51 protein-coding genes and 3 tRNA genes (2 of these 54 running past the window's edge) are annotated in these 57,193 nt (G+C 62.5%); 36 read left to right on the forward strand and 18 right to left on the reverse strand.

Going from position 1 to position 57,193, the window contains the following annotated elements; all coding sequences use genetic code 11:
• On the forward strand, positions 1–159 hold the final stretch of the coding sequence (locus tag HF690_RS09195) for a hypothetical protein (protein WP_168609220.1). 714 nt of this gene lie to the left of the window's left edge; the window shows 159 of its 873 coding nt (coding positions 715–873); its start codon lies off the left edge, out of view; the stop codon is at positions 157–159.
• A gap of 170 nt (positions 160–329) precedes the next feature.
• On the opposite strand, the gene HF690_RS09200 is transcribed toward HF690_RS09195, so the two are convergent.
• A complete protein-coding gene (locus tag HF690_RS09200) occupies positions 330–1,199 on the reverse strand; it encodes a CDP-diacylglycerol diphosphatase (RefSeq protein ID WP_338042896.1) in 870 nt (289 codons plus the stop codon).
• 169 nt (positions 1,200–1,368) lie between these two features.
• On the opposite strand from HF690_RS09200, the gene HF690_RS09205 reads away from it, so the two are divergent.
• On the forward strand, positions 1,369–2,622 hold the full coding sequence (locus HF690_RS09205; protein ID WP_168609222.1) for a winged helix-turn-helix domain-containing protein: 1,254 nt from the start codon (positions 1,369–1,371) through the stop codon (positions 2,620–2,622).
• 89 nt (positions 2,623–2,711) lie between these two features.
• Positions 2,712–3,863, forward strand: a complete 1,152-nt coding sequence (locus HF690_RS09210; RefSeq protein WP_168609223.1) for an MBL fold metallo-hydrolase — start codon at positions 2,712–2,714, stop codon at positions 3,861–3,863.
• A 36-nt stretch (positions 3,864–3,899) separates the two neighbouring features.
• On the opposite strand, the gene HF690_RS09215 is transcribed toward HF690_RS09210, so the two are convergent.
• Entirely contained in the window at positions 3,900–5,240 is a 1,341-nt protein-coding gene (locus HF690_RS09215; RefSeq protein WP_168609224.1) for an MFS transporter, read from the reverse strand.
• 605 nt (positions 5,241–5,845) lie between these two features.
• Here HF690_RS09215 and HF690_RS09220 point away from each other — a divergent pair.
• Entirely contained in the window at positions 5,846–7,735 is a 1,890-nt protein-coding gene (locus tag HF690_RS09220; protein ID WP_168609225.1) for a S53 family peptidase, read from the forward strand.
• A gap of 74 nt (positions 7,736–7,809) precedes the next feature.
• On the opposite strand, the gene HF690_RS09225 is transcribed toward HF690_RS09220, so the two are convergent.
• On the reverse strand, positions 7,810–9,264 hold the full coding sequence (locus tag HF690_RS09225; protein WP_240151693.1) for a tetratricopeptide repeat-containing sulfotransferase family protein: 1,455 nt from the start codon (positions 9,262–9,264) through the stop codon (positions 7,810–7,812).
• Positions 9,265–9,562: 298 nt separating this feature from the next.
• Between HF690_RS09225 and HF690_RS09230 the strand changes: the two genes are divergently transcribed.
• Positions 9,563–12,106: an excinuclease ABC subunit UvrA gene (locus HF690_RS09230; RefSeq protein WP_168609226.1), complete on the forward strand. Its 2,544-nt coding sequence runs from the start codon at positions 9,563–9,565 to the stop codon at positions 12,104–12,106.
• A gap of 111 nt (positions 12,107–12,217) precedes the next feature.
• On the opposite strand, the gene HF690_RS09235 is transcribed toward HF690_RS09230, so the two are convergent.
• Positions 12,218–13,021 (reverse strand): hypothetical protein, encoded by an 804-nt coding sequence (locus HF690_RS09235; RefSeq protein WP_168609227.1) that lies wholly within the window; start codon positions 13,019–13,021, stop codon positions 12,218–12,220.
• Between the two features lie 345 nt (positions 13,022–13,366).
• Here HF690_RS09235 and HF690_RS09240 point away from each other — a divergent pair, with 345 nt between their 5' ends.
• Positions 13,367–14,002, forward strand: coding sequence for a DUF6348 family protein (locus HF690_RS09240; protein WP_168609228.1), 636 nt, complete (start codon positions 13,367–13,369; stop codon positions 14,000–14,002).
• Positions 14,003–14,279: 277 nt separating this feature from the next.
• A complete protein-coding gene (locus tag HF690_RS09245) occupies positions 14,280–14,492 on the forward strand; it encodes a cold-shock protein (protein WP_113064776.1) in 213 nt (70 codons plus the stop codon).
• Between the two features lie 111 nt (positions 14,493–14,603).
• Here HF690_RS09245 and HF690_RS09250 read toward each other — a convergent pair whose 3' ends face one another.
• A complete protein-coding gene (locus HF690_RS09250) occupies positions 14,604–15,467 on the reverse strand; it encodes a class I SAM-dependent methyltransferase (RefSeq protein ID WP_168609229.1) in 864 nt (287 codons plus the stop codon).
• Between the two features lie 294 nt (positions 15,468–15,761).
• Positions 15,762–16,148 carry a fosfomycin resistance glutathione transferase gene (locus HF690_RS09255; RefSeq protein ID WP_168609230.1) on the reverse strand — a complete coding sequence of 129 codons (387 nt, stop codon included), beginning with the start codon at positions 16,146–16,148 and terminating at the stop codon, positions 15,762–15,764.
• Positions 16,149–16,329: 181 nt separating this feature from the next.
• On the opposite strand from HF690_RS09255, the gene HF690_RS09260 reads away from it, so the two are divergent.
• A complete protein-coding gene (locus HF690_RS09260) occupies positions 16,330–16,560 on the forward strand; it encodes a hypothetical protein (RefSeq protein WP_113064778.1) in 231 nt (76 codons plus the stop codon).
• Between the two features lie 290 nt (positions 16,561–16,850).
• Positions 16,851–17,066, forward strand: coding sequence for a hypothetical protein (locus tag HF690_RS09265; RefSeq protein ID WP_168609231.1), 216 nt, complete (start codon positions 16,851–16,853; stop codon positions 17,064–17,066).
• Between the two features lie 140 nt (positions 17,067–17,206).
• Here the strand turns inward: HF690_RS09265 and HF690_RS09270 are convergent, their stop codons facing one another.
• The 4 genes from HF690_RS09270 to HF690_RS09285 all read right to left on the reverse strand — a co-directional run bounded on the left by HF690_RS09270 (position 17,207) and on the right by HF690_RS09285 (position 22,013).
• Entirely contained in the window at positions 17,207–17,674 is a 468-nt protein-coding gene (locus HF690_RS09270; RefSeq protein ID WP_168609232.1) for a hypothetical protein, read from the reverse strand.
• A gap of 257 nt (positions 17,675–17,931) precedes the next feature.
• The gene (locus HF690_RS09275; RefSeq protein ID WP_168609233.1) at positions 17,932–18,708 is read right to left on the reverse strand and encodes a hypothetical protein; all 777 of its coding nucleotides are present in this window, start codon (positions 18,706–18,708) and stop codon (positions 17,932–17,934) included.
• Positions 18,709–18,851: 143 nt separating this feature from the next.
• The gene (locus HF690_RS09280) at positions 18,852–20,219 is read right to left on the reverse strand and encodes a hypothetical protein (protein WP_168609234.1); all 1,368 of its coding nucleotides are present in this window, start codon (positions 20,217–20,219) and stop codon (positions 18,852–18,854) included.
• 633 nt (positions 20,220–20,852) lie between these two features.
• Positions 20,853–22,013, reverse strand: coding sequence for a PilT/PilU family type 4a pilus ATPase (locus HF690_RS09285; protein WP_168609235.1), 1,161 nt, complete (start codon positions 22,011–22,013; stop codon positions 20,853–20,855).
• Between the two features lie 566 nt (positions 22,014–22,579).
• Between HF690_RS09285 and HF690_RS09290 the strand changes: the two genes are divergently transcribed.
• Entirely contained in the window at positions 22,580–22,792 is a 213-nt protein-coding gene (locus tag HF690_RS09290; protein WP_113064783.1) for a cold-shock protein, read from the forward strand.
• A gap of 107 nt (positions 22,793–22,899) precedes the next feature.
• Here HF690_RS09290 and HF690_RS15015 read toward each other — a convergent pair whose 3' ends face one another.
• Positions 22,900–23,757: a hypothetical protein gene (locus HF690_RS15015; protein WP_205300820.1), complete on the reverse strand. Its 858-nt coding sequence runs from the start codon at positions 23,755–23,757 to the stop codon at positions 22,900–22,902.
• 207 nt (positions 23,758–23,964) lie between these two features.
• Between HF690_RS15015 and HF690_RS09300 the strand changes: the two genes are divergently transcribed.
• Positions 23,965–24,354, forward strand: a complete 390-nt coding sequence (locus HF690_RS09300) for a tautomerase family protein (RefSeq protein WP_168609236.1) — start codon at positions 23,965–23,967, stop codon at positions 24,352–24,354.
• Between the two features lie 429 nt (positions 24,355–24,783).
• Here HF690_RS09300 and HF690_RS09305 read toward each other — a convergent pair whose 3' ends face one another.
• Both HF690_RS09305 and ppsA read right to left on the reverse strand, forming a co-directional pair.
• Positions 24,784–25,830 (reverse strand): hypothetical protein, encoded by a 1,047-nt coding sequence (locus HF690_RS09305; RefSeq protein WP_205300821.1) that lies wholly within the window; start codon positions 25,828–25,830, stop codon positions 24,784–24,786.
• A gap of 330 nt (positions 25,831–26,160) precedes the next feature.
• Positions 26,161–28,548 (reverse strand): phosphoenolpyruvate synthase, encoded by a 2,388-nt coding sequence (gene ppsA, locus HF690_RS09310; RefSeq protein ID WP_168609237.1) that lies wholly within the window; start codon positions 28,546–28,548, stop codon positions 26,161–26,163.
• Positions 28,549–28,738: 190 nt separating this feature from the next.
• Between ppsA and ppsR the strand changes: the two genes are divergently transcribed.
• Both ppsR and HF690_RS09320 read left to right on the forward strand, forming a co-directional pair.
• A complete protein-coding gene (gene ppsR / locus HF690_RS09315) occupies positions 28,739–29,554 on the forward strand; it encodes a posphoenolpyruvate synthetase regulatory kinase/phosphorylase PpsR (RefSeq protein WP_113064785.1) in 816 nt (271 codons plus the stop codon).
• 64 nt (positions 29,555–29,618) lie between these two features.
• On the forward strand, positions 29,619–30,104 hold the full coding sequence (locus HF690_RS09320; RefSeq protein WP_113064786.1) for a DUF1249 domain-containing protein: 486 nt from the start codon (positions 29,619–29,621) through the stop codon (positions 30,102–30,104).
• A 185-nt stretch (positions 30,105–30,289) separates the two neighbouring features.
• Here HF690_RS09320 and HF690_RS09325 read toward each other — a convergent pair.
• The 3 genes from HF690_RS09325 to HF690_RS09335 all read right to left on the reverse strand — a co-directional run bounded on the left by HF690_RS09325 (position 30,290) and on the right by HF690_RS09335 (position 30,564).
• Positions 30,290–30,366, reverse strand: a tRNA-Asp gene (locus HF690_RS09325).
• Between the two features lie 37 nt (positions 30,367–30,403).
• Positions 30,404–30,479, reverse strand: a tRNA-Glu gene (locus HF690_RS09330).
• A 9-nt stretch (positions 30,480–30,488) separates the two neighbouring features.
• Positions 30,489–30,564: transfer RNA gene (locus tag HF690_RS09335), tRNA-Ala, on the reverse strand.
• A gap of 169 nt (positions 30,565–30,733) precedes the next feature.
• Here HF690_RS09335 and HF690_RS09340 point away from each other — a divergent pair.
• The 5 genes from HF690_RS09340 to HF690_RS09360 all read left to right on the forward strand — a co-directional run bounded on the left by HF690_RS09340 (position 30,734) and on the right by HF690_RS09360 (position 35,840).
• Complete coding sequence (locus HF690_RS09340) at positions 30,734–32,530, forward strand: cation:proton antiporter (protein WP_168609238.1); 1,797 nt, start codon at positions 30,734–30,736, stop codon at positions 32,528–32,530.
• A 202-nt stretch (positions 32,531–32,732) separates the two neighbouring features.
• On the forward strand, positions 32,733–33,497 hold the full coding sequence (locus HF690_RS09345; protein WP_168609239.1) for an FKBP-type peptidyl-prolyl cis-trans isomerase: 765 nt from the start codon (positions 32,733–32,735) through the stop codon (positions 33,495–33,497).
• Positions 33,498–33,652: 155 nt separating this feature from the next.
• A complete protein-coding gene (locus HF690_RS09350; RefSeq protein WP_168609240.1) occupies positions 33,653–34,999 on the forward strand; it encodes a UDP-glucose dehydrogenase family protein in 1,347 nt (448 codons plus the stop codon).
• An 11-nt stretch (positions 35,000–35,010) separates the two neighbouring features.
• Positions 35,011–35,223 (forward strand): SlyX family protein, encoded by a 213-nt coding sequence (locus HF690_RS09355; RefSeq protein WP_113064790.1) that lies wholly within the window; start codon positions 35,011–35,013, stop codon positions 35,221–35,223.
• A gap of 56 nt (positions 35,224–35,279) precedes the next feature.
• The gene (locus tag HF690_RS09360) at positions 35,280–35,840 is read left to right on the forward strand and encodes a DUF2058 domain-containing protein (RefSeq protein WP_168609241.1); all 561 of its coding nucleotides are present in this window, start codon (positions 35,280–35,282) and stop codon (positions 35,838–35,840) included.
• Positions 35,841–35,879: 39 nt separating this feature from the next.
• Here the strand turns inward: HF690_RS09360 and HF690_RS09365 are convergent, their stop codons facing one another.
• A complete protein-coding gene (locus HF690_RS09365; RefSeq protein WP_113064792.1) occupies positions 35,880–37,940 on the reverse strand; it encodes a 3-hydroxyacyl-CoA dehydrogenase NAD-binding domain-containing protein in 2,061 nt (686 codons plus the stop codon).
• 210 nt (positions 37,941–38,150) lie between these two features.
• Here HF690_RS09365 and HF690_RS09370 point away from each other — a divergent pair, with 210 nt between their 5' ends.
• The 11 genes from HF690_RS09370 to recO all read left to right on the forward strand — a co-directional run bounded on the left by HF690_RS09370 (position 38,151) and on the right by recO (position 49,931).
• A complete protein-coding gene (locus tag HF690_RS09370; protein ID WP_146742300.1) occupies positions 38,151–38,630 on the forward strand; it encodes a hypothetical protein in 480 nt (159 codons plus the stop codon).
• Positions 38,631–38,632: 2 nt separating this feature from the next.
• Positions 38,633–41,221 (forward strand): EAL domain-containing protein, encoded by a 2,589-nt coding sequence (locus HF690_RS09375; protein ID WP_240151694.1) that lies wholly within the window; start codon positions 38,633–38,635, stop codon positions 41,219–41,221.
• Between the two features lie 177 nt (positions 41,222–41,398).
• Positions 41,399–41,989, forward strand: a complete 591-nt coding sequence (gene rpoE / locus HF690_RS09380) for an RNA polymerase sigma factor RpoE (RefSeq protein ID WP_113064794.1) — start codon at positions 41,399–41,401, stop codon at positions 41,987–41,989.
• A gap of 2 nt (positions 41,990–41,991) precedes the next feature.
• Positions 41,992–42,708, forward strand: coding sequence for a sigma-E factor negative regulatory protein (locus HF690_RS09385; RefSeq protein WP_168609242.1), 717 nt, complete (start codon positions 41,992–41,994; stop codon positions 42,706–42,708).
• Between the two features lie 166 nt (positions 42,709–42,874).
• A complete protein-coding gene (locus tag HF690_RS09390; protein ID WP_113064796.1) occupies positions 42,875–44,302 on the forward strand; it encodes a DegQ family serine endoprotease in 1,428 nt (475 codons plus the stop codon).
• A gap of 148 nt (positions 44,303–44,450) precedes the next feature.
• Complete coding sequence (lepA, locus tag HF690_RS09395) at positions 44,451–46,241, forward strand: translation elongation factor 4 (protein WP_168609243.1); 1,791 nt, start codon at positions 44,451–44,453, stop codon at positions 46,239–46,241.
• A gap of 116 nt (positions 46,242–46,357) precedes the next feature.
• Positions 46,358–47,164 (forward strand): signal peptidase I, encoded by an 807-nt coding sequence (gene lepB, locus HF690_RS09400; protein ID WP_113064798.1) that lies wholly within the window; start codon positions 46,358–46,360, stop codon positions 47,162–47,164.
• Between the two features lie 48 nt (positions 47,165–47,212).
• On the forward strand, positions 47,213–47,590 hold the full coding sequence (locus tag HF690_RS09405; RefSeq protein ID WP_113064799.1) for a DUF4845 domain-containing protein: 378 nt from the start codon (positions 47,213–47,215) through the stop codon (positions 47,588–47,590).
• Positions 47,591–47,594: 4 nt separating this feature from the next.
• Positions 47,595–48,251, forward strand: coding sequence for a ribonuclease III (rnc, locus tag HF690_RS09410; protein WP_168609244.1), 657 nt, complete (start codon positions 47,595–47,597; stop codon positions 48,249–48,251).
• On the forward strand, positions 48,248–49,156 hold the full coding sequence (gene era / locus HF690_RS09415; protein WP_113064801.1) for a GTPase Era: 909 nt from the start codon (positions 48,248–48,250) through the stop codon (positions 49,154–49,156). Before rnc ends, era begins: the two co-directional genes overlap by 4 nt.
• A gap of 58 nt (positions 49,157–49,214) precedes the next feature.
• Positions 49,215–49,931 carry a DNA repair protein RecO gene (gene recO / locus HF690_RS09420; protein ID WP_168609245.1) on the forward strand — a complete coding sequence of 239 codons (717 nt, stop codon included), beginning with the start codon at positions 49,215–49,217 and terminating at the stop codon, positions 49,929–49,931.
• Positions 49,932–49,938: 7 nt separating this feature from the next.
• Here recO and HF690_RS09425 read toward each other — a convergent pair whose 3' ends face one another.
• Positions 49,939–50,664: a response regulator gene (locus HF690_RS09425; RefSeq protein ID WP_113064803.1), complete on the reverse strand. Its 726-nt coding sequence runs from the start codon at positions 50,662–50,664 to the stop codon at positions 49,939–49,941.
• Positions 50,665–50,710: 46 nt separating this feature from the next.
• Here HF690_RS09425 and HF690_RS09430 point away from each other — a divergent pair, with 46 nt between their 5' ends.
• From HF690_RS09430 to HF690_RS09460, 7 genes are all read left to right on the forward strand, one after another.
• Complete coding sequence (locus tag HF690_RS09430; RefSeq protein ID WP_240151695.1) at positions 50,711–52,738, forward strand: YdbH domain-containing protein; 2,028 nt, start codon at positions 50,711–50,713, stop codon at positions 52,736–52,738.
• Between the two features lie 69 nt (positions 52,739–52,807).
• Complete coding sequence (locus HF690_RS09435) at positions 52,808–53,425, forward strand: YdbL family probable chaperone protein (RefSeq protein ID WP_168609246.1); 618 nt, start codon at positions 52,808–52,810, stop codon at positions 53,423–53,425.
• Positions 53,426–53,493: 68 nt separating this feature from the next.
• Positions 53,494–54,801, forward strand: coding sequence for a 23S rRNA (uracil(1939)-C(5))-methyltransferase RlmD (gene rlmD / locus HF690_RS09440; RefSeq protein WP_168609247.1), 1,308 nt, complete (start codon positions 53,494–53,496; stop codon positions 54,799–54,801).
• On the forward strand, positions 54,801–55,316 hold the full coding sequence (locus HF690_RS09445) for a CYTH domain-containing protein (protein ID WP_113064807.1): 516 nt from the start codon (positions 54,801–54,803) through the stop codon (positions 55,314–55,316). Before rlmD ends, HF690_RS09445 begins: the two co-directional genes overlap by 1 nt.
• Before the next feature lies 1 nt (position 55,317).
• Positions 55,318–56,343 carry a beta-N-acetylhexosaminidase gene (gene nagZ / locus HF690_RS09450; RefSeq protein WP_168609248.1) on the forward strand — a complete coding sequence of 342 codons (1,026 nt, stop codon included), beginning with the start codon at positions 55,318–55,320 and terminating at the stop codon, positions 56,341–56,343.
• Between the two features lie 14 nt (positions 56,344–56,357).
• Positions 56,358–56,900 carry a hypoxanthine-guanine phosphoribosyltransferase gene (locus HF690_RS09455; RefSeq protein WP_168609342.1) on the forward strand — a complete coding sequence of 181 codons (543 nt, stop codon included), beginning with the start codon at positions 56,358–56,360 and terminating at the stop codon, positions 56,898–56,900.
• A 23-nt stretch (positions 56,901–56,923) separates the two neighbouring features.
• On the forward strand, positions 56,924–57,193 hold the 5' portion of the coding sequence (locus tag HF690_RS09460) for an S-methyl-5'-thioinosine phosphorylase (RefSeq protein ID WP_168609249.1). It continues 477 nt past the right edge of the window; only the first 270 of its 747 coding nucleotides appear in the window; it begins with the start codon at positions 56,924–56,926; the stop codon falls past the right edge of the window.

Raw genomic sequence — 57,193 nt, forward strand, 5'->3', positions numbered from 1 at the left:
AACATGATGCGAGTCGTGAAGGAGAGCCCGGTGGACGGCAGCCGACTCAGCTATGTGGCGATGCGCGTGCGATCGACTTCGCTGACTTCTGACCTGGCTCCGATGGGCGGCATATCGCCTGGATCGTGTGACGCAGGTGGTTGCGCCACCGTGCGCTGAAGAGTGCGGGATGAAAGTACGCGGTGTGAACTCGCCTCAGTGACCGCGTATGCACGTACTGCATCGATTTTGTGCAGAAGGCCCGGCGGACGAAGAGATTCGCCCGCCGGGTTTGCATGCGCGCGAGCAGCGATGCGGGTAGACCGATTGTTGTGCCTCGTCGGCAATCGTCATTTTTTCGGGTCGGGTCGCGCGATGGCGCAGCTCCGATCATGCAGATTATCGCTGTTGCCGTTGTTCTTGTGATTTTCCGGGGTGGCGTCCGCTTCGGCGCGTGTGCTGAGCAGGATGAAACCGGGGGTTCCGTCGACACGTCGCGCACCGGCCACGACCAGGCTGTGCCACTGCATCTGATCCTTGTCGCCGAGATGTCCGGCCAGCGCCGCGAAGGGGTTGATGGTGAGGCGTTTGCCTTCCACCCAACGTGCGATGTAGCGCCTGCCATGGGCGTCGGGAAGACGCATCGGCAGCATGTTCCATGTGCGGGTCAGATGCGGTAGCGCGTGCTGCAAGGCTTCCCGCACGGACGGTTTCACGCAGTCGACATGGATGTGCAATTGGTTCTGTGACCGGCCGTGGGCGGAATTGACGACCAGCGCGATATCCTCGCGCGGAACAGGACGGCCTAGCGCCGCCTCGGTATACATGCGCGCGAGCCAGGCATCGGCCAGGTAGTTGGGCGCGTCGGGACGGAGGAGTTTCGGACTCTCGATGCCGGTGATGCGCGCCAGCGGCAGCACAAGGTACTGATAGCGTCCTGCGCGATCCTTGAAGACGGCATAGCCGCGCGATGGATGCTCGGCGTCGACCACTGCGGTGCATGGGGCCGGCGGATAGATGCCCTGGGTCGCCGTGGGCATGCAGCGATCATGAATGAAGTGCCAGAGAATATCCGGGTTTTCGCGGTGCGGTGGGGCAGCGGTGGTCGCAGGCTTCGCGGTCGCGCATGCCGCGCACACGAGAAGGGCGAGCAGGCCGGGGAGCAGCGGTCGGAATCGATGGAAAAAGCGTCTGCGCATGAGGTGCGTGAATCGTTGCATGGCGGGGGTATTCGCGATGAGGGGCTGTTCCGAAGCGCCGGCATGCCTGGCATTTCAGTGCGGACGCAAGGTGTTCGACTATATTGCAAACGTCTGAATGCAGGAAACGCTGTCTGATGCCTCCTTCACGCCAAATCTCCGTGCCATGCTTCCGTCCCCCGGGGCGAGCATGACGTTGCCGGTTTCCGCACGTCGCGAGGTTCTGTCCCTGAGTCAGGCTCGGGCGTTGCATCTGGCCGCGCAAGGTTTGCTGCACCCGCCCGTGCGCCGCGCCCGACGCGAAGATGTGGTCACCGCGATCACGCGCATGCGCATGCTGCAGATCGACAGTATCCACGTGGTGGCGCGCAGCCCCTATCTGGTGCTGTTTTCACGTCTGGGCGGTTATCCGCAGGAATGGCTCGACGAAGCGCTGGCCGATGGGCGGCTTTTCGAGTGCTGGGCTCACGAGGCCTGTTTTGCGCCATCCGGGGACTTCCCGCTGCACGAGGCGGCACGCTCGTTGCGCGAGCGACATTGGGCATTTCGCAGCGCTCATCGTATGCGCCGTGAGCATGGTTCCACCTTGCACAAGTTGCTCGAACAGGTGCGCGAGCAGGGGCCCCTGCGCGCGGGAGAATTGGAGAAACGGCAGCCGCGGACGCCCGGATGGTGGGAATGGAGTATCGAGAAGAAGGGACTGGAAGCCTTGTTCGCACTGGGCGATGTCATGGTGGCGCGACGTGAGCGGTTCCAGCGCGTCTACGATGTGACCGAACGCGTGCTTTCGAACATGGTCGTGCCGGATTCGGAGGCATGGACGCCGGACCGCGCGCGCATGTGCATGACCGCCGATGCCATTCGTGCGCTCGGCATCGCACGACCGTCATGGGTGGGCGACTATCACCGCCAGGGCAGGGTGCCGGATTCCTTGCTGCAGGCATTGATCGACCAGAACGAGGTATTGCAGGTCGAGGTCCGCGGCTGGGATGGCCCGGCGCTGGTGCATCGCGATCATGCGTCGCTGCTCGGACGTGTCGCGGCGGGACGCCTGCGCGCCACGCACAGCACGTTGCTGTCGCCTTTCGATCCGGTGGTCTGGGACCGCACCCGGGCGCGCGAACTGTTCGATTTCGACTATGCGCTGGAGTGCTACACGCCCACGCACAAACGCCGCTACGGCTATTTCGTGCTGCCGCTTCTCCACCGCGGGCGACTGGTCGCACGCGTCGATGCCAAGGCGCATCGGCGGGAAGGGGTGTTCGAAGTGCGCGCCTTGCACATGGAAGCTGGCGTACGGGCCAGTGATGGCGTGCTGCGGGGCATCGCAAAAGCGCTGCGGAATTGCGCGCAGTGGCACCGCACTCCGCACGTCGTAGTGACGGCCAGCGATCCCGCAACGATCAGAACGGCCCTCGAGCCCTTGCTGAGTCGGCCTTCGTAGGCCGTGCAGTTGCCGGCGGCCTGTCCGAGTCTTGCATGCGTCCGGCTTTGCGCCCATATCTCTCTAACATTACGAATTCTGGAGCGGGCATGCGTTCGTTCGGCAGTCAGTCACGGGGCGAGCGCCTGGAGCGTTTGCATGATCTTCCGCAGTGGGATGGTGAACGTCTGCGCAATGTGCATCCGGTGCTTCCCGGACTTCGCGATGCCGACGCCACACGTCCCACGTTGCGCGATTTCCTGCGCACGGACGAAGGTCGGCGGCCTCCGCAGCCGTTGCCGTCGATGGATCCGCGCGAGGCATGGGCCCGTCGCGCCGACAGCCGACTGCGCGTGACCTGGCTGGGACATTCCACGGTCCTGATCGAAATCGATGGATACCGCGTGCTCACCGATCCGGTGTGGGGGCAGCGTGCCTCGCCTTTCCGTCTGCTCGGTCCCAGCCGTTTCCAGCCGGTTCCGGTGAGTCTGCGACAGATGCCCGAGATCGATGCCGTGGTCATCTCGCATGATCACTACGATCACCTGGACTATCCGACCATCCGCGCGCTGGCGAAATCGAGTGTGCCGTTCATCACCTCGCTGGGCGTCGGCGCACACCTGGAAGCCTGGGGCATCGCTGCCGAGCGCATCACCGAGCTGACATGGTGGCAGCGTCATCGCGTACCAGGCACGGGACTCAGCGTGACGGCCGCGCCCTCGCAGCATTTCTCGGGTCGAGGGCTGAAAGATCGCAATATGACGCTGTGGTCCTCGATGGTGATCGAAGGCGAACGGCACCGGGTTTTCTTCAGCGGCGACACCGGTCTGACGACCGAGTACGAGGCCATCCGCGACCGTCTTGGTCCGTTCGACCTGACCATGCTGGAAGTGGGCGCGTTCCATCCATCCTGGGGCGATATCCACCTGGGGCCGGACAATGCGCTGACTGCCCATCGCATGCTGGGTGGCGGTGTCCTGATGCCGGTGCACTGGGGCACCTTCGCCTTGTCGACGCACGATTGGGACCAGCCGGTCGAAACGCTTCTCGCGCAGGCCGACCCGAACCATTCGCACTTGCTGCTTCCCCGCTTGGGCGAAGCCGTGCAGCCGGCGGAGCGTCGTCCGGCCGAGGCATGGTGGCGGACGTCACAGCGGTCCGACGCACCGGGCGCAGAAGCAATCTCCACTCCTCCGGATAGCGCGGCGGAAGCCTCGGAAGCGGACACGCTGTCCGGCAAGGTGCCCTGGCCACTGGATTGATCCGGTCGTTCGCGGTGTTCGGATGCGCCTGGCGCTTCAGGAGACGGGTCTGTTTCCCGTATCGGCGTCCGTGCAGAGTGATGCAGTCCCTGATGTGGGCAATGCGCCGCTGAGAGCGATCGCGACTCCGAGCAGGCAGAGAATCGCCACATAATGCGCCGGAGCCATCGCTTCGTTGCGCAGCCAGAATGAGACGGCCAGGGGTGTGAGTCCGCCGAAAAGAGCGTACGCGACGTTGTAGGCGAAGGAGATGCCCGAGAAGCGCACGGCTGGCGGGAAACTGCGCACCAGGGCGACGGGTACGGTGGCGACCATGCCCACGAACAGCCCCGTCAATGCGTAGAGCGCGGTGAGATGCGAGGTGCCTGCGGCCAGGGCGGCGAACAGCAGGTAGGTCGTCGCGGCCAGACCGGCTGCGCCCGTGCCCAGTGTGACGCGAAGGCCGAAACGGTCGACGGCCAGGCCGGTCAGCACGCAGCCGAGGGTCAAGGCCAGGGTCGCCGCGGTGTTCGCGCGTAGAGCGGTGGCGGGAGTAATGCCGAACAATTTGGGCATCAGGGCGGGAAGCATCAGGATGACCACCACGATGGCTGCCGTCAGCATCCAGGTCATCAGCATCGACATCACGATGGCGCGGCGGTGATGACGCAGGACCACGCTCAGCGGCAGGCGACGCTCCAGCGCCTGACGTTCGCGCATGGCGCGGAATACGGGGGTTTCGGCCAGATAGCGTCGCAGCACCACGGCGAGAACGCCGAATACGCCGCCGACCAGAAACGGGATGCGCCACGCCCAGTGCAGCACGGCATCGTCGCCAAAGGCGCCGTGCACGACATCGGCGATCAGCGATCCGAGCAGAATGCCCGCCGTCAGTCCGCCGGTCAGCACACCGCAGGCCAGGCCGACGCGCTGGGGTGGAACATGCTCGGAGACGAACACCCAGGCGCCCGGCACTTCACCGCCCACAGCAGCCCCCTGCAGCACCCGCATCGCCAGCAGCAGCAAGGGGGCGGCATAGCCGATGGATGCATAGGTCGGCAGCAGTCCGATCACCAGTGTCGGCAGCGCCATGAGGAGCACGCTGAGCATGAACATCCGCTTGCGGCCGTGGCGGTCGCCGAAGTGCGCCATCACGATGCCTCCGAGCGGTCTCGCCAGATAGCCGGCGGCGAACAGACCGAAGGTCTGCAGCGTGCGCAGCCATTCGGCGGTTTCCGGTGGGAAGAACAGTTGGCCGATCGCGCCGGCCAGGAACACGAAGATGACGAAGTCGTAGAATTCGAGCGCGCCGCCCAGCGCGGAGAGCGCCAGCGTTTTCACATCCTGTCGCCGCAACAGGCCGGATGCTTCGGTGGCGCAGGTTGTTTCCGCGCTCATGTCCGGATGTGCTCCGCAGCGTAGCGGTTCGTCATCGTGCCCATGCCTGAACTTCCCCGTTGAAAAGGCGTTCCGGCAAGCATAGCGAAGGCGGCGTGTGCACGTCGTGGTTCAGCCAAGTGCGCGTGCGTATCGGTCAGGCTGGTTTACTTCGTGCGGCAGCACGCGTCGCTCGTCGCCATGCTTGGCGGCATCGTGACGTAGTGACTTGGCTCATCGTGAGCGCGCGGGAAGCGCCGCGGCGAGCTTTTCGACGTGCCACCGATGAGCTGCCGACTAAAACCACGCGTTCGGCAGAGCTGGTTCGGACATTCATTTCGTCATGTATGCATGATCTCGAAACGAAGTTTCTTTCCAGAAAATCGAATCGCGTTATCCACTTTTGTGGATAACGCATTCCTGGATATTTCTTGACACGGAAGCACGCGCGACCCTATATCTGATGAGCGTTGTGATGCACGCGCAATGCGTGCCGGGCCGGAGCATAGGGGGGAAAAGTGTGCTGCACGGCCATGCACAACGTCGAGGAATTTCATATTCACCAGCGGAGGGGCACCATGATTCGGGGTACGTTATTTTCCTTGCTGTTTGCTTCGGCGGCAGGCATGGCGGGGCTTCTTGTCTCGCAGCCGGCGCATGCCGACACGCAACAACTCGGTCCTACGGACGAGACCATCACCACCACTATCGTCTTCGGCGTTCGCCATGAGGAGCAGCTGAAGCGCTATATCCAGGAAACCGTCACGCCGGGAAGTCCGCACTATCGCGATTTTCTCTCGTTGCGCGAATTCGTGACGCATTACGCGCCGTCTCCGGGTCAGCTGCGAGTGACCCAGCGATATCTGGAGAGCTACGGCCTCAAGGTCGACAAGGTTTTCAAGGATCATCTGGCCATGACGGTCAGCGGTCCGTCCAGTGCGTTCGAACTGGTCCTGCAGACGCAGATGGACAATTACAAGGAGGATGACGTCCGTCATCATCCGCATCGCCGGCATCATTTCCATCGTCCGCGGCATCAGCCGCACATGCCGCGGTTGCTGCTCGACAACGACGTCATCGCCGTCGTCGGCCTGAGCAATGAATATCAGTTCAGACCGATGCACGCCTCGAAGGCGCATATTACGCATGCCGATGCGCTGCAGCTTGTCCCGGGCAGCAACACCATCGCCACCGGCGTTCCCGGGCAGTACACCGTTGCGGACGTGGCCAATCTGTACAACATCAACCCGATGTACGCCGAAGGCACTACCGGTTCCGGCGTCACGCTGGGTATCGCCACCTACGCGGATTTTCTGAAGGACGATGCATACGCCTACTGGAACCTGATCGGTCTGCCGGGCAAGGCCGACCGCATCACCAAGATCCATGTCGATGGCGGCGGCGATTTCGGCGCAGATGCGGGTTCCGGTGAAACTTCGCTGGACGTGGAGCAGGCCGGTGGCCTGGCGCCGTATGCCGACATGATCGTCTACGATGCGCCGAACGGCAGTCAGGGCGGCATCGACATGTTCTATCAGATCGTGTCTGACAACCGTGTCGATACCCTGTCCTACAGCTGGGGCCTGCCGGAGATTTTCTACTATCCCGAGCTCAACGGCGGCGTCGATTACACCAACACCATGAAGGCGTTGAATCAGGCGTTCATGGAGGCTGCGGTGCAGGGCATCACGCTGTTCACCGCCAGTGGTGATTCGGGTGCCTATGACACCAATCGTTCGCTGCCGGCGCCGTATTTCACTACGCCGTTGACGGTCGACTGGCCGGCCAGTTCGCCCTACATGACGGCGGCGGGCGGTACGACCGAGCCGGTTTCGCTGACCGGTCGCTGCGGATCGGGCACGTACCCCATCGACGTCCAGGGCGAGCGCGCCTGGTCGTGGGGCTATCTGGCCGATTTCTATCAGACCTGCTATGGCCTCTCGCCGATCGAGGCCGGGGTCTTCTCGGAAGGTGGCGGCGGCGGCGTCAGCGTGTACTGGCATCGACCGTGGTACCAGTACGGCATCGCCGGTGTACGTCGTAGCGAGCCGGGACAGAGCATGACCGAGCTGGACGTGAATCCGACGGTCGATTATCTCGACCTGCGTGCCGGGTATGCGGGTCGCAACGTGCCGGATATTTCCATGAACGCCGATCCGTTCACGGGGTACCTAGTCTATTCCAGTGCTGACGGTGGTCTGCTTCAGGGATATGGCGGCACCAGCTTTGTGGCGCCTCAGTTGAACGGTGTGGCGGCGCTGGTCAATCAGCGCAATGGCGGTCGGATCGGTCTGCTGGCGCCGCAGCTTTATCAGATGCTGCGTCGTTACGGTTACGGCCCGGACTCGCCGTTCCACGACATCACCGACGGTGACAACTGGTACTGGGAGGGCGTGCCCGGCTATGACCAGGCTACCGGTGTCGGCACGCCGGATGTGGCTCGACTGGCCGTGCTGCTCAGTACGCACAATGGCCATGGCCATCATGGCCATGGCGGTCATCATCACGGTCACTGAGTGACATCGTCTGCACTCTATGCGCCCGTCCGATTTGGACGGGCGCATTTTTTGCAGCACCGGTATTCCCGCGTTCAGTCCGCCAGCGTGATGCCGGCATCCTCGAGCAACGCACGTAGTTCCCCCAGTTGCGGCGCATAGCGTCGCCAGCGGCCGACTGCGCTGGTATAGATCGGGGCGCGCACTTGCCAGGCATTGGGCGTGTTCACCGGGGCGGCGTTGTTTTCCGAATGCAGGCAGGCTTCATCCCAGGGCAAGTCGCAGAATGCCAGGGTCCGGCGTATCTCGGTTTCCGGATCTTCCACCAGCGATTCATAGGACACTTCCAGCAAGCGTCCCGGCAGCACTTCGTTCCAGTGCCGCATCAGGCGATCGAACTGGATGTAGTAGCGGCCGGTATCGAGCAGATCGAGCGAGTAATCGTAGAAGCCCGACTCCAGCCGGAAGAGCTGGCGGAAATTACCGAGGCAGGTGTCCAGTGGGTCGCGTCGCAGGCACAGGATGCGAGCCTGCGGCAGGGCGCGCGCGATGAAGCCGGCATAGAGGAAATTGTGCGGCATGTTGTCGGTGAAGCGCGGCGCGGCGTCCGTACCGGGGCGGGTGCTTTCGATGTAATCCTCGCCCAGTTGTTTCCAATCGATGTGCCGGGTGGTAGCGGCGATGTCCGGGGTGGACAGCAGCGCGACAGGGCTGCCGGATGCGCGTTGCAGCACCGTCGAAAAGTTTTGCAGTTCGCCGGCGGAATACACCTGCGGGTGGCTGGATAGGATGCGGTCGAGGAGGGTCGTGCCGGTACGCGGCATGCCGACGATGAAGATCGGTGCGTGGGCGGTCCCGTCTTCTCTGGAGCTTTCCATGCGATCGGGAAAGGCGCGCACGAGCGCGTCGAACATGCTTTTGTCGCGTTCGGCCGAAGCCGGGCGTGAGCTTCGCGCGGCGGCCTTGCCTCGCGCAAAATGCGCAAAGGCCTGCGGGTAGTCGGCCAGATCCTCATGCTCTTTTCCCAGCGCCATGTTGAGGAAGATCTGTGCACCGAGATCTCTGTCATGTTGCCGGATGAGCGACTGCAATCTTTCCAGGTGCTGACTTTCAGGCGTCTGTCGCTGCAATTTGGACAGACTCAGATGCGCGGCCCAATGGCGCGGATCGAGTCGGATGCAGGCTTCCAGTTCCTGTTCGGCACGCTTCACCTCGCCCTGGGCGGCAAGCGCGTAGCCAAGGTCGAAGTGGAAGGGAGCGAACGACTCCTGCCGTGCCAGTGCGCGCTCGAAAGCCGTCACGGCGGAGGCAATGGCATGGGCCTGCATGTACACGTGTCCGAGCATGTTCAGGAGGCGCGCGTCCTGGAGATCGCGCGAAAGGGCCTCGTCGGCCGCCGCGCATGCCTCGGGAAGCCGTCGGGCCAAGGCGAGTGAGCGGGCGTAATACGCGAAATAATCCGCGCGTTGCGCGTCGAGTTCCACGGCCTTGCTCAGTGCGTCCACGGCGTTGGGCACATGCTGCATTTGCAGGAAGGCCACGCCGGCCATGAAATGCAGTTCCGGGTCTTCCGGAGTGCTTTGCAGCAGGCTCGCTGCACGATGCTGCACCATGGGCCAGTTTTCTTGCCTGAAGGCATTGATCAGACGCGTGCGGGTTCGGGAGGAGTCGATCATGGTTTCTCAGGTGGCCTGATGGATGGTCTCAAGTCCGGATGCGGGCGGCGAGGCGTCTTCTCGCCGAGCATGCCGCAAGGAAGGTCGTAGCGGCAATGTCCGCCCCCAGTGTGCTCGAACACCTTCACGTGAACCTGATACCGTTCCCTCCGATTTCCAGCAGGGACAGATCATGCCCGTAGCCCCCTCGACGCCATCCGAGGCGCTTGATGACGACAACGGCTGCGTACGAGTGCGCGGCGCTCGCGAGCACAACCTCCGGCAGGTCGACGTGGACCTGCCGCGCGATGCCCTGGTGGTCTTCACCGGGGTGTCCGGTTCCGGCAAGTCGTCGCTGGCCTTCGGTACCGTGTATGCGGAAGCGCAACGGCGCTACTTCGAATCGGTCGCGCCGTATGCGCGGCGGCTGATCGAGCAGGCCGGCGTGCCGGATGTCGATGCCGTGGATGGGCTGCCGCCGGCGGTGGCGCTGCAGCAGCGACGCGGGGGCAGCAGCGCTCGGTCCTCGGTGGGCAGTCTGACCACGTTGTCCAATGCGCTGCGCATGCTCTACTCACGCGCAGGCCATTACCCCGCCGGTCAGGCGTTGCTGGAATCGGATGCCTTTTCGCCAAACACACCAGCCGGCGCCTGCCCGGATTGCCATGGTCTGGGCAAGGTCTTCGATGCAACCGAGGCGTCGATGGTGCCCGATCCGTCGCGAACCATCCGTGATCGCGCCATTGCCGCCTGGCCGCCGGCCTGGCAGGGCAAGAACTATCGCGACATCCTGGTCACGCTGGGTTACGACGTGGATACGCCGTGGCGTGATCTGCCGCAGGCCGACCGTGACTGGATCCTGTTCACCAAGGAACAGCCCGTGGTTCCGGTGTACCGCGACACGGCGCCGGAGGACGCGCGCGCTGCCTACGCTCGTGGCGAGGCCGGCAATTACAAGGGCACTTATGTCAGCGCACGCGAATACGTGATGCACACGTTCGCGACCGCGACCAGCGAGAGCATCAAGAAGCGCGTGGCCCGCTACCTGGTGTCCCGTCCGTGTCCGACCTGCGGCGGTGGTCGTCTGCGGCGCGAAGCGTTGGCGGTGACGTTTGCCGATATGGATATCTCGACCGCTTCCCAGTTGCCCATGCGTCAGCTTGCCGAGCGTCTGCGTGCCGCCGAGAACGCGGCGGACGGCGATGCCGGGGCGCATCCGGAAAGACAGTTGGTGGCCCGGCGTATCGTGCAGGATCTGTGCGAACGCATCGCCACGCTGGACGATCTGGGTCTCGGCTATCTGTCCCTGGACCGCAGCACGCCGACGCTGTCGCCCGGCGAGTTGCAGCGGTTGCGCCTGGCCACGCAGCTACGCGCCAAGCTGTTTGGGGTGGTCTATGTGCTGGACGAACCCTCGGCGGGCCTGCATCCGGCCGACACCGAGGCGCTGTTGCGTGCGCTGGCGAAGTTGCGCAGCGGTGGCAATTCGGTCTTCGTGGTCGAGCACGAGCTGGACGTGATTCGTGCGGCCGACTGGCTGGTCGATATCGGCCCCGACGCAGGCGAACAGGGCGGTGAGGTGCTGTACAGCGGACCGCCGGAGGGCCTGAAGGATTGCGATGCATCGCACACGCGCCGGTACCTCTTCGATGCCGGCGAGGCGTCCCGTCGCACGCCACGCGAACCCGTCGCCTGGTTGCGGCTGGAAGCGATCACACGCAACAACGTGCAGGATCTGGACGTAGGTATTCCGCTGGGTGTGATGACGGTCGTCACCGGGGTTTCCGGAGCTGGCAAATCCAGTCTGGTCAGTCAGGCGCTGGTGGAGCTGGTCGGTGCACACCTTGGCGTGCAGGCGGAAGCGACGGACGAGAGCGACGAACTTGCCGCCGGCGACATGCCGCCACCCGCGGGAGGCCGGATGGTCGCGGGCATGGACATCGTTACGCGTCAGGTTGTCGTAGATCAGCGTCCCATCGGCCGCACGCCGCGCTCCAATCTGGCCACGTATACCGGCTTGTTCGATCACGTGCGCAAACTGTTTGCCGCCACGCCCGAGGCACGTCGGCGCAAGTACAACGTCGGCCGCTTTTCTTTCAATGTCGCCAAGGGGCGCTGTTCCACTTGCGAAGGAGAGGGCTTCGTATCCGTGGGGCTGCTGTTCCTGCCTTCGGTGTTTGCGCCGTGCCCGACCTGCCACGGTGCGCGTTACAACGAGGACACGCTGGCCGTGACCTGGCGCGACAAGAACATCGCCCAGGTGCTGGATCTCACGGTGGATGCCGCCGCCGAATTCTTCGGCGATGAAGTGCCGGCGCTGGCGCGCGCCTTGTCGACGCTGCGCCAGGTGGGACTGGGCTACCTGCGGCTGGGGCAGCCGGCGACCGAACTCTCCGGCGGCGAGGCCCAGCGCATCAAGCTGGCCACCGAGCTGCAGCGCAAACCGCGTGGTCACACGCTGTACGTGCTGGATGAACCCACGACCGGACTTCATCCAGCCGATGTCGATCGCCTGATGCAGCAGTTGCAGGGTCTGGTCGACGCGGGGCACACGGTTCTCCTGGTCGAGCACGACCTGCGCGTGATCGCGGACTGCGACTGGGTCATCGACATGGGGCCGGGGGCCGGCGACGAAGGCGGCGCTGTCGTGGTGCAGGGGACGCCTGCAGAGGTGGCCGCTTCCACGCACGGCAAGACGGCTGGTTACCTGGTGCGCGCGCTTCGAGATGGACGATGAAGGAACATCACTGAGCACGAATGGCTTTCGAGTCCCTGTTCGTGCAGGACGCGGATGCCTATTCTTTCCCACTTGCCGCGAGTCACGTTGTTACCGTGCCCATGCCCTTGCTTATTTTTTCGGCAGCGGCGCGAACGAAACTCGCTTTTTCGGTGTACTGGATTTTTTCGTCTGCACACTGGGCGCTGAGATGCTTGTATTGAGCGCGGTATTCCTGCGCGTCGTGCTGTCCTGGGATGGCGTGACGTCGTGGAAGTTCGTCGTGTTCTTGCGGTAGGTGTGCGTTTGCGATGTCGTCGTCTTCATTTGCTGTCCCCCCGACAATTCATGCGGAAACTGTTGATGCACTGGATGCATGGTTCCTGGATCGGTCGAACTCACGTGCGTGAGGTCCGCGCTGCTGGGCGCGAGGCGTTGCACGGGGATTTTGTTGGGCAGCTCGCGTGTGCCGATGTTGGCCTGGGAGGTGGTGTCACTGGTGATCGGTTTGGCGAAAGGATTGCTTTTCGTGCCGGTTACGTGGAGTGAACCCTGTGGTGCCAGCAGCGAACCCGCAGTCGTGAGTGGGTCGTAGGCGTAGGGGTTGATCGCGTGGATTTCGTCGAATTGAGAAAGCCCTGTGGAGCGTCGAATCGTGTCCGGAGCATTGGCATCGCCATAGACTTCGTACGAGATCTTCGCGGAACTGTTCCTGCGTGGATTCGTGGCCAGTTCGTCCTTGTAGTCGACGTTGTAGACCGGCCGCATGAAAGATGAATTTTTTCGGGTCAGGTGTGCCGGTGTCATCGGGTGATTGCCGTGCCCGATGTTCAGCACCGCCATATCCAACTCGTCGACTTTCACGCGCCGGCCCTGGGATGTGGTCACGAAGCCTCTGGTGGAAGGCTTCTTCTTGCCGTCGTTGCTCCGGTCCATGGCGCTTTCCTTGGTGAGTGCTGAGGCTGTCGATTTTCCGTTTCCGGGCAGTTGTCGCGAGAAAAGAGCGGATTGTCAATGATTTCGGAGAAATGTCCTTGTTCCCGCGAGTGCGCTCGGAGACCGGGTGACAGCCTTGCCGAGGCGCATACAGCGTAGTCCAGGAAGGCAATGGCCGATGGCTCCCCCAAGCCGTCGGCATGCACGCATCGAGAGCGTTTTCGTGTGCATCGTCGGACGGTCTGCTCGCCCAGGCGGTGATCGAAAGAGACGCCGCCCCTGTTTTTCCGTGCCGGAACAGTGCACCCTGACCGCCGTCTCTGCCCGCACGATCACGGAATCCCCATGCACGACGATGCATTGCAACGCCATCTGCTCGAACTGTTCGCCCGGCACGACATCGAGCTGGAGCCGGACGAGGAGGGCTGGCTGCTGAGCCTGGATGGCTGGCCTGCGATTCGTGCGACCTGGCACGATGAAGGGCGGCTGGATATCGATGTGGCGCTGTCGGAAGAAGGGCGCATCGAAGAGAGCCTTGCCGGTGAGGGCGATGGCGAGGCCGGTCTTAACGATGCGCTGGCGCGGTTCGAGTCCGGCGTGCTTCCGGTGTTGCTAGCTGCCTGCTGGTATGTCACCGACGAACGCACGCTGGGTCTGGCTCGCTGGGAGTTGGGGTTGCGCGAATGGGATGTCTTTCTGGGACGGTGGATGGTGCGTGGTGCGCTCGCCTCGGCGGATATCCCCGATGGCGTCGCACCGGCCATCCAGGCCGCAGTGGAGCGTGAAGCATTGTCCCCCGGCCAGCATGTCCTGCGGTTGTTCCATGCGCACGATGATGCGTCGACGTCGCACAGCGAGGCGCTGCTCGACAATGCGCCGTGGGCTGCCGGGACACAGGCGTTGGCGGCATGCGAGTGGCCGGCGGATCGCGACGCCTATCGCGCGCATCAGGTGATCGTGCTGGATGTATGCGACTACTGAACGGTCTCTGTGCCGGAGATGAGATCGCGGGCGGGGCAGCCGCGACGTTCCAGGCACGAGGTGTCGATTCCACCCGGAATATGAACGGACCCATTTTTTCGATTGCTATTTGGGCCGCATGCGCTTAATCTTTCGCCGCTGAGTTTCAAGGGTCACAGTGAATCGTGGCCCGATGTTGTAGATCCAAGTCACACTACATCGTTGAACCCTTTTCCTCCTTGCGACCAGCTTCCTGCCGCGCAGCGGCTTTTTTCTTCCGTTCCAAGGAGTACATACGATGTCTCAGACCGAAACCGGTACCGTCAAGTGGTTCAACGACGCCAAGGGCTTTGGCTTCATCAGCCGTGAAAACGGCGGTGAAGACCTGTTCGTGCATTTCCGCTCGATCCAGGGCTCGGGCTTCAAGAGCCTGCAGGAAGGCCAGAAGGTCTCCTTCGTGGTCACGCAGGGTCAGAAGGGCCTGCAGGCCGATCAGGTTCAGGTTCTCTGATCCTGTTCAACCTGTGAAGAAAAAGCCCGGCCATGTGCCGGGCTTTTTTGTGCCTGTGTGTTCGATTTGATCGGCGGAGGTCTGAAAGGGCTTTCCGAACGCACCATGTTTTCAGTGGGCCGTTGCGCGGATGAACCAGGTGCTTGAAGGGGCCCACACGCCGTCGTCCCGGGCATAAGAAGCGAAGGTTTCACGCAGCGCTGCGACGACCTCGTCCGTGCATGCCGTGCCCTGTTCGCCGGCGAGGCGAATGATCTCGCCTGCAGGCCCCAGCGCCATGGCGAAGGCGATGGCGTCGTCCAGATCGCGGCCGATGCAGATGTCGCAGTCGTGACGCTCCAGCGTGATGTTCGAGAATCCGGCGCCGCCCAGCATGTCGCTGACCATGTCCGCGCCGGCCATCGAGAAGGGGCCGGGACCGCAGTGAACCTGGTCCGTGTCCTCGTGCGACACGACAGGAACGATCGCCTTCACGTGCAGTTCCGCTTCATGCAGCCAGGGGTTGTCCTCGCGCTTGCGCCAGACGATCTGCGTGAAGGTGCCACCCGGCTTCAAGGCCCTGCAGATGTTGCGCATGGCCGCACCCGGCATGGCGAAGAACATCGTGCCGAAGCGTGCGAAGGCATGGTCATAGGGGCCGCCCAGGTCATCCCACTCCACGTCGCGGATCTGGAAGTTCGCGTTCTGGACGCCGTTGTCCTGTGCATCCTGTTGCGCTGCGCGGATGAAGTTCTCGGCGCAATCCACGCCGGTCGCGCTCCCTGCGGGGCCCACGCGCTGCGCAATGCGTAGGGTGCTGTCGCCGAAGCCGCAACCGACGTCCAGTACGTGAGCGCCTTGCGGATAGGGATGCCTCTGCAGCGCGGCATCGCTGTGTTGCGAAAGGCCGTCCACGAGCAAATGCCTGAATCGGACGAACTTGTCGAACAGAATCGTGTTCCAGGCTTCGATAATGATGCTGTTGCTGTCGTTCATCGCCGTCCTCGCTCTGACAGGAGGTGCCTTCGGAGTCGCGATCAAGCGACGGTCCGGCGGCGGCTGCAGACATCATCGCGCGCAAGGCTGGGTGCGATGCGCAGACGTGTGCAATGTGTACGCGTATCGGTACACGGCCGCGTGTTCGTTATCCTGCGACCGGCAACAAGTTGCAATAGACCGTTCGTGCATGGCTGTCAGCCATGTCCGGGCGGCGAACGAACCGTGCTTGCGGCCGGTGGTCCGGCGTTCTTTTCAGGATTCCTGCGTGTAGAGGCGGAGTCCTTCGTAGGGCTACTCTCTAAGCATCGCCAGGCGACTCTCCAGGCCGCCGACGTGGATCTCCAGCTTGTGACCATCCGGATCGAGGAAATAGAGCGAATCCCCCTCGCTCCGATTGTCCCTCCAGCGTGCGGCGCCGTATGCCTGAATGCGTTCGCTGCAGCGGCGAAAGGATGGCTTGTCGATCGTGAAGGCGAGGTGGGTGTATTCCGGAAGCGGGCCATCGCGCGTTTGGTCATCTTGCGACAGGCAGATCCACTCGTTGCCGGCCAGCAGATAAGCACCGCGCGTCCATCGAGCCATCGGCTTCAATCCGACGACTTCGACATAGAACTGGAACGAACGCGCCAAGTCGCCTACCGCCAGCGTGACGTGGTTGATGCCAAGGATTGCGTGCATGCTTTTCTGTCAGTTGAAGATAGGGTTCCGGCCCTTTCTGGCCGCGGCGATCAATGCGTCCGGTCGGGCTTGCGGCGTGATTTCTTCGATCTCCATTTTTTGGGGGAAAGTATGAATCTGGCCACTCTTTTCATGACGGGACCGTGCCAAGCTGATGTGTGAGGGGTGACGGAGATACGGTATGAAACCGATCGGTTTGCTGATGGGCGCGTGCCTGTTGGCCGGACTGACCGGCTGTACGGTCCAGCAGTTGTATGCGAGCGGGCAGTCCTGGCAGCGCAATGAGTGTTTCAAGTTGATCGACAGCGTCCAGCGCAATCAGTGCCTGGCGCAGACGTGGATGCCCTACGATCAATATACGCACGAGTTACACCAAGATAACGTCGAGCGCGCGCAGTTGGCGCGACCCTGATCTCTGCGTCCAGTGCAGTCCATGCATCGAGGCGTGGCTTTTGCTCTGTGCAGAAGTCGCTCTCTGACACGCCTCCGACATTCGCCGATATCGACGAGCTAAATCCGTTTCAATAGGTGATGAGGCGCTCATTTCAGGGGGGCATATTGCCCGTCCAAGTTTTTTTGATAAGTGTGGCAGGGCAGGACTGTTCATGGATGCGGTCTTGCTCGATACGGAGGACGGTAATCCGACTCTTGTATATGGACGTATATACATCCAGTTCTTATATAGCTAAGGATTCCAGTGCAATGAAAAAACAAAAGTTTATTGTGCATGCACTCGCCGTTGCGATCATCTTTGCTGGAGCGGCTTTCACTACGCAGGCGATGACGGTCTCCAATGCAAACAGCGTCAAGAATGCCACCGTGCAACGTCTGCCGAAGTGTCCTGTTGGCTATGAATCCTGTCCGGCATTGAATAATCAGTGCGTAATCATGGGGACGTGCTCGACTACCACGAACTGATCGCCTGGATTTTTGCAGCGACGGGAGCGGTAGCCCTTTGTACCCTCCAACAGAAAGGCGGGCGATGTCCGCCTTTCTGTTGGCTGGCGCAATCATCATGGATGATTCGCAACGTGGCCTGCCTGTCCCGCTCCGGACGTTTACTTGATCGCTTTTTGTTCGTTGATCGCGCTTTGAATGGACTGGAGTTGCGCGGATCTGGTTGCGGAGTCGAGTGCGGAGATGGGTAGCCGGGGCGGGGGCGCTGGGTGGAACTTGTCCCAGTCGTAGTTGGCTTGGCTTTGCGCAGTTTTCTTGTCGGAATGTGGTGAGCTTTCCAGCGTCTTCACGCGCTCGGCCAGACTGGCAATATTTCTATCCGTCTTGTTTACCTGCTCGAACAGCTTGTTGACCTGATTCGTTTGATCGGCACTTGCTTCCAACTGGTTCTTCAGCATCTGGTTGATCTGAACCTGCTTCTGAAGCCTTTCATCCGCTCTCCTCAGCTCGTCGGTAGCGTTGCTCATCGATGTGTACAAGCCGATCACGATGGCAACGCCCACGCCGATAACCAGGCCTTCGCCAAGCTTGGCGAGGATCCTCTTGAGTGTTTCATTTGATGATTTCATCGTTGCCGTCTCCTCGAGGTGCCGTGCCCCTGATGTCATCCTGTGCGTTAAGTCATCTTCTTATTCGCGAGCAAATCGAACCGCTGTAAACGTATCTGTTGCGGCTGCTGGTGCGGTGAACGCTTTGCATGGAGTTTTTTGTCGAATGCATGCGTTGATGTGGTGGTTGGGTGAGAAAATCAGGCTTTCCCGGAACGCATTGCGCCCGTGATTCCGCCTGCTGGCACGGAAATGGTGACGAAGACATCGTTCGTGCATCAGCCTGCCGGGACCAGCACATTCAGCACCAGGGTGGCGTGGCTGAACGCGGCATCGCACATGAAGCCATCGTGATCGGTGGCGTGGAATGCAGCCAGCGCTCGCGTCATGTCCGGCGTGATCGTGAAGCCATTGTTCGGTCGCGTCCCGTGCAGCCACGCATTCACTGTTTGCGTCACATTCACATGGTGCGGGTGAACGTTGGGCCCCGGGTGCGGGCGCGCCGGCCGCGATGGGATGAACCTGCGGGGTCCGAGCGAACCGCCGCTGTAGTAGATGCCTTCGCTCCATCCTTCGGTGGCCTCACCGATATACATCACCTTGCATTGCTCGGCGGTTCCACGGCCGATCGGCGGGTCCAGGGGAGACAAGCCGCCGGATAGCTCAAGCAATGCGGAACCCACTGCGGCATTGCGCGGCACGCTGGAGAGGTCGAACTGCACTGCTGCCTGGGATGTGGTCATCCAGCGTTCGTGACAACTCTGTCCACGATGGACGCGAACCACGTAGCTGGCCAAGTCGGTTACCACGGGTGGGGAAAGATGAGCCTCTCTGAGGAACTCGTTCCATGTATAGGAAACAATCGGCGTCCGGTTCAATGACGGCCAGCAGATACCGAAACGCTCATCCCGAACGGATCCCTCTATCGTGGCGGTCTGGCTGGCCGGAATCACGATCTGCCGCTGTTCCAGTGGTGGGAGATGGATGCAGCTGGGCAGTACGCTCAGCGCGACAACTGCAGGCATCAAGCGAACAAGAAATCGAGAACCGGTCATGACGAACTCCCTTCGTGATGATGTCATTCGCCCGCTGGACGGCGAGACGAAAAGTCGTTGCATCGCAGATTTCCCCATGGGGCCGATGCCGCATCCATGGGTTCGGACGTTGCGAGGCGATGACCTCGGGACGGTCCGAAAACTCAGGGGCGACAATTTCCCCGCGCCCCATGCACGGTCAGCGAGGCGCGGACACGATAGTGAACGTCGCTGCCCCGCAGGTCGAAGCTGAGATTGCGCGTTCTGCCGGCCAGCGAGAGGATGTCGCGCATCGACAACGCCACCGTGGCCAGTCCGAAGTTGTCGTCCTCGTTCTTCCACGAGAAGGTTTCGTGCCACGCACCGGTATCGCGACTCATCTGCACGGCGCCGTCCGCGCGAAGCGAACGATCGAGCCGTTCCTGGGCAACGTTGCGCCAGTCCGCCAGACGGTCCTGTACCCACCGGTTGCTGGAGAAATCCTTTTCCCAGCCACGCACGGCGATGCCGAACACGGTACGCATTTCATCCAGATCGGCGTGTGGAATGGGGCGGATGCCTGTCGTGTAGAAGGGCAGGTCGTTGGTCGGGATGGGGTTGGGGATGGAATGGACACCGACGTTGTCGCCGAGCATCGGCGACACGAAGCCGTCGATGTGCGCGCTTGCCCCGGGCAGGTCCGCATGATCGACGACGGATCCATCCATCTTGACCATTAACGCCATGAAGTAGGGTTCGTCGGCCTCGAAGAACCATTCCTGCTGATCGATGATTTCCAGCGAGATCCAGCGCAGTTCGATCTGCAGGTCGTCCTGGCGGGTGAACGCGTTTCCGCCGAAGCCGCCGGTCTTGTGGGTGATGCGGATATGCCGTTCATCGACGATCTGCATATCGAGTGCGCCGGTCTGATTCACTTCGCCTTTCGGCACATCGGCCCATTCCCCCTGGATTCGAAGACCCTCGCGCTGCCCCATGAACACGTTGACCCAGCGTCGTCCCGGCTCTTCGTCGGAATGCGGCTCGGCCTCCGGGTTCTCGCCGACCCAGGCCATTTCGCCGGTGCCCGATACCTCGCGGATGTAGTACGTGCCGTGATCGTCGCCGATCCAGACTCCGGTCAGATTCTCCAGGCCCGAGCCGACGAAACCCGGTTGGACGCGCGCGACAGAGCGGTTCACCGGCGCATTCACTTGCATCGTGCGCAGTCCGGAAAGACCGAACGGTCGCGATTGCCGCAGAATGGAAACGAGGGGAGGGCCGGCAAACACCGGCCGCATTTCCAGGTTCAGGGGACCGTGGTTGCAGGTCAGACCCTTCGGGACGTCGATGAATGTGCCTTCCCAGCGATCGTCCGCCGCTTCTCCCGGAATGAAGCGACCCTTGAAGACCTGTGCCCATTGCAGCGTGTCGTGTTCGCCGAACCACCACATGTCATCGATACCGGCTTCGCGGTCGGTCACCTGATGTACGTAGTAATCGCCGTTGTCGTTGCCGCGGCCGAAGAATCGTTCGGGGAAAAAGATCGATGGCATGGGAGGCGTCTCCTTGACGTATTCGGAGGACGAAGGCGATATCGCCGGAGCAGATGTCCTTCGTCTCTCTTCCAGATGCCGCGTTCAACCGTTGATTGGCGGCGGCCATGTCATGGGAGTATTCGCCTGCGGTGACGATGCAGGTATCGGGAAACGCCTACTTCCTAAGCACTAGATTTGGGCCAGGAGCTGAAGCTGCGTGCCCTGATGCGCGGAAGAAGGGGTGTATTCGACGACGTTGCCGCCGTTTCCGAGGCTGTGGTCGGAGTTGTCCTACAAAAGCGATCGGCTTGAGGGTGCTTTCGCGATGAAGTCCGCATCATGCACAGGGGTGCTTCGGTCGGGCTGGTTTTGGACGAGAGCTTCGGCACGGAGATGGCTCGGCGACATGGCCGGGTCCTCTGACAACTACGGGCCTGCAGTCCCGAAATCCAGCATCGCTTCGTCCGTGCTGCCGCTAGGTTTCATTCTTTGTTGGTGATGTGATGCATCGCCTCCGTCCCTTTTTCTGCGATCCTCGCGCCGCGATGAAACGCAGCGAAAGGCGGGCCGATGTCTACGTGGCACCGATTCCGGCAATGGGGAGACGGGCGTTTGGGTTCCATTGGCGGAGAAGGCGAAATGGCGACCCCGTTAGTTCGGAGGTGTGCCTGTCCCCGTTATGGTCTCTTCGTCGTCGTCGCTCAGCAGACCGACGTTGTCCAGTTCATGATCTCCTTCGGTCGGTGCCGGTCCCTCCAGGCGCACGCGCAAGGCCAGGTCGGTATGTGAATCGGCATGGGAAAGCGCATCGGCATAGCTGATTCGTCCACTGGCGTACAACTCGTACAACGAGTCATCGAAAGTCAGCATGCCGTGCTGTCCGCTCTGCTTCATCGCCTCCTTGATCGAAGACAGTTCGCCTTTCTCGATCAGTGACGCCACGTAAGGCGTCGACAACAGGATCTCCACCGCCGGCACGCGTTTGCCGTCGGTGCCGCGCAGCAGGCGTTGCGAGATCACCCCCTTCAGGTTCAGCGACAGGTCGACGAACAACTGATGATGGGCCGAATCCGGGAAGAAATTGATGATGCGGTCCAGCGCCTGGTTGGCGTTGTTGGCATGCAGCGTCGACAGGCACAGGTGACCGGTCTCGGCATAGGCCATGGCCGCCTGCATGGTCTCGCGGTCGCGGATCTCGCCGATCATGATCACGTCCGGCGCCTCGCGCATGGCGTTCTTGAGCGCGCTGGCGTAGCTCAGCGTATCCAGTCCGACTTCGCGCTGATCGACGATCGAGCGGCGGTGCACATGTTCGTATTCGATCGGTTCTTCGACGGTGAGGATATGCCCGCTGCGGTTGCGGTTGCGGTATTCGATCATCGCCGCAAGCGTGGTCGACTTGCCGGATCCGGTGCCGCCGACCATCAGCACCAGGCCGTTCTGCAGCATGATCAGGTCGTGCAGGATGGGCGGAAGGTTCAGTGCCTCGATGCCCGGGATGTTGTTGCTGATATAACGCACCGCCACCGCGACATGGCCGCGCTGGCGGTAGATGTTGATGCGGTAGCGTCCGATGTCGGAGAGGGACAGCGCCAGGTTCATTTCCATTTCGTGCTCGAACTGGCGTTGCTGCTTCTCGCTCATCATGGCGTAGGCAATGTCGTGCACCGCTGCCGGGTCGAGTGGATCCTTCCCGAGGTAGCTGGTTTCGCCGTCAATCTTGATGCTCGGTGGCGCTCCCGCCGAAAAGATGATGTCGGAGGCCTGGCGTTGCGCCATGAGGTGCAGGTATTCGGTCAACTCGATGCCCATGTGCTCTGACTCCTTGAGTCGCTGCCACGATACGTCGATTCCCCGCTAGGATGACACGCTGCAGTCCCGTAGAAAAGCCGACTCGGCGCGTCTATCAGGAAGTGATTTCAACCACTTGCGGGTGAACGTTGACCCACTCTCGACCGCTGGCTTCATGGTGTCAGGGACGGCGATCGGTGCATTTTTCATGGCCAATTCAAACGGATGCAGGTGTATCCGCCACCGTTTCTCCGCTTTTTCAGATGCCTGAGGCGAGAGCGTTTGGCAAGGAGCGGCAACGGCTGCGGTGTTATCGATGCACTGTTTCATCGCTTCTGTGCTTTTGGGCCCAATGAAACTCATTGTCCCCAGCACCATTTTTTTCGCCATTTTTGATGGCGGACGCTTTATTTGATTGCTACCCCGCGAAATAGCGCGTACAGTGGCTGCGCTGAGTTTCAAGGGTCACACTGAATCGTGGCCCGATGCTGTAGATTCAAGTTGCACTACATCGTTGAACCCTTTTCCTCCTTGCAACCAGCTTCCTGCCGCACAGCGGCTTTTCATCCGTTCCAAGGAGCAAAATCATGTCTCAGACCGAAACCGGTACCGTCAAGTGGTTCAACGATGCCAAGGGCTTTGGCTTCATCAGCCGTGAAGACGGCGGTGAGGACCTGTTCGTCCACTTCCGTTCGATCCAGTCCTCGGGCTTCAAGAGCCTGCAGGAAGGCCAGAAGGTCTCCTTCGTGGCCGTCAAGGGCGACAAGGGCATGCAGGCCGATCAGGTTCAGATTCTCTGACCCGATCCGTCATGCAAGAAAAAGCCCGGCCATGTGCCGGGCTTTTTTTGTGTCCGAACAGCCACTTTGCGGCGGGGCTGTTTTCCCGTCCCGCTCTTCTCGAACATCTACTGGGCCGTCGCCTCGGAATCCGGTGCCGCTTCGTCCTGCACCGTGGTGGATGATTCCTCGGAACGCATCAGGCTGCGACGTTTGAGCAGGAATACGATGGCCCCCACGGGCAGTCCGACGCTCAGAATCCAGGGGCTGTACAACTGCGCTTGAGCCCCCGCGCCGAACAGCTGGATGGTGAGGAGGTTGAAGTGCAGGGCACCAGTGGTCCAGTTCAGGGACAGTGACGTCACGCCGAAGAGGATGAACACGATCCACAACCATTTACGCCGGCGCATCGGGGTGCGGATGCAGCGAATCAGGGCGTAGAGAACGAGGAGTGGAACGCCGATGACGGCGGCCAGCATCGCGAAGTATCCCGGGCCCTTGCCGTACAGCGTGAAACAGTTGGCGTGTTCCACCGAATCGGTAAGCGGGTTGATCCACATGCCCGTGATCATGCGGCCGCGCTGGTCGACATGCTGCGTGACGGTGATCAGCACCCAGGCATGGCCGGGGTACTGGTATTCGTAGATCAGTCGGGATGTTTTCCCGTCATTGTCACCGTTGAGCTTGCTCATGTGCCAGGCGCCAACCAGCTTGTGAGACAGCGGTTTGCCCGAGGGCAGCATATCCGCCATCTTCTTCAGCTTGGCCCGGGCGTCCGCTCCGATCTCGGTCGGGTCGAAGCGCTGCAAAAGCGTATCCAGATGACCTGTTTGCAGGTCATGAATGGCCTCTAGCGCCGTCTGCTTATCCGGCTTGCTGGTGAATCCATCAAGCATCGCCTGCTGACTACAGCCGGAGAGCGAGACCACGATCGACATCAGAAGCAGGAGCATGACGCCGAGGTGAGGGTGGAATTTGACGCGCATAGATACTTCCCTGTGGTGTGATCGCGAACAGTCGCTCTGAGCCGTGCCAATGCTCGAAGAAATTGTCCCTGGCACCTTTTATTTCGCTAGTACTCAAAACTGATTAATTTTGCCTGACGCCGTACTCTGATTTAGGAAGGCTTCAGTCTTGATTTTTGGAAGGATGTATAGTGGGGAGATAGTTGTCAACAGCTGACGGAAGGTGTTATGCCACTGGTAAGAATTGATTTAAACGAAGGGCGTTCGGATAGTGAAATAAAAACTATCATGGACACCATTCAAGATTGCGTTGTCGACGCCTTCAATGTGCCCAAAAGAGATCGCTATCAGATAGTGACCGAACACAAATCCGGACGTATGGTGCTGCTCGATACAGGGCTAGGGTTTGAACGTAGCGAAGACGCGATAGTCATTCAGGTCTTCACCAGCCCTCGTGCGACGGTAATGAAAACGAAGTTCTATAAAGAGGTCACCGAACGGCTTGGCAGCGCCATCGGGCTATCGCCTAAAGATATTCTCATCTCAGTCACCACCAATACAGATGTCGACTGGAGTTTTGGGTTTGGAGAATCTCAATACCTAACGGGTAGCTTGTGATAATGATTGAGTTGCAATAAATATCATCGCACACTTATCGCCTTGGCCCAAGAAAAGTACTAACAAAAGCCCACGCCAGTGGGCTTTTTCATCTGCTTGATATTCAAGGGTAAGGAGTTGTCCCGGGCAGGCGCCTTTTTGGTTGACAAGAAATTGTCCCTGGCACCTTTTATTTAATCGGAGTGTTGGGCTCTTCGGAAAGTGCATCTGGAGCCGTTTTTTATATCAATACCTAACGGGTAGCTTGTGATGATGATTGAGTTGCATTAAATCTAATTGCGCACTTATCGCTTTAGCCCAAGAGAATTACTAACAAAAGCCCACGGCAGTGGGCTTTTGCGTCTACTGGATGTCCAAGGGGTGGGGAATTGTCTCCTGCACCGCTTTTGCAATCGGTTGTAAGTGATTCTGGCGTCATTTTTTTGTTTCTTATTGCGCGGGTGTGATTTCATTGGCCATGTACGAAAGAAGGGCTGTGGTTTTAGGGTAAGTGTTTGGGTCAAGTGTTACATTTCTATCAAAGTGCCAGTTCATGATCGCAATGATTGGCGCGGATTGGTGGTTCCAGATGAAGTCCCAATAAATCTGAATCTGATCATGAAGCTGTTGATCAGTCATGCCAAGAGACGCGGTGGACGGGGGTACCATCACCCATTTTTGGCTGGATGGATTACTGGGTGGGGCGACGTACGTGTACGTTGACCACATATCGCTATCCGACCAGTGATAATTATCAATGCCAATCCAGTCTGGCCTGCTGTTGTATGTTGTTGGGCATCCAGTGGATGGCATTTGGTTTTGAATTTCACCTACATATTTTGCTGTGTGTGCTTGATTGTACGAAAGCACCGTAAATACGGGGATGTTCAAGCCATAATGTTGCATGGCTTCTCTTAGGGTGCAGATATAACTCGGGTACCGGTAGCTGACATAATTTCCATTTTCCTGCAAAGCTTTATTGTCAAATGGCTCATCGATAAAGTAGATGGCGGACGGCTTATACGTCGCCTGCTTGATTGTCGCCACAATATTCCATATGTTTTGCCATGAACCTAATGACGTGCATTGCTGGTCGTTGATGGCTCCGGGGCAGATATCTGTCCATAACGATCCGCTGGTTGTGCCAGATCCTGCATTAATGCCAAGTGCGCATGTGCCTGATGCGCAGGCGCTATCATCGAGTGTTTCGGTACGATGGACCACATTTAGGTTTGTTTTACTGAATCCGGTTGTGTATATAGCGTTTTTAGCGCTGCTAGGGTTCATTGCTGGTTGGGTGAATTGATAATAATCAAGCCAGTCGTAACCATAAAACTTAATTTTTTGTGTTGGACTTGTTGTGCTGGATGGGGCGGTGGTGGTGGTTGGAGGGTTGTCGGGCGGGAGTGCGAATAATGCTTCGCTATAAAGCAGTGACAAAGATAATAGTGCCAATAGTTTGGTGCGCATAATTTTTTTCATTTTCAGTTCCTTCATGGTTTATTTTTTCCAGAGGCGTGGTTTCATTTATTTTCAGAGGTTCTCTGTAAGGGGCGCCCTATTTTCGGATGCAGGAAGTAGGTGATGACTGATTTCAGCCAGCATTCGTCATTCGTATGACAGTCACTAGCCTTCATATTCTGCGTCCAGCCCCTGTCGCGATGAGATTCCCCGATCAGCGACCGAAGGACACAATGTCCCAGTATCTCCATCCATCGCGCACGCTGCAATCAGGGAAATCCTACAAAAGTGCAGACCAATGCGCGATAGACAGGCAAAGAAAAAGCGGGCCGAAGCCCGCTTTTTCAATCACTTGCAGCCGAAAGTTCAGGTTTTCTTGTGCTTCGCTAACCGCAACCAGGTATCCACCACGGTATCGGGATTCAGCGAAACCGACTCGATCCCCTGATCCATCAACCATTCCGCCAGATCCGCATGATCCGACGGCCCCTGACCACAGATACCCACATACTTGCCCTTGGCACGCGCCGTGGAGATGGCCATCGCCAGCAACTTCTTCACCGCCGGATCCCGCTCATCGAACAGGCTGGCGACGAGGCTGGAGTCGCGGTCGAGGCCCAGGGTGAGCTGGGTGAGGTCGTTGGAGCCGATGGAGAAGCCGTCGAAGATCTCCAGGAATTCCTCGGCCAGCAGGGCGTTGGACGGGACTTCGCACATCATGATGATCTTCAGCGGCTTTTCGTCGCCGCTGTGTGCGCCTTGCTTGAGGCCGTTCTTTTCCAGCACCTCGACGACCTTGCGGCCTTCGTCCAGCGTGCGCACGAACGGGATCATCACCCAGACGTTGTCCAGGCCCATGACCTCGCGGACCTTCTTCACGGCCTTGCATTCCAGACCGAAGGCTTCGCTGAAGCTGGGGTCGACGTAGCGGCTGGCGCCGCGGAAGCCGATCATCGGGTTTTCTTCGTGCGGCTCGTACTTGTCGCCGCCGATGAGGTTGGCGTACTCGTTGGACTTGAAGTCGGACAGACGCACGATCACCGGCTTCGGGTAGACCGAGGCGGCGATGGTGGCGATGCCCTCGGCCAGGCGGTCGACATAGAACGCCACCGGGCCGTCGTAGCCGGCGATGCGTTCGTCGATCTTGGCCTTCACGTCGGCGGACTGCTTGTCGTATTCCAGCAGTGCCTTGGGATGGATGCCGATGTGGCTGGCGATGATCATTTCCAGGCGCGCCAGGCCGATGCCGGCGTTGGGCAGCATGCCGAAGTCGAACGCGCGCTCGGGGTTGGCGACGTTCATCATGATCTTCAGCGGGGCCTCGGGCATGTCGCCCAGGTCCGTGGTGATGCGCTCGAAGTCGAGCAGGCCTTCGTAGATGTAGCCGGTGTCGCCCTCGGCGCAGGACACGGTGACTTCGGCGCCGTCGGGGATACTCTGCAGCGCGTTGCCGGTGCCGACGACGGCGGGCACGCCCAGTTCGCGGGCGATGATGGCGGCGTGGCAGGTGCGGCCGCCGCGGTTGGTGACGATGGCCGAGGCGCGCTTCATGATCGGCTCCCAGTCGGGGTCGGTCATGTCGGCGACAAGCACATCGCCGGCCTGGAACTGGTTCATCTGCTCCAGCGAGCGGATGACGCGGGCCTTGCCGGCGCCGATCTTCTGGCCGATGGAGCGGCCTTCGACCAGCACGTTGCCTTTCTGCTTCAGCTCGAAGCGTTCGCGCTGGGTGGCGCTGGCGCGGGATTTCACGGTTTCCGGACGGGCTTGCACGATGTACAGCTTGCCGGTGTTGCCGTCCTTGGCCCATTCGATGTCCATCGGACGCTGGTAGTGCTTCTCGATGGTCAGGGCCTGGCGCGACAGTTCCTCGACGTCGGCGTCGGTGATGCAGAAGCGGCTGCGCAGATCGGCGGGCGTCTCTTCGATGCGCACGCGCTCGCCGTCGGTGTCGGAGTAGACCATGCGCTGCTGCTTGGAACCGAGCTGGCGGCGCAGCACGGCGGGCTTGCCGTCGCGCAGGGTGGGCTTGAAGACGTAGAACTCGTCCGGGTTCACGGCGCCCTGCACGACCATCTCGCCGAGACCGTAGCTGCCGGTGACGAAGACCACGTCGCGGAAGCCGGATTCGGTGTCCAGCGTGAACAGCACGCCGGAGGCGCCGATGTCCGAGCGCACCATCAGCTGCACGCCGGCGGACAGGAACACGTCTTCGTGCTTGAAGCCGTGGTGCACGCGGTAGGCGATGGCGCGGTCGTTGTACAGCGAGGCAAAGACTTCCTTGACCGTGTGCAGCACATCGTCGATGCCGGACACGTTGAGGAAGGTCTCCTGCTGACCGGCGAAACTGGCGTCGGGCAGATCCTCGGCGGTGGCCGAGGAGCGCACGGCGACGGCGATGTCGTCGGAGCCGGCCTGTTCGCACAACTTGGCATAGGCGTCGCGGATGGCCTGGGCCAGGTCGTCGGGCAGGGCGGTGTCGACGATCCAGCCGCGGATCTCCTTGCCGCCGGCGACCAGTTCATCGACGTTGTCCACATCCAGGGTTTCCAGACGCTTGCGGATGCGCTCGGCCAGACCGCTCTTCTCGAGGTAGGTCTGGTAGGCGTCGGCCGTGGTGGCGAAGCCGCCGGGCACGGACACGCCGAGCTGGGCCAGGTTGCCGATCATCTCGCCGAGCGAGGCGTTCTTGCCGCCGACCTTGGCAAGGTCGGTCATGCGCAGGCTGTCGAGCCAAAGCACCAGGTCACTCAAAACGGGAACTCCCTTGGGGTGAACGGACGCAACGCCCTGAAAACGGGTGAAACGCCATGAAAAGAATCGGTATTGTCGCCTGCCGGACCGTCTACAACAAGGTTTGCGGCGGCGTGCGTTCAGGACACGGGCGGTGCCGAGCGCGGCTCCGGTAGACTGCCGGGCACGTCTTCCAAGGAGTTTTCCGCGCATGCGTCGCACGGTGTTCTTCATTTCCGATTCCACCGGCGTCACCGCCGAGACCATCGGTCATTCGATTCTGGCCCAGTTCGAGGGCATCGACTTCGACGCCCATCGCCTGCCGTTCGTGGACGATGCGGACAAGGCGGCGGCCGCGGCGCTGCGGATCAAGACCGCCTACGCCAAGAGCGGCATGAAGCCCATCGTGGTCAACACGATGGCGGATCAGGCGTTGTGCAGCGTGGTGGCGGGCAGCGGGGCGTTGATGATCGATCTGTTCGCGCCATTCATGGGGCAGCTGGAGCAGGAGCTGGGCACCAAGCGCTCGGGCGCGGTGAACCGTTCTCACGGTCTGGTCGACACCAATCGCTACGACCGCCGCATCGACGCCACCAACTACGCGCTGACTCACGACGACGGCATGAGCACCAAGTTCGACGACGCCGACGTGATCCTGGTCGGCGTGTCGCGTTCGGGCAAGACGCCGACCTGTCTGTACATGGCGCTGCAGTACGGCGTGAAGGCGGCCAACTATCCGCTGACCGACGACGATCTGGAGCAGGACCATCTGCCGAGTTTCCTGCGGGTGCACAAGCCGCGCCTGTATGCGTTGAATATCGACGCCGAGCGTCTGGCGCAGATTCGCTCCGAGCGGCGGCCGAACAGTCGCTACGCCAGTGTCGAGCAGGCGCGCTGGGAACTGGGCAGGGCGCAGCACATGTTCCTGACGCACAACATTCCGCAGATCAACACCACGCACCTGTCGATCGAAGAGATCGCCTCGCGCATCCTCAGCCACATGGGGCTGGAACGGGACGTGTTCTGAACCTGTGCGTAAGAGCATGTCCGGTCTGTCGCGGCATCGACCGCGGCGATGCTAGCATCGGGCCATGAGCGAGATTCTCGACCGTCCGACCAGCGTTCTGCCCAGCCGCTTCGGTTATCTGATGGGGCTGTATACGGAGAACTATGCGCGCCTGGCGCGCCTGTTCGCGCCGCATCGGCTGGAGGCCGGGCACTATGCGTCCGATCCCGGCGACGGCCTGCAGGTGCACATGCACGTGCTGGAGCGTCATCGCTACACGCTGGAACTAGACCTCAGCTACGGCTTCGTCGATGAGCGCACGGGGTTGCCGACGCCGTCGGCACAGTTGCGCATGTACACCGATGCCAAGCAGGCCGAGGCCTGGCACTGCGAACCGGGCCGGCACCTGTGGCAGGTGCTGGGTCCGTTTCCCGAGGCGCGCACGGTGATGCAGCATCGTCTGCGCATGAACAGCTTTCTCAATCGCTGGCTGGAATACCTGGCCGACCAGGGGCATTCCATCGGCACGCTGCAGCGCATCGACGAGACGCCGAAGGTGCGTTACGCCTGAGTTCCGGGCTTCGGCCCGGGGCATGCACTCCGCTTTGTTCAGTGACGCCGTGCGGTCTGGTCGTGTGGCGCGCTGCGTCGTGCGTGCGCCGTCGTGCTGCATTCGTGCGCCGTCGTGCGTGCGCCGTCGTGCTGCATTCCGGGCAAGAAAAAAGCCCGCGCGAGGCGGGCTTTTTTCTTCAATAGTGGCGGAGCGGACGGGACTCGAACCCGCGACCTCCGGCGTGACAGGCCAGCATTCTAACCAACTGAACTACCGCTCCGCGTTGTGTTTCCAGCTTTCATCCCTGTTGCCAAACTTGGCGTCCCCACGGGGATTCGAACCCCGGTCGCCACCGTGAAAGGGTGGTGTCCTAGGCCTCTAGACGATGGGGACAGGGTTTAGTGGTGGAGCCAGCCGGGATCGAACCGGCGACCTCTACAATGCCATTGTAGCGCTCTCCCAGCTGAGCTATGGCCCCGCCGCTGGAAGCGCGAAAGAATAGAGATGTGCCCCCTCTTCGTCAAGCGTTTTCGTGCAAACAATTTCAACTTTTTTTCCGGGGGCGCCGAAAGCACTGTCGCAAAAGGGATTCCGGCAAGGTTCGGGGAGTGTCCGGCATACTGCACGCAAGACCTCGGGGAGCATCTATGCACGACATCGGCTTCATTCGCGACCTCGCCATCGTGATGCTGGTCGCCGGCGCGGCCACGCTGATCTTCCATCGACTGCGTCAGCCGGCGCTGTTGGGCTACATCCTGGTCGGTGTGCTGATCGGTCCGCACACACCGGGACCGCTGGTCGCCGATCCGCGCACCATCAACGACATTTCCAATCTCGGTGTGGTGCTGCTGATGTTCACGCTGGGGCTGGAGTTCAGCGTGCGCAAGTTGCGCAGCGTCGGCGCGGGCGTGCTGGTGGCGGCGGTGGCGGAGGTCGGCCTGATGCTGTGGTTCGGCTACAGCCTGGGCGAGTGGCTGGGCTGGTCGCGCATCGACGCGCTGTTCCTGGCAGCGATGGTGGCGCTGTCCTCGACCATGGTGGCCTCGCGCATGCTGGCCGAGGGCAAGCTGCGGCATCAGCCGTTCGCGCGGCTGGTGGTGGGCGTGCTGGTGGCCGAGGACGTGATGGCGGTGGTGCTGCTGACTGTGCTGACCGCCGTGGCGCTGGGCGGCACGGTGGCCGCCGACGCGATCAGTGTGGTCTGGCATCTGGGGCTGTTCGTGGTGGTGGGCCTGATTCTGGGATTGCTGTTGCTGCCGCGCCTGGTCGATCACGTGGCCGGATACGGTCGTGACGAGGTGCTGCTGATCTGCGTGCTGGGTATCTGCTTCGGTGCCTGTCTGCTGGCGGCGAGTATGGGTTTCAGCGTAGCGCTGGGCGCGTTTCTGGCTGGCGCGGTGGTGGCCGAGTCGCGCAGCTCCGGTCGTGTGGTGCACCTGGTCGAGCCATTGCGCGACATGTTCGCGGCGTTGTTCTTCGTCGCCATCGGGCTGAAGATCGATCCGGCGATGCTGTACCACTACATCGGTCCGGCGCTGATCATCGCGGTGGTGGTGGTGCTCGGCAAGACGTTCGCGGTGAGCCTGGGCGTGTTCCTGACCGGACACGATGCGCGCACCTCGATGCGCACGGGACTCAGCATGGCGCAGATCGGCGAGTTCTCCTTCGTCATGGCCACGCTGGGCGTCTCACTGGGTGTGGTCAGCGACTTCATCTATCCGGTGGCCGTGGCGGTGTCGGTGCTATGCATGGCGATGTCGCCGTATCTGGTGCGTTCGGCCGACCGCATCGTCGACGGCATGTCGCGTGTAGTGCCGCGTCCGATGCGCAGTCTGGCGCGCAGCTATAGCGAATGGCTGGAGAATCTGCGGCCGGTGGACGAGAACGCGGTGATCGCTGCGATGTTCCGCCGCTTCCTGTGGCACATCGGCGTGAACATCGCGCTGGTGGTGACGTTGTTCGTGATCGGCGCGTACGTCAATGCACACAACTGGCGGTTCTTCTCGCAGTTCGGCATCGATCGCGACACGCGGCATTCGGTGATCTGGGCCTGTGCGCTGTTCCTGTCGCTGCCGATGCTGATCGCGGTGTACCGCAAGTCGGACGCGCTGGGCATGCTGCTGGCCGAGCTGGGCATCCGCGAGCGTTTTGCCGGGCAGTACACGTTTGCGATCCGCAACGTGCTCGCGCGGATCATTCCCTTGCTGACGCTGGTGGCATTGGCCTTGCTGGTGGTGGCCCTGAGTTCGGCGATTCTGCCGCCGCGCGGTGTGGCGCTGATGCTGATCGTCGCGGGTGTGCTGGCAGCGTTGGTGCTCTGGCGCGGACTCGTGCGCCTGCATGCGCGTCTGCAGGCGGCATTGAAAGACACATTGAGTCCGGATGGCCCCACGGCATTGCCGTCGAAATCCACTGAAAAACAGGATGGTGCCGGCGCAAGCTGATGCGGAATGTCGCGGGACGTGTGATCCCGCGCCGGAAAAAGGCGTTGCGGCACGCCGCGCAGGAACCTTTGTGGGGCACGTTTGTCCATTGTCGCGCGCCGTTGCCAAGCCGGCTGCAAGACCGGCACAATGCTCGGCCTGTCCGTGTCAGGGGAGGTCGATTCCGATGGCGCCGGCACAACCACACACGAGGGAGTATCGAATGAAGCATTTTCCGCGTTATGCGATGACGGCCGTCGCCGTTGCCGCGCTGGCCATGTCCACAGGTGCGTTCGCGCAGACGGGCGGCAAGTCCAAGGCTGCGCCCAAGGTCAACAAGAACGAGGCCAGCTACGTGGTGGGCTGGGATCTGGCGAGCCAGCTGCCGCCGATCGTCCGCGACGAGATCAATCCGTCCATCGTCGCCAAGGCCCTGCAGGACGCGCTGTCCGGCAAGAAGCCGCAGATCGACGAAGCCAAGGCCAAGCAGGTGCGTGAAGCGTTCGTCACCGAGCTGCGCAGCAAGGCCAAGGCCGAGTACGAGAAGATGGCCACCAAGAACAAGCGCGAAGGCGCCGCGTTCCTGGCCGCGAACAAGAAGAAGCCGGGCGTGAAGACCACGTCGTCGGGCCTGCAGTACAAGGTCATCAAGCAGGGTACGGGTCCGCATCCGGGTCCGAAGGACACCGCGGACATCGAGTACGTGGGCACCTTCATCGATGGCAAGAAGTTCGACGCTTCGGCCGACCACAAGGGCGGTGGCCCGACCCCGATTCCGCTGTCCAGCGTGATCCCGGGTTTCCGCGAAGGCCTGGAGCTGATGCAGGTCGGTGGTCACTACAAGCTGTACATTCCGTCGGACCTGGCCTACGGCGAGCAGCCGCAGAACGGCTTCCCGCCGAATGCCACGATCATCTTCGACGTGAAGCTGGACAAGACCACGCCGCCTGCGCCGAGCAGCGGTGGCAAGGGCGACAGCGGCAACTGATCAAGTTCCGTTCGACCTTGCAAGTGTTCGTACGGGGCGCGGAACGATCCGCGCCCCGTCTTGTTTCCGGCGTCGTGGAGAGGCGTGCGCTGGTCCCCGTCCCGCGGGCTGCCTACAATGTGCAGTCTGTTCCAGTCAGTGGATAAAGAGCCATCATGAAAGTGACGATCTTCGGTACCGGCTATGTGGGCCTGGTCACGGGTACATGCCTTGCCGAAATGGGCAATCACGTAGTCTGTGTGGATGTGGATGCAGACAAGGTGGCCGGCTTGGAGCGGGGTCAGATCCCGATCTACGAACCGGGTCTGGAACCGATGGTGACGCGCAACCACGCCAGCGGACGCCTGCGCTTCACGACCGAAGCGGCGCCGGCCATTGCTCAGGCCGAAACGATTTTCATCGCCGTCGGAACGCCGCCGGATGAGGACGGTAGCGCCGACTTGCGCTACGTGCTCGAAGTCGCTTCGACGATCGGCGAGCATCTCGATCACTACGCCGTGGTTGTCGATAAGTCCACGGTGCCGGTCGGTACGGCCGACCGTGTGCGCGCCACGTTGCGCGCTGCGCTCGATGCACGTGGCGCCAAGGTCGAGTTCGACGTCGTTTCGAATCCCGAGTTCCTCAAGGAAGGCGATGCGGTCAACGATTGCATGCGTCCGGACCGGATTGTCATCGGCAGTTCCAGCGACCGGGCGATCGCGCAGCTGAGCAAGCTGTACGCACCGTTCAATCGCAATCACGAGCGTCTGGTGGTGATGGATGAGCGTTCCGCCGAGCTGACCAAGTACGCGGCCAATGCGATGCTGGCGACCAAGATCAGCTTCATGAACGAGATCGCCAACATCGCCGAGCGCGTCGGTGCGGACGTGGAACAGGTGCGTCTTGGCATCGGCTCGGACCCGCGCATCGGTTTTCATTTCATCTACCCGGGCGCGGGCTACGGCGGTTCGTGTTTCCCCAAGGATGTGCAGGCGCTGGAACGCACGGCGAAGGCGCACGATTACACTGCGACGCTGCTGGAGGCCGTGGAAGCCGTCAATGCGAAGCAGAAGCACAAACTGTATGAACTCATCGAGCGTCACTTCGAGGGCGATCTGAAGGGTCGGACCATCGCGCTGTGGGGACTGGCGTTCAAGCCCAATACCGACGACATGCGCGAGGCGCCCAGCCGCTATCTGATGGAGGCGCTGTGGAAGGCCGGTGCGCGCATTCGGGCCTTCGATCCCGAGGCGCGCGACGAGGCGCGGCGCATCTATGGCGAGCGCGAGGATCTGCTGCTGTGCGATTCCCTGCAGGAGACGCTGGACGGCGCCGATGCGCTGGCCGTGGTCACTGAATGGAAGGCTTTCCGCAGCCCGGATTTCGAAATGCTTGCCGAGCGCCTGGGTGAGCGCGTGCTGTTCGACGGCCGTAATCTGTACGATCCGGAGCAGGTCGAAGAAGCGGGGCTGGCCTATTACGGCATCGGTCGCGGTCGTTCCGCGCAGGTCAGCCGCAGCTGAGTGAGCAGACCATGACCCAGGAATCCGAACGCTTGCAGGACATCGAAGTCCGCCTGACTTTCCTCGATGATGCGGTCGGCGGTCTGTCCGAGGCGGATGCCGACCTCAGCCAGCGACTGCTGGCGGTCGAGCAAGCATTGCGCGCGTTGCGCAGCGAGGTTACTGCATTGCGTGCCGCGGTCGGCCACGACGCACATAGCGAGCCGCCGCCGCCACACTACTGAAACGCCGGCCTGCTTGGATGCAGGCTGGGACGTCATGATTGAAAGGGTGCCATGTCATGGCCGATTCGTTGCGAGATCAACTGCTCAAGGCCGGCTTCGTCAGCAAGGCGAAGCCGAAGCCGGAGCGTCGCGAGTTCAGCAAGAAAAAACGCGGTGGGAAAAATCGCGGTAGTGCCAAATCTGCTTCGGCATCGGAGTCGGCTTCCGGTGAAGTCGATCTTGCGCGCGCCTATGCGATGCGCGCAAAGGCCGAGGCTGGCGAGCGTCGGCGCGAGAAGGCCGAAGCCGAGCGTCTGGCGCGAGAGCGCAAGGAGCGCAAACGCAAGCTGCGCGAAGTGCTGGACGGCGCGATCCTGAACAAGGCCGATGCCGAGTTGATGCGTCATTTCGAGTACGGCGGAAAGATCCGTCGCGTGCATGTCGATAGCGATCAGTTGGCGCGACTCAATGCCGGCGAACTGGCGGTCGTGCAGCAGGGAGGACGCTATCTTCTGGTTGCGCTGGATGTCGCGGACAAGGTGCGCGCCTTTGCGCCCGAGCACATCGCATTGCAGGTCGATCCCGAGACCGAGAGCGGCAAGGGCGACGACGGCGTGCCGGACGACCTGGTCTGGTGATGTGCGGTCGGCGTCCCGTGTGGACGCCGACTCTCCGGTTCAGACGTCCGAGCGTTCGCGCAGGAGTGGACTGTCCCACCCGTCGCGCGGACGGAAGCGATCTCCGTGACTACGCGCGAGGGTCTCGAGCCGATTGCGCAATTCGTCGGCGCCTGTTTCGCGGATGTACTGGATCGGACCACCGAGGAACGGTGCGAAGCCCGTGCCGAAAATCACGCCGGCATCCAGCAGGTCGGCCTCGTCGACGACCTTGTCGTGCAGGCAGGCCACGGCTTCGTTGACCATCGGAAGAATCATGCGGTCGGTGATGTCGTCGGCGGGCTTGTAGCCGGACTCGACCTCCGGCTTCTGCGGCTTGCCGTCTTCCCACACGTAGAACCCGCGACCGTCTTTCTTGCCGCGCTTGCCGTCGTCGAGACGGTCCTCCATGCCGTGTGGAATCTGCAATCCGAGGAAGGGCGCCAGCTCCTTGCCCACGGACACGCATACATCCAGCCCGACGGTGTCGGCCAGTTCGATCGGACCCATGGGCATGCCGAAGCGACGCGCGGCCTTGTCCAGCACGGCGCCGGGGACGCCCTCGCCGAGCATGCGGATCGATTCCAGCAGATAGGGCATGAGGATGCGGTTGACCAGGAAGCCCGGCGTGCCGGCCACGGCCACCGGCAGCTTGCCGATGGCCTTGCAGAAGGCCAGGGCGCGCTTTTCGGTCTGCGCGTCCATCTTGTCGTGCCGCACGACCTCGACCAACGGCATCTTCGCCACAGGATTGAAGAAGTGCAGGCCGAGGAAGCGTTCGGGATGTTTCAGGCCGCTGCGCAGTTCATCGAGCGGAATCGAGGAGGTGTTGCTGGCCAGCAGCTCGTTGGCCTGGAACTGGGGTTCGATGTTCGCATAGAGCTTCTGCTTGGCTTCGGCGTTCTCGTAGATGGCCTCGATGACGAGATCGGCGTCGGCCACGCCCTTGCCTTCGACGTCCGCGCGCAGGCGTGACATCGGTTCGGCGGCTTTGTCTGCGGACTTCAGCTTCTTTTCGTACAGCGCGCGGGCACGATCCAGTGCCGGCTGTACATATTTCATTTCGCGATCCTGCAGCGTGACCTGGAATCCCTTGAGTGCGCTCCAGGCTGCAATGTCGCCGCCCATGACGCCGGCGCCGACTACGTGCACGTGCTCGATGCCATGTTCGGTATCGGAGCCGAGCTTCTTCAGTCGTTCTTGCAGGAAGAACACGCGGATCAGGTTGCGTGCGGTCGGCGTGGCGGCGAGCCGGGTCACTGACTTGGCCTCCAGGCGCAGGCGCTGACTGATATCACTTCCGCCGCGGCGCCAGACTTCGATCAGTGCGAACGGTGCCGGGTAATGCTCCTTGCGCACCTTGGCGGCAGTCTGTTTGCGCACCATCGGTGCGAGGATCTGCCGTGTCGGCCAGATATTGGTGGCCCAGGCCATGAAGCGTTGCGGAAAAGGTCGCTTGCGCGGACGGTGCACAAGCTTGCGCGCCATCTCCATCAATGCATCGGCCTCGCACAGCGCATCGACCAGACCGGCGGCGCGAGCGCGGCCTGCCGAGAAGGGGCGACCAGTGAGCATGGCCGGCAGCGCCTGCGGTGCGCCGATCAGACGCGGCAGACGAGCGGTGCCGCCCCAGCCCGGATGGATGCCGAGCATGACTTCGGGCAGCCCGATGCGCGTGTTCGGGGCGTTCACGGCCACGCGCTGATCGCAAGCCAGCACCAGTTCTGTGCCGCCACCCATGCAGGCGCCGTGAATGGCGGCGACGGTGGTGCAGGGCAGGCGCGCCAGTTTCTGGAAGACCTTCTGGCCGTTGCGGATGTTGTCGAGCACGCTGTCGTGGCGTGCGAACTCGATGAATTCGTGGACGTCGGCGCCGACCGCGAAGCCGGCGGACTTGGCGGAATGGACGATCACGCCGCGCGGCGCTTCGATGGCCAGCCGCTCGACGATTTCGTCCAGTTCCTCGATCACCGCGCGCGACAGTGCATTGACGCTGCTGTCGGCCCGGTCCAGGGCCAGGGTCACGATGCCGTCGTCGTCGCAGCCGGTCTGCCAGTGCTTGAAGCGCAATCCCTCGAACATGAGCTCTGTATCGCCAGCGGAATGGGACGATCACGATACCGCGAGGTTTCCGTGAATGCGAGATGCTTCACAGCGGTGCTGAACCTGTGGCGTATACATGTCCGGGGAACCCGTGCGCATCGGGCTAGCATCGCTTATGCTGCGCAGGCGACGCGGCCGTGTGGATGGGGCGCAGGTGCTGTGTCACGCAACATTGGAACGAACCATACGATGGAAGCGGCAGGACTCCAGCCAGGCATAGACACTCTCGACCGCATCGTCGACGCCGAGTCGACGCTTGTGGTGCTGCGTACCGATCAGCCCGAGGTGTTGGTCGAACAGTTCAGGCAGATTACGCGTCGAAGCGGGCAGAGCGCATATGTGTGGTACCACGACGGCGGTCTGCACAGCCTGCGCGAAGGCGGTGTGCGGGTTCCGGGATGTCGGCGCGTCGGCGACACGCTGCGTTATGTGCTGCAGAGCATGCATTTCGGCATCTATCTGATGATCGGCGTGCAGGGGCCGCTCGACCGCGCCGAGCAGACGCTGCTTCGTCAGCTCGAGCGGCGACGTTCGGAGCAAGTGCGACGGGTGGTATTGCTGACCAACGACGACGCGTTGATCGAATCGGTCGACGGATTGGCGACGGTGATCGGCGGAGCCGTGGCGGGTGCGCGGCCGCGGTTGCGCGACGGACGCTGGGTGGTCTGACTATGTTCGCCAAGTTGGCACCGCATGTTCTGATTGTGGCCGCGGACCGCGATGATCGCCGTAGACTCTTCGATGCGCTAGACGGACAGGGGCTCGCGGCGTTGTACACCGCTCGCGACGCGCGCCAGGCGCGCAATCTGCTGTCCGAAGGCTCCGAATTGCAGGCGGTGATTCTGGATTTCCACGGCGAGGCACACGAGAACGTCGCGCTGTGTGCACATCTTCGCAGCCTGCCAGAGGCAGCTGGCGTGCACATACTCGGCATCCTCAGTGCCGATCCGCAGCAGCGATCCTGGGGGTACCAGCATGTTCCGCCCGGTGTCGATGACTGGCTCCGGAGTCCGATCGATGTCGGGGAAACACGTGTCAAATTGCTGACCCTGTTGTCCGGGAAGGACCGCAAGCCGGCCATTGTCGGTGCCGGCGCGATGGGCGATTACCGCTTTGCCTTCGATTGCGATGACAACGAATTGCTGGTCCTGGATGCCGACAACGGCGAGATCCTGGACCTGAATCCGTCCTTCGAACGCAGCTCCGGCTACGGGCGTGAACAGCTGCGGGGCAGGGATGCGGCGCCCCTGCTCGGCCTGAGCGAGAGTCAATTCGCAAAGATGCGCGAGGTGGTGGAGAAGGACGGCGTGGCTCGCCGCCGCTGCAATCGCGGGCGCGCGAACGGCGAGTCGGACGTGGTCGACTTGACCATGCAGCCGGTCACGCGCGGCGGTCAGCTCGTGCATCTGGTCAGTCTGAGGGATCGCCGCGAACTGGAAGCTGCGCGCATGGCCATGGGGCTGCTCGCCCGCATGCAGGCCACGGGCAAGGGCGAGGATCGCATGGCCGCCTCGGCCCGACTGTTGGCGGATCTGCTGCAATTGGACTACGTGGCGGTCTACTCGGCGCGCCCCGAACTCGAGGACGGCCCGCAGTTGCTGACGCGTGAGCTGCGCCGCCAGTTCACCAGCGATGCGCCGGACCCGCTTAACGGTGGCACGTTGAAGCTGGTGTTGGACGGCCGCCCGGTGCTGCTGCCGGCGATCAGCCCGCAGGTGGCGCAGAATGACGATTTCATCGCCAGGATGGGCTTCGGCGCATTCGCCGGATTGCCGCTGCTGGACGAACGCCGCAATGTGCTTGGCGCCTTGCTGATCGGTTCGCGCGACTCCTGGCGCGGGCGGCCGCTGCTGGCCGAGACGCTGCGTGTGGCCGCGGCGCGCTTCGGCTTCGATCTGGAGCTGCAACGCGCACGCGAGCAGGGACGCGCCAAGGGCCTGCAGGACGGCCTGACCGGACTGCCCAATCGCCTGCTGTTCAACGACCGCCTGGAAACCACGCTGCGTGAAGCACGCCGCACCGGCGAGATGTTCGCCGTGCTGTTCGTGGATCTGGACCGCTTCAAGAGCATCAATGATTCGCTGGGACATTCCGTCGGCGACAAGGTGCTCAATGCCGTGGCGCAGCGTCTGCGCAAGTCGGTGCGCGGCTCCGATACCGTGGCGCGCTATGCCGGCGACGAATTTACGGTGATCCTTCGCCACATCACCCAGCGCGACGACGTCAAGCGCATCGCCGAGAAGATCGTCAACCTGATGGAAGTGCCGCTGACGCTGGAAGGTGATTCCGAGCTGCGCATGACGGCCTCGATCGGCATCAGCTTCTATCCGGACGACGCCACCACGGCCGACGACCTGCTCAAGTACGCCGATGTGGCGATGTACAACGCCAAGGGCATGGGACGGAACAACTATCAGGTCTACCAGGCGGTTTCGGAGGAGTCGAGCCAGCAGCGAATCGCCCTGGAAAGCAATTTGCGCAAGGCCGAGGACAACGGCGAGCTGCGTGTGTACTACCAGCCGCAGATCGACGTCGAGTCCGAGGACATCGTCGGCATGGAGGCGCTGGTGCGCTGGGAGCATCCGGAACTGGGCATGATCAGTCCCGGCTTCTTCATCCCGCTGGCCGAGGAAACCGGTCTCATTGTCGGCATCGGCGAATGGGTGCTGCGCACGGCCTGCGCCGACGCTTATGCCTGGCAGCAGCGGTATGGCCTGCAGCTGCGCGTCGGCGTGAATCTGTCGGCGGTGCAGCTTCGCCAGAAGAGCCTGCCCAAGATGGTCGCCGACGCGCTCGCTTCCAGCGGACTCGATCCGAGCAGCCTGGAGCTGGAAGTGACCGAGAGTATCAGCGTGAAGTCGGTCACCAACCTGATGGAGAATCTGGACGCGCTGCACGAGATCGGGTGCCAGATCGCCATCGACGATTTCGGTACCGGGCACGCTTCGCTCGATTATCTGCGGCGTCTGCCGGCGCGGCGTATCAAGATCGACCAGAGCTTTGTGCGCAACATCGGCGTGGACCCGGATGACGAGGCCATCGTCAAGGCCACCATCGACATGGCGCACAGCCTGAAGCGGGATGTGGTCGCCGAGGGTGTCGAGATCGAGCCGCATCTGCGTTTTCTGCGAGAACAGCACTGCGACGAGGTGCAGGGATATCTGTTCTGCCGTCCGCTGCCGGCGCAGGCCTTCGATCGCATGATGGCCGAGCGGCAGCGTCTGTACGGGCGGCGTGCCGAAGGCGGCATGGCCGGTTGATGGTCGTGCGCGGGGCTTCTTGACGACCCTGGCGACCGCCCCCATCCTCGTTAGCGAACTCCGGCCGGATTTGCCGGTCATAGTCAGGGTTGCGCGTATCGGCGCTCATGTCGATGCCGGGTGAACACCTGATACGGGCGCAGTCCCGCAGGGGACTGCAGAGGAGAATGGCCCGGCATGGGCGAAAACGAACTGGACCGCGCGCTCGTCGAGCGCGTACAAAATGGCGACAGGGGCGCGTTCGACCTGCTGGTGCGCAAGTACCAGCACAAGGTGATCGGGCTGATTTCCCGTTACATCTCCGACCGCAGCGAATGCGAAGACGTTGCGCAGGAGGCGTTCGTGCGCGCCTGGCGCGCCCTGAAGTCGTTCCGCGGCGACAGTGCGTTCTACACCTGGATGTACAAGATCGCCGTCAACACCGCCAAGAATCACCTGGTTGCACGCGGGCGGCGTCCGCCGGCCGATGACATCGCCGTCGAGGACGCGATGTACGGTCCGACCGCGGAGCGTCTGTACGAGACGGCCACCCCTGAACGCGAAATGATGCGCGAGGAGGTGGAACAAACCGTGTTTTCCACTGTCCAAGAACTGCCGGACGAGCTGCGCACGGCCATCACCCTGCGGGAGGTGGACGGTCTCAGCTATGAGGAGATCGCTGAAGCCATGGATTGCCCGATCGGCACCGTGCGCTCCCGTATCTTCCGGGCCCGTGAGGCCATCGACCGGCAACTGCGGCCCCTGCTGTCCCATCGTGAGGAATCGTAAAGATGAACGAAGCCCACCGTGAGAACCTCTCCGCCTTGACCGATGGCGAGCTTGCGTTCGATCAGGTTCGCTTCCTGCTGCGGCGCGTCGAGCACGACGCCGAATTGCGCGCGTCGTGGACCAGTTACCACGTCGGACGCGATTGCCTGCGTGGCGAATTTTCCGGGGCGGCGCGCGTCGATTTCGCCGACCGTGTGATGGCTGCGCTGGATTCGGCGCCGTCTTCCGCCGCGGTCGGTCACGGCTCGCGACGATGGTTGCGCTGGTCCGCCGGCGGTGCGATTGCCGCCAGTGTGGCCGCCGTGGCCCTGATGGTTGCGCAGCCGCAGACCTCGTCCCCCGGCGACGCAGCCGCAGGCGGTCCGGCCATTGCCGCAGCGAACACGTCTTCGGATGTTTCCGCCAACACCGTGATGCGCGCCCCTGAGGTGCCGAGCTGGTTGTCGATCACGCCGATGGCGGGTCAGCTCAGTCAGCGCGCATCGGCCAGCACACTGGATGGTCAGTTGCGCGGTGACACGTTGACGCCTGCCACGTACCAGTTGAGCGGCGATGCACTCATCCCGACCACGTATGCAAGGCGGGCGGCGCCGTACATGAGCATGCGCGGTTATCCGGCGCACGAGGCCGCCAATCCCCGCCAGTACGGGCGGGCGGATGTCGGCGGCTGGGTCATCCCGATGACGCCGAGCTCCGAATCGCCGACGAAGGCGCACTGACGCAAACAACGGGACGGCGGCGTGCGCCGTCGTCCTTCGCGTTCTCGTGACGCCATTTCCCAAATCGAAGAACCCCGCGGACCATGCGTTCCGCTGGTCGACCCGTTGTGGCCATGTGCGACATGGCATCTGTTTCGACGAAACCATCCAAGGAGGCAACCACCCCATGAGAGCCATTACGATGCGTCTCGGCGCCACCTTCGGTCTGCTGATGCTCGCCATCGGCGCCCAGGCCGCGCAACTGCCGGATTTCACCGGCATCGTCTCGAAGAACGCGCCTGCGGTGGTGCATGTCGAGGCCAAGTACGACGGCGGCAAGTCGCCCTCAATGCAGATGCAGCAGCAGGGCGGTCCGGATCAGCAGCAGATTCCGGAGATTCTTCGTCGTTTCTTCGGCGGCCCGATGGGGCCCCAGGAAGATCCCGCGCACACCTCATTGGGTTCGGGCTTCATCATCTCCAGTGACGGCTACATCCTGACCAACGACCACGTGGTCGACGATGCCGACTCGGTGACGGTGCGCCTGCAGGACCATCGCACCTTCAAGGCCAAGGTCGTGGGCTCGGACAAGCTCTATGACATCGCGTTGCTGAAGGTGAAGGCGCACGACCTGCCGACCGTGTCCATCGGCGATTCGAGCAAGCTCAAGCCGGGGCAGTGGGTGCTGGCGATCGGCTCGCCGTTCGGCTTCGACTACACCGTGACCCAGGGCATCGTCAGCGCCGTGGGACGCAATCTGGGGCGCCAGGACCAGCCCTACACCTCGTTCATCCAGACCGATGTGCCGATCAATCGCGGCAACTCCGGAGGTCCGCTGTTCAATCTGGATGGCCAGGTGGTCGGCATCAATTCGCAGATCTATTCCAACACCGGCGGCTACATGGGCGTGTCGTTCTCGATTCCCATCGATCTGGCCATGAATGCCGTGCAGCAGCTCAAGACCAAGGGTCATGTGTCGCGGGGCATGATCGGCGTGGGCATCCAGAATGTCGACCAGGACAAGGCCAAGGCGCTGGGCCTGGCTGATGTGCGTGGCGCGCTGGTGCGTACCGTCAATCCGGGCAGCCCGGGTGATCGGGCCGGACTGAAGGTCGGCGATGTCATCACGGACTTCGACGGGCGCGTGGTGAACACCGCTTCGGATCTGCCGCCGATGGTAGCGGCCACCGCTCCGGGCACCGAGTGCACGCTGAAGGTGATCCGTGACGGCAAGACGCGCACAATCAAGGTCAAGCTCGGCGAGCTGAAGGGCAATGGTGACGGGCCGTCCGCCGGTTCGATGGGCAGCAGCAGTTCCAAGCTAGGCTTCAGCGTGCAGTCCATGACCGACGATCAGCGCCAGATGCTGGGCCTCAAGCGCAGCGAGGGCGGCGTGGTCATCGACCATGTCGATGGTCGCAATGCCGCCGAGGCCGGGTTGCGCCCCGGTGACGTGGTGCTGATGGTCGGCCGCAAGAAGGTCTCCACGGTGTCCCAGTTCGACAAGGCCATCGCCGAGTACAAGCCGGGCAGCACGGTGATGCTGCTGGTCCGTGATCGAGGCGGCAATACGGCATTCGTTACGGTCACGGCGGCCAAGCCGGGCAGCGAATAAGCGTTGTTCCCGCGCACCGCCGCCCCTTGCGGCGGTGCGCATGGATACGGCGTTCCATGCGATAATCGACGCCTTGCACCGTCTGCGTCCGCGGGCGGTGCCTTGCCATGTGCACACGGCAGCATGGCCCAAGCCAAGCACGGATTCCATGGATCATATTCGCAACTTCTCCATTATCGCCCACGTCGATCACGGCAAGTCGACGCTTGCCGATCGCATCATCCAGCTCTGCGGCGGTCTGACCGAGCGCGAGATGGCCGAGCAGGTGCTCGATAACAATCCCATTGAGCGCGAGCGCGGCATCACGATCAAGTCGCAGGCTGTGTCGTTGCCGTACACCGCGCGCGACGGCAAGACCTACCAGCTCAACTTCATCGATACGCCGGGCCATGTGGACTTCTCCTATGAGGTCAGCCGTTCGCTGTCGGCGTGCGAGGGCGCGCTGCTGGTGGTCGACGCCGCGCAGGGCGTGGAGGCGCAGTCGGTGGCCAACTGCTACACCGCGGTGGAGCAGGGCCTGGAAGTGGTGCCGGTGCTGAACAAGATCGACCTGCCCACGGCCGACCCGGACCGCGTCAAGGAGGAAATCGAGGCGGTGATCGGCATCGAGGCCGACGACGCCATCGCGGTCAGCGCCAAGACCGGCGAGAACGTGACCGACGTGCTGGAGGCTATCGTCCAGCGCATCCCGCCGCCGAAGCCGGGTGATACCGACAAATTGCAGGCGCTGATCATCGACTCCTGGTTCGACAACTACCTGGGTGTGGTGATGCTGGTGCGCGTGATGCAGGGTGAACTGAAGCCCGGCAGCAAGATCCAGGTGATGTCGACCGGCCGCTCGCACGGTGTCGACGAGGTCGGCGTGTTCACACCCAAACGCAAGAAGCTGGGTCGGCTGGGCGCGGGCGAGGTCGGCTGGGTCAACGCGGCGATCAAGGATGTCCACGGCGCGCCGGTCGGCGACACGCTGACCCTGGCCAACGATCCGGCGGACAAGCCGCTGCCCGGCTTCCAGCAGATGCAACCGCGCGTGTTCGCGGGACTGTTCCCGGTCTCGGCCGACGACTATCCGGACCTGCGTGAGGCTCTGGACAAGCTGCGCCTCAACGACGCCGCGCTGTTCTTCGAGCCGGAATCCTCCGAGGCCATGGGCTTCGGTTTCCGCTGCGGCTTCCTGGGCATGCTGCACATGGAGATCGTGCAGGAGCGTCTGGAGCGTGAGTACGACCTGGACCTGGTCACCACCGCGCCGACCGTGGTCTACGAAGTCGAGAAGACCGACGGCGAAGTGATCAGCCTGGACAATCCGGCCAAGCTGCCAGCGTCGCCGCAGATCACCGAGGTCCGCGAGCCGATCATCGTTGCCAGCATCCTGACGCCGCCCGATCACGTGGGCGCGATCATCACGCTGTGCGAGGAGAAGCGTGGTGTACAGAAGGGTATCCAGTACTTGGGCACGCAAGTGCAGATCAGCTACGAACTGCCGCTGGCCGAAGTGGTGCTGGACTTCTTCGACCGCCTGAAGTCGGTGTCACGCGGCTACGCCTCGATGGAATACCACTTCCAGCGGTTCCAGCCCGGCCCGTTCGTGCGCGTGGACGTGCTCATCAACGGCGAGCGTGTCGATGCGCTGAGCCTGATCGTGCACCGTGTGCAGGCCGAGACCCGCGGTCGGGACCTGGTCGAGCGCATGAAGGGACTGATTCCCCGACAGCAGTTCGACGTCGCCATCCAGGCGGCCATCGGCGGGCAGATCATCGCCCGCTCGACGGTCAAGGCGTTGCGCAAGAACGTGCTGGCCAAGTGCTACGGCGGCGACGTCAGCCGCAAGAAGAAACTGCTGGAGAAGCAGAAGGAAGGCAAGAAGCGCATGAAGCAGGTGGGTCGTGTGGAGATTCCACAGGAAGCCTTCCTGGCTGTGCTGAAGGCCGACAAGTAGACGATGCAGGGAAATAGGGCACAATCGGCGGCAGGAGTGCCGGCGGTTTTCCCGGCATTCCATGGCAGGGCGAGTGTGATTCCACGCGCCGCCCGCGTGATTTTCAGGAAATAGGCATGGCATTCGATTTTGCGTTGACGCTGCTGGTTCTCACCGTTCTGTTCGGTCTGGTCTGGGGGCTGGACCGCGCTTTCCTCTATCGTGCGCGCAAGCGCCGCGCCGAGGAAACGGGCAAGGACTATCGCGATCCGTGGCCGGTGGACTGGTCGCGATCGCTGTTTCCGGTGGTGCTGCTGGTGCTGGTGCTGCGTTCGTTCGTGGCCGAGCCGTTCCGCATTCCCTCACCCTCGATGTATCCGACCTTGAAGGTGGGCGATTTCATTCTGGTGAACAAATTCAGCTACGGCCTGCGCCTGCCGGTGTTCCACACCAAGATTCTGAAGGTGGGCGAGCCCAAGCGCGGCGATATCGTGGTGTTTCGTCCGCCGTGGTCGCCGGATCAGGACTGGATCAAGCGTGTCGTGGGTCTGCCTGGCGACAAGGTCGTGGTGCGCGGCGAGCAGGTCTTCGTCAACGGCAAGCGCGTCGAGACGCAGCCCATCGGGCCCTATGCCGGCGACGTGTCGGACAAGTACGACCGCATGATCATGAGCAAGCAGGGCATGGTGCTGGACGAGAATCTGGATGGCGTGCATCACCACATCATCGAGACGCCGCTGGCGCATTTCGCGCCCAACGTGCCCAATGGCGACAATCCGGTCACGGTGCCGCAGAATTGCTATTTCGTGATGGGCGATAATCGTGACGACAGTGACGATAGTCGCTACCACGGCTGCGTGCCGGAAAAGGACCTTGTCGGCAAGGCCTTCTTCATCTGGCTGAGCCTGCATTCGATGAACCGCATCGGAACGGTATTGCATTAACTGGCATCAGGGCGGCCCGGCGGGCGCCGCATAGGGGAGACCGAAATCATGAAATCCAGGCAGAAAGGCATCACGCTGTTCGGCTTTATCTTCATCATTCTGATCGCGGGTTTCTTCGCGTACATGGCGATGAAGCTGTTCCCGCCGTACTACCACTACATGGGCGTCGAGAAGGCGATGAAGGAAATATCGCAGGAGGACCTGACCGGCAAGAGCCGCGACCAGATCCGTCGCGAGTTCATGTACAAGCTCAGCTTCCAGTACGCGGACGATCAGTTCGGTTCGAAGAACGTCCGTTTCGAACAAAATAGCGGTGGTTCGACCACGCTTCACGTTGTGTACGACAAACGCGTGCATTTCATCTACAACATCGACTTCCTGATGCATTTCGAGAAGAGCGTTCCGTTGTCCGGATCGGTCGAGTGAGCGTGTGAAGCTGGATCATTCCTTTCGCGACCCGGCTCTGTACGAACTGGCGCTGACTCATCGGAGCATCGGCCGGCCGAACAACGAGCGTCTGGAATTTCTCGGCGACGCGTTGCTGGATCTGGTGGTCGCCGAGATGCTGTTTGAAGCCCACCCGAATGCAAGCGAAGGCGAGTTGACACGCTTGCGTTCGGAGTTGGTCAATGGCAAGCGACTGGCCGGCTTGGCACGCAAACTCGAGCTTGGCGACAAGCTGCGTCTGGGACCGGGGGAACTGAAGAGCGGTGGATATCGACGTGATTCGATTCTTGCCGATGCCTACGAAGCCCTGATTGCGGCGGTATACCTCGATGCAGGCTTCGATGCCTGCCGGCGCGTGGTGCAGAAGCAGTTCGCTGCACTGGTGCAGGACACGCCACGTTCGCGCAAGGATGCCAAGACGCGTCTGCAGGAGTGGCTGCAGGCGCGCGGGCTGACGTTGCCGACCTACGAGCTGCTTGCCGCGCACGGCGAAGATCACGCCCGTATCTTCGAGGTCGCATGCACGCTGCAGCAGCCCGACACGATGCGTTTCGAAGCCCAGGGCAAAAGCCGTCGCGCGGCTGAACAAAGCGCGGCCCAACAAGCGCTTGTACGACTCGAGCGCGGAGACACGAAATGAATGATTCCGCCGAGCAGGATTTCCGCTGCGGCATGGTGGCCCTGGTCGGGCGCCCGAACGTGGGCAAGTCGACCTTGCTCAACGCCCTGATCGGTTTCCGGTTGAGCATCGTCAGCCCGAAGCCGCAGACGACGCGTCACCGCATTCTCGGTATTGCCAACAGCGACGACGGTCAGATTCTGTACGTGGACACGCCTGGCCTGCACCGCGGTGCGCGCAAGGCCATGAACCGGAGCCTGAACCGTGCCGCGCGCGCGGCCATCGCCGAGGTCGATGTGGCGGTTCAGGTCGTCGAGGCCGGACGATGGACCGACGAAGACGAGGCTGTCTACGCAGCGCTCGCCGAGCGTTCGGTGCCGTCGCTGCTGGCGATCAACAAGGTCGACAAGCTGCGTGACAAGGAAGCCCTGCTGCCGTTCGTGGCCGAGTTGTCCGAGCAGCACAGTTTCGATGAAATCTTCTACGTCAGCGCGCTGAAGCGCAAGGGTCTCCAGGATCTGGAGAAGGGCATTCTTTCGCGGTTGCCGTCACGCGCGCCGATCTTCGGTCCGGACGACGTGACCGACCGGAGCGAGCGGTTTCTCGCCGCCGAAATGGTGCGCGAGCAACTCATGCTGCGGCTGGATCAGGAGCTGCCGTATGCGACCACGGTCGAGATCGAGCGCTTTGCGGATCGCGAGGACGGTCTGGCGGAGATTCATGCCGTGATCTGGGTCGAGCGCGACAGCCAGAAGGCCATCGTCATCGGTGCGCGCGGGGAACAGCTCAAGGCTGTCGGCGCGGCCGCACGGCGCAGCATCGAGCGTGTGTTCGGACGGCGCGTCTTTCTCAAGCTCTGGGTCAAGGTCCGTGCCGGCTGGGGCGACGACGAGAACGCGCTGAAACGCTTCGGTTACACCGACTGATCCTCTCGGCGGTCGTCCTGCGCTAGCCTAGCGATTCCGCTTTCGGACTTCGTTCCCGATGCTTCTCGTCCAGCAGCAGCCTGCCTATGTACTGCATGCGCGTGCCTACCGCGAGACGTCTCTGCTGCTCGAGTGCCTGACGCGCGATCATGGGCGTCTCGGCGTGGTGGCGCGAGGCGTGCGCGGTCCACGCTCGCGTTTGCGCCGGGCCGACCTGGAGCCTTTCCAGTCGCTGGAGCTGGACTTCACTTTGCGTGGTGAGCTGGCCACGCTGCGCGGCATCGAGCCGGTGGGCCGGTTGCTGCGATTGAAGGGCGATGCGCTGCTTTCGGGTCTGTACATCAATGAACTGGTCGTGCGCATGTGCGCGCGCCAGGATCCGCAGCCGATGCTGTTCGATGCGTATGCCGATACGCTGTCACGACTCGACACTGCGCAGGCGCCAGGTTGGCCGCTCCGGCGTTTCGAGCGGGATCTTCTGAATGCGCTGGGGTATGCCATGCAGCTTCGTCATGAGGCGGATGCCCGAACGCCGTTGGATCCGCAGGCGCTGTATCGCTATTTCCCGGAGACCGGCGCTCAGCGTTGCGCTCCGCAGGCGCCGCAGGCTGTACGGGGCGAGGATCTGCTGGCGCTGGCTGCCGATCGCTGTCCGGAGCAGGATGGCCTGCGCCGCCTGCGTGGATTGATGCGCGAGGTGTTGCGCTTTCACCTAGGTGGTACCGAGTTGCGTGCCTGGCGGATGTTGCGTCCTGGCCCACCTTCGGCGAGTTGAGTCGACCTCAGTCGCTGGACGGCGCGCGTTCTTGCAGCGCCAGCAAGGTTCCCGCGAGTCGTTCGCGGAAATGTTCCAGCGCCGCATCGCGGCGTTCCGGCGTGGCGGACGAAAGTTGTTCGCATGCACGCGCCAGCGGCAGCGCACCGCAAAATCCGCACGAAGCGCGGAGACGGTGCAGGCGCTCGTTCAGCGCCCCGCGTTCCTGGATCAAGGCGTCGAGCTGTGCGGACAAGGTCTCGAGTTCTTTGCGGAACAGACCGCGCAGCGCCTGTAGCGTGTGCGCGTCACCGCTGGCGTCCAGGGCCGCGGTCTCGTCCAGCAAGGGAGGAGCATGCGGTAGCAGGGCTTGCACAGCCTGTTCGAGCTCGTGAACCTGCAGCGGTTTGCGCAGGACTTCACGAAAACCGCTGGCGCGAAGCTCGCGCTCCATGTCCGGTGTGACTTCGGCGCTGCTGGCAATGGCGGGTACGCCGTGCGAGGCCGAGGTGGTCTCGCTCGACAGCGCGTCGAGAATCTCCCGCGCGCCGTGGCCGGGAAGGCGGCAATCCAGCATCAGCAGGTCGTAACGGCGCTCGCGTGCACACGACAAGGCCTGTGTCCCATCGGCACAGGATTCGACGTCCAGCCCCAGCCCACGCATGGCCTCCGCCATGAACAAGGCGCTGACCGGGTCGTCCTCTGCGAGCAGGACGCAGGCGGGCGAAGCGGTTGCTTCGTTGACGTCGGGCATGGTCGTTGATGTGACGTTAGGGAAGAGTTTGGCAGAATGGCCTGCGATGAACCTGCGATCAAGCCGTAATTACTGCGCATGCTGGATGCTGTTGGCGATCTCCCTGCTGGGAGCGCACACGGCACGGGCCGCGACGTCGGTACAGGCGGCCTCGGTCGTGCTGCCGGGTGTCGCGCTGAAGCAGGTAGACGGAACTCTCGCTCCCGATGCGGATGGGCAGCTCGCCTTGCACCTGAGCATCGCCAGCGCCGATGTCGATGCGCTGGGCTGGAAGCATGTCGGGGTCGATTTGCAGGGAACGTTGATACGCAGCCGCTCGGATACCTGGTACTGCCAGGGCCGCCTCACGCTGCGCGGTGCGCCGGGAGGGATGCTGCGCAAATCGGGGCGCTTCGGTCTGATCCTGGATATCGGGGCCAACACTCTGCAACTGGATCTCGGAGATGGAAAGAACGAGACGGTGTCCCTGGCGTTGCCGCTGGATCAGACCACCCATGTCCAGGCGCAATTCATCCATGTTCCGCTGGCCTGGCTGCAGGGGCCGCTGTCGCATGCCTGGTCGGGACGCCTGAAACGGGGAAGCATCGACGGCACGATGGCCATGGATTTCTTTCCGGATGGCCTCCAGGGTGCGGCGTCGCTGCAGTTGAGCAAGGCCAGCTTCGATGGCGGCTCGGTCGCGGGCGAGGGCGTTGGTCTGAAGGGGCGCCTGAAGATCGACGTCAATGCCCAGCGCAGTCAGATCGGCGTAAGCGGCACGCTGCGCGGTGGCGATCTTCTGCTGGGGCCGGTCTACGCAAATCTTCCCGCTCATGCGACGCAGTTGGCGTTCGACCTGACGTCTCAGGGCGGCAGCATGCGCGTCGATCACCTCAGTTTTTCCGATCCGCGTACGCTGTCCCTGGCCGGCGGCTTCATCTTCGGGGCGGATGGCAGTCTGCACAGCATGACGTTGAATCGTTTCGGCGCACGCTTTCCGGCGGCGTACCAGCGTTACGGAAAGACCTGGTTGTCCACGCTGGGGTTGAATGACCTGAAGACCGACGGCGGCCTGAGCGGCGCCCTGGTGCTGGGCGCGAACGGCATGCGCGCACTGCGTCTGCAGGCTGACCAGTTCGATGTGCGCGACGGCGCAGGCCGCTTTCGTGTCCATGGCCTGAACGGTGAACTGGACTGGAACCGCAGTGGTACGCGACCCGCCACGGCAATGTCCTGGAAGGGCATGGATCTGTATCGCATTCCCCTGGGGGGCGGCACCAGCCACTGGCGCAGCGAGCGTGGCGTGTTGCGCCTGACCTCCGGCGTCACGGTGCCGGTGCTGGGTGGTCAGCTCGGCATTCAGCAATTTGCCTGGCAGCCCGGAGCCAGCGAGGGCGACCGTGTGGACATGACTTCGACCGTGACCGGGGTGGACATGGGCAAGCTGAGCCACGCCTTGGGGTGGCCGCGTTTCCACGGGACGTTGGCCGGTTCAATGCCGGGTCTGAGCTACGTCGAAGGCAACATCCGTTTGCAGGGCGGATTGGCGCTGAACGTATTCGACGGTTTCGTCGATGTCACCGATCTCTCGTTGAAGCATCCCTTCGGCGACACCCCGGAGCTGGCGGCCGACGTCAGCTTGCACAAGCTCAACCTGGGCGCCATGACCGACGTATTCGATTTCGGCAAGATCACCGGCGAACTGCATGGCGGCATTCGCGATCTGCGCCTGGTGGATTGGGCGCCGGTCGGCTTCGATGCGCAGTTGCTGGCCGACTCTGGCGGTCGAATCAGCCAGCGAGCCGTGAACAACCTCACCTCGGTCGGCGGGGGCGGTATCGCCGGTGGCCTGCAAGGCGCCGTGCTCAAGCTGTTCAAGAGTTTCCGCTACGACCGGATCGGCCTCCATTGCAAGTTGGAAGGCAGTGTGTGCCGGATGGGCGGTCTGGAGCCGAAGGACGGCGGATACTTGATCGTGGACGGCGAGGGTCTGCCTCATCTCACTGTGATCGGTCATCAGCATCGCGTCAGCTGGCCGACACTGGTTTCGCGTCTGAAATCCGCCATTGAAGGCGGTGGTCCGAAGGTCGAGTAAACCCTTTCGGCGCGTGCGCCGGCAGGGCTTTTTGTGGGACCATGCATCCATCTTCAGGAGAACTCCGTCATGCGTAAGCTCGTTGCCCTTTTTGCCGTGCTGATGCTGACCGCGCTGGTCGGTTGCGTCACCATCAACGTCTATTTCCCCGAGGCGGCGGCGCAGAAGGCGGCCGACCAGTTCATCGGTTCGGTCATCGATCAGGGGGCGCAGGCGGCACCGGCGCCGAAGAATGGGGCATCCTCCGGCATGGAATCCAAGCCGGCCGAGGGCGGACCTTCGGCCAGCGTGATCGATCTGTTGATTCCTGCCGCCTATGCGGCGGGCAGCACCCCGGACCTGCGGATCCATACGCCTGCCATCGATGCGATTCATGCGCGCATGAGCAAGCGTTTCCGCGAGTCGCTGAAGTCGCTCCTCGACGAGGGTGCCATCGGATTCACCCAGGATGGTCTGGTCGCGGTGCGCAGCCTTTCCGCGGCGCCGCTGGCGCAGCGTGCAGGGGTGAAGAGCACGGTCGCGGCCGAGAACAAGGACCGCAATCAGCTCTACACCGCGATTGCCAAGGCCAACGGTCATCCCGAGTGGGCTTCACAGGTTCGTGAGACCTTTGCCCAGTTGTGGATCCAGCGTGCGCACGCCGGCTGGTACTATCAAAACAGCGCTGGAGTCTGGAAGCGCAAGTAACGCGTCCCGCGTGGGTCGTCCACTCCTTTTCCATCGCCCGGGTCGTCGCCCGGGCGTGTTTTTTGCCCATGAAGAAACATACCCAAGTCGAAGTCGATATCACTGATCTGAGTCATGACGGACGCGGTGTCGCGCACGTCGACGGCAAGGCCATGTTCGTGCGCGGCGCACTGCCGGGCGAACGCGCCACGGTGCGCGTGACACGCAGCAAGCGTCATTTCGACGAAGCCGATGTCGAGACCCTGCATACCCGCAGTCCGGAGCGTGTCGAACCGCGCTGCGCGCACTTCGGACAGTGCGCCGGCTGCAGCTTGCAGCATCTGGACCCTGCCGCGCAGATCGTCGCCAAGCAGCGCGTGCTGGCCGAGAATTTCGAACGCATCGGCAAGGTGGAACCCGAACGCTGGCTCGATCCGCTGCATGACGAGCCCTGGCAATACCGCCGCAAGGGGCGGCTTTCGGTCAAGCACGTGCTCAAGAAGGAGCGGGTGCTGGTCGGTTTCCGTGAGTCCAATCCGCGCTTCGTCGCCGACATCCGCCGCTGCGAAGTGCTGCATCCGGCCCTGGGACCGAAGATCGAGGCCATCGGCGACATGCTGTCGACGCTGCAGGCTGCCGCGCAGATCCCGCAGATCGAGTTCGCGGCCGGCGACGAGGCCGTGGCGCTGGTCATCCGTCATCTGGAACCGTTGAGCGACAGCGATCAGGAGAAGCTGATCGCGTTCGCGCGCGAGCACGGCTTCGCGATCTACCTGCAGCCCGGTGGATTGAGCAGCGTGCACCCGCTGTGGCCGGAGGCGCCGCACCTGTCGTTCACGCTGCCCGACCACAACGTGAAACTGGATTTCGAGCCGCTCGACTTCGTGCAGATCAACGGCGGCATGAACCGTCGCATGATTGCTCTGGCCTTGGAGCTGCTGGACCCGCAGTCGACGGATCGCGTACTCGACCTGTTCTGCGGGCTGGGCAACTTTACGCTGCCGGTCGCACGCCGGGTGGCGCAGGTCGACGGCGTCGAGGGCGATACCGAACTGGTGCGCCGAGCCGGTGCCAACGCGCAGGCCAACGGTATCGACAACGCGCAGTTCCATATGGCCAACCTGTTCGAGGATCACCGCAAGGCGGCCTGGGCGCGACAGGACTGGGACAAGCTGCTGCTCGACCCGCCGCGCGCCGGCGCCGACAAGGTGCTGGAGTTCCTGCCGGGCAAGGCCACGCATCGTGTCGTGTACGTTTCCTGTCATCCGGGTTCGCTGGCGCGCGATGCGGAGATCCTGGTGCGCAAGCACGGCTTCCGGCTCAGCGCGGCCGGCGTCATGGACATGTTCCCGCATACCGCCCACGTCGAATCCATCGCCCTGTTCGAGCGCGACTGATGGCGACCGAGATCGAGCGCAAGTTCCTGCTCGATGGCGAGGCCTGGCGGCCTCTTGCCGTGCGCAGTCAGCGCATGGAGCAGGGCTATCTGGTCGATGCCGCGGCGATGGAAGGCGGTTTTGCCCGTTGCTCGGTGCGCGTGCGCATCGCTGGCGAATCGGCCTGGCTCAACGTGAAGTCGGCGCGGCTCGGCATCGAGCGCGCGGAATACGAATATGCGTTGCCGCTGCCGGACGCGAAAGCCATGCTCAGGGATCTGTGCCGTGGACGGGTGGCGAAGACCCGCCATTTCGTTCCGGTCGATGCGTACACCTTCGAGATCGACGAGTTCGAGGGCGAGAATCAGGGGTTGATCGTCGCTGAAGTGGAGCTGGAGCGCGTTGATGCCGAAGTGCCGCGTCCGGCCTGGCTTGGGCGTGAGGTCAGCCATCTGGCGCGCTACTACAATGTTCATCTCATCGCGCATCCGTATGCGCGCTGGTCAACGCGCGAGCGCGCGGGAGAGGAAGACTGAGATGCTGCTGATCGGAACGTCGGGAACCACGTTGACGGCGCACGAGCGCGATCAGATCCGTTCGCCGATGGTGAGCGGACTGGTGCTGTTCAAGCGTAACTTCGCCTCGCGCGAGCAGGTTGCCGCGCTGGTCGCCGAAGTGCGCGCGGTGCGGCCGGACTCCGATTTCGTCATCGCCGTCGACCAGGAAGGCGGCGTGGTACAGCGCTTCCGTGAAGGATTCACCCGTCTCCCGGCGCTGGCCACGCTCGGCGCCATGCACGACCGGGACCCGGAACAGGCGCGCGCGCTGGCCGAGGAGCACGCCTGGGTCATGGCCAGTGAACTGCGTGCCATTGACGTCGATATCAGCTTCGCACCGGTAGTCGATCTGGCGCGCGGCAACCGCATCATCGGCACACGCGCGCTGCACGAGAATCCGGAGGTGGTCTCGTCGCTGGCCGACGCCTACATCCGCGGCATGCACATGGCCGGCATGGCGGTGACGATCAAGCATTTTCCCGGACACGGCACGGTGCTCGAGGATACGCATATCGAGTCGGCCGTCGATCCACGTTCTCTCGACGACATCCGCGAAAGCGATCTGCTGCCGTTTGCCGAGAGCATCGCGCTCGGTGTCGAGGCAGTGATGATGGCGCACATCGTGTATCCGCAGGTCGACGCCGCGTCGGCGGGGCAGTCGAAGGTCTGGATCGGAGAGGTTCTGCGTCACGAACTCGGATTCCAGGGGCTGATCTTCAGCGACGACATCAGCATGGTCGGCGCCGGTCAGTCCGGCAGCCTCGAACAGCGCGTCAAGGCGCATGCCGAGGCGGGATGCGACCTGATCCTGGCATGCCAGCCCGACGCGGTGGATGCGGCGATACAGGCGGCGCAGACGCTGGCGCTGGAGCCGTGCTCGGCCGACCGCGTGGCCACGCTGCGCGGTGCGGCGGCGGCGACCTGGGACGATTTGACTGACAACCCGCAGCGCGATGTCTTCATTGCGCGTCTGGACGCGCTGCGCAACGAGGAGGTACAGGCGTGAGTGATGCATCCACGATGTCGTTCGAACAGGCGCTGGAAGCGTCGGATGTGCTGTTCGACCGCGAGACGCTGCAACGGGCGATAGCCGAGGTCGGTGGACGTCTGGATGACGCGCTCGACGGTGAGCGGGCCGTGTTCCTCACGATCATGCAGGGTGGCCTGATCTTCGCCGCGCAACTGGCGCTGTCGATGCGCACCGATGTCGAATTCGACTACGCGCACGCCACGCGCTACCGCGGGGCGACCCGGGGGCGCGACCTGCAGTGGCTGCGCAAGCCGGAAGCGCCGATGCAGGGACGCACCGTGCTGCTGGTCGACGACATCCTCGACGAGGGGCATACCCTGCAGGAAGTGCGCGAGGCGTGCCTGGAGATGGGTGCCAGACGCGTACTTGTCGTCACGCTCTGCACGAAGCTGCACGACCGCCGGGTACCCGGCATGCAGGCCGACTTCAATGGCGTCGACGTGCCGGACCGCTATGTATTCGGCTACGGCATGGATTATCACGAGCAAGGGCGGAATCTTCCTGAAATCCGTGCCTTGCGTACCCCTTCCTGAGTTCGTCGAATTAGTTCCTCAATATGAGTACATCACGCATCGCATACGCCGTGATCGGCGGGACCGGTCTCTATCAATTGCCGGGCTTGGAGAATATCGAGCGGGTATCCGTGGATACGCCCTACGGCAAACCATCGGGCGAGGTCGTTTGCGGTGATTTTCACGGACGCCGTTTCGCATTTCTGGCGCGTCATGGCGAGAACCATTCCGTGGCGCCGCACCGGGTCAACTATCGCGCCAACGTGCATGCGTTGCATCAGCTCGGCGCCGGGGCGGTCATCGGCGTCAATGCG

It is taken from the genome of Oleiagrimonas citrea, from assembly GCF_012395255.1.
Lineage (GTDB): Bacteria > Pseudomonadota > Gammaproteobacteria > Xanthomonadales > Rhodanobacteraceae > Oleiagrimonas > Oleiagrimonas citrea.

Bases quoted from the DNA above. Each gene is read 5' to 3' on its own strand.
- HF690_RS09455 (WP_168609342.1), top strand. From the start codon at position 56,358: ATGTCGTTCGAACAGGCGCTGGAAGCGTCGGATGTGCTGTTCGACCGC.
- HF690_RS09360 (WP_168609241.1), top strand. From the start codon at position 35,280: ATGGCCGATTCGTTGCGAGATCAACTGCTCAAGGCCGGCTTCGTCAGC.
- lepA (WP_168609243.1), top strand. From the start codon at position 44,451: ATGGATCATATTCGCAACTTCTCCATTATCGCCCACGTCGATCACGGC.
- HF690_RS09445 (WP_113064807.1), top strand. From the start codon at position 54,801: ATGGCGACCGAGATCGAGCGCAAGTTCCTGCTCGATGGCGAGGCCTGG.
- ppsR (WP_113064785.1), top strand. From the start codon at position 28,739: ATGCGTCGCACGGTGTTCTTCATTTCCGATTCCACCGGCGTCACCGCC.
- HF690_RS09305 (WP_205300821.1), bottom strand. From the start codon at position 25,830: ATGAAGGAACTGAAAATGAAAAAAATTATGCGCACCAAACTATTGGCA.
- HF690_RS09355 (WP_113064790.1), top strand. From the start codon at position 35,011: ATGACCCAGGAATCCGAACGCTTGCAGGACATCGAAGTCCGCCTGACT.
- HF690_RS09235 (WP_168609227.1), bottom strand. From the start codon at position 13,021: ATGGACCGGAGCAACGACGGCAAGAAGAAGCCTTCCACCAGAGGCTTC.
- HF690_RS09405 (WP_113064799.1), top strand. From the start codon at position 47,213: ATGAAATCCAGGCAGAAAGGCATCACGCTGTTCGGCTTTATCTTCATC.
- HF690_RS09260 (WP_113064778.1), top strand. From the start codon at position 16,330: ATGAAACCGATCGGTTTGCTGATGGGCGCGTGCCTGTTGGCCGGACTG.
- HF690_RS09240 (WP_168609228.1), top strand. From the start codon at position 13,367: ATGCACGACGATGCATTGCAACGCCATCTGCTCGAACTGTTCGCCCGG.
- HF690_RS09230 (WP_168609226.1), top strand. From the start codon at position 9,563: ATGCCCGTAGCCCCCTCGACGCCATCCGAGGCGCTTGATGACGACAAC.
- HF690_RS09255 (WP_168609230.1), bottom strand. From the start codon at position 16,148: ATGCACGCAATCCTTGGCATCAACCACGTCACGCTGGCGGTAGGCGAC.
- lepB (WP_113064798.1), top strand. From the start codon at position 46,358: ATGGCATTCGATTTTGCGTTGACGCTGCTGGTTCTCACCGTTCTGTTC.
- HF690_RS09210 (WP_168609223.1), top strand. From the start codon at position 2,712: ATGCGTTCGTTCGGCAGTCAGTCACGGGGCGAGCGCCTGGAGCGTTTG.
- HF690_RS09250 (WP_168609229.1), bottom strand. From the start codon at position 15,467: ATGAACGACAGCAACAGCATCATTATCGAAGCCTGGAACACGATTCTG.
- HF690_RS09375 (WP_240151694.1), top strand. From the start codon at position 38,633: ATGTTCGCCAAGTTGGCACCGCATGTTCTGATTGTGGCCGCGGACCGC.
- HF690_RS09280 (WP_168609234.1), bottom strand. From the start codon at position 20,219: ATGCCATCGATCTTTTTCCCCGAACGATTCTTCGGCCGCGGCAACGAC.
- HF690_RS09265 (WP_168609231.1), top strand. From the start codon at position 16,851: ATGAAAAAACAAAAGTTTATTGTGCATGCACTCGCCGTTGCGATCATC.
- HF690_RS09435 (WP_168609246.1), top strand. From the start codon at position 52,808: ATGCGTAAGCTCGTTGCCCTTTTTGCCGTGCTGATGCTGACCGCGCTG.
- recO (WP_168609245.1), top strand. From the start codon at position 49,215: ATGCTTCTCGTCCAGCAGCAGCCTGCCTATGTACTGCATGCGCGTGCC.
- HF690_RS09270 (WP_168609232.1), bottom strand. From the start codon at position 17,674: ATGAAATCATCAAATGAAACACTCAAGAGGATCCTCGCCAAGCTTGGC.
- rlmD (WP_168609247.1), top strand. From the start codon at position 53,494: ATGAAGAAACATACCCAAGTCGAAGTCGATATCACTGATCTGAGTCAT.
- HF690_RS09220 (WP_168609225.1), top strand. From the start codon at position 5,846: ATGGCGGGGCTTCTTGTCTCGCAGCCGGCGCATGCCGACACGCAACAA.
- HF690_RS09365 (WP_113064792.1), bottom strand. From the start codon at position 37,940: ATGTTCGAGGGATTGCGCTTCAAGCACTGGCAGACCGGCTGCGACGAC.
- HF690_RS09430 (WP_240151695.1), top strand. From the start codon at position 50,711: ATGAACCTGCGATCAAGCCGTAATTACTGCGCATGCTGGATGCTGTTG.
- HF690_RS09425 (WP_113064803.1), bottom strand. From the start codon at position 50,664: ATGCCCGACGTCAACGAAGCAACCGCTTCGCCCGCCTGCGTCCTGCTC.
- HF690_RS09285 (WP_168609235.1), bottom strand. From the start codon at position 22,013: ATGGGCATCGAGTTGACCGAATACCTGCACCTCATGGCGCAACGCCAG.
- HF690_RS09370 (WP_146742300.1), top strand. From the start codon at position 38,151: ATGGAAGCGGCAGGACTCCAGCCAGGCATAGACACTCTCGACCGCATC.
- rpoE (WP_113064794.1), top strand. From the start codon at position 41,399: ATGGGCGAAAACGAACTGGACCGCGCGCTCGTCGAGCGCGTACAAAAT.
- HF690_RS09300 (WP_168609236.1), top strand. From the start codon at position 23,965: ATGCCACTGGTAAGAATTGATTTAAACGAAGGGCGTTCGGATAGTGAA.
- HF690_RS09290 (WP_113064783.1), top strand. From the start codon at position 22,580: ATGTCTCAGACCGAAACCGGTACCGTCAAGTGGTTCAACGATGCCAAG.
- HF690_RS09340 (WP_168609238.1), top strand. From the start codon at position 30,734: ATGCACGACATCGGCTTCATTCGCGACCTCGCCATCGTGATGCTGGTC.
- HF690_RS09245 (WP_113064776.1), top strand. From the start codon at position 14,280: ATGTCTCAGACCGAAACCGGTACCGTCAAGTGGTTCAACGACGCCAAG.
- HF690_RS09205 (WP_168609222.1), top strand. From the start codon at position 1,369: ATGACGTTGCCGGTTTCCGCACGTCGCGAGGTTCTGTCCCTGAGTCAG.
- HF690_RS09275 (WP_168609233.1), bottom strand. From the start codon at position 18,708: ATGACCGGTTCTCGATTTCTTGTTCGCTTGATGCCTGCAGTTGTCGCG.
- era (WP_113064801.1), top strand. From the start codon at position 48,248: ATGAATGATTCCGCCGAGCAGGATTTCCGCTGCGGCATGGTGGCCCTG.
- HF690_RS09200 (WP_338042896.1), bottom strand. From the start codon at position 1,199: ATGCAACGATTCACGCACCTCATGCGCAGACGCTTTTTCCATCGATTC.
- HF690_RS09215 (WP_168609224.1), bottom strand. From the start codon at position 5,240: ATGAGCGCGGAAACAACCTGCGCCACCGAAGCATCCGGCCTGTTGCGG.
- HF690_RS09225 (WP_240151693.1), bottom strand. From the start codon at position 9,264: ATGGCCGGCGTGGCCTTCCTGCAAATGCAGCATGTGCCCAACGCCGTG.
- HF690_RS09320 (WP_113064786.1), top strand. From the start codon at position 29,619: ATGAGCGAGATTCTCGACCGTCCGACCAGCGTTCTGCCCAGCCGCTTC.
- HF690_RS09390 (WP_113064796.1), top strand. From the start codon at position 42,875: ATGAGAGCCATTACGATGCGTCTCGGCGCCACCTTCGGTCTGCTGATG.
- nagZ (WP_168609248.1), top strand. From the start codon at position 55,318: ATGCTGCTGATCGGAACGTCGGGAACCACGTTGACGGCGCACGAGCGC.
- HF690_RS15015 (WP_205300820.1), bottom strand. From the start codon at position 23,757: ATGCGCGTCAAATTCCACCCTCACCTCGGCGTCATGCTCCTGCTTCTG.
- HF690_RS09385 (WP_168609242.1), top strand. From the start codon at position 41,992: ATGAACGAAGCCCACCGTGAGAACCTCTCCGCCTTGACCGATGGCGAG.
- HF690_RS09345 (WP_168609239.1), top strand. From the start codon at position 32,733: ATGAAGCATTTTCCGCGTTATGCGATGACGGCCGTCGCCGTTGCCGCG.
- HF690_RS09350 (WP_168609240.1), top strand. From the start codon at position 33,653: ATGAAAGTGACGATCTTCGGTACCGGCTATGTGGGCCTGGTCACGGGT.